We start from the raw sequence: 55,975 nt of genomic DNA, 5'->3' as shown, positions 1-55,975 counted from the left end.
GCAGTCGAACGCGGGATGACCAAGGTCAACATCGCCACCCACCTCAACAAGGCGTTCACCGCGGCCGTCCGGGCCTGTCTGGACGAGCACCGGGAGCTGGTGGACACCCGCCGCTACCTGGGTGCCGGCCGGGCCTCGGTGGCCGCCGAGGTGGCCCGGCTGCTGGGGGTGCTCCGGGCGGCCTGACCCGGCCGACGCCCGGCCGACGCCCGGCCGACGCCCGGCCCGACCGGACCGCTCGGCCCGGCCCGCTCCGGCCGCCATAGTGCTCCGGAAGCCCCGGCGTCAATGTGCTGACGCGGCGTCATGACCGGTTCCGGACAAAGGTTCGTCATCGGCCGTGTTCATCTGATCCGCACGGTACTTCCACATCTCCTCCGCGTAGGGTGGCCCACGTTCCGCCGCCGCGGACCCGCGGCCGGGACGTCTTTCCGCATGCCCACCGACCCGACAGGAGTGAGTCGTCCATGAACATCCGCCACCTGGTGACCCGGCTGACGGCCGCGGTCGTCCGCCGGGGCGTCGGCGCCACCGGCGCCGCCCTCGCCCTGATAGCCGCCGTCGTCCTCGGGGGCACCGTCGGGGGCATGTCCTCCGCCGCGGCCAAGCCGGCCGGCTGGGGCGGCCCGGGCCAGTGGTCCTGCTCGGGGGCGCCGGTGCCGGCCGGGTGGGTCATCACCGGCTACGACCGGACGGGCTGTCAGGGCGCGGGCTCCTGGTACCAGCAGCCCGCCGCCGACGGCCTCTACACCTGCTCGGGCTCGCCCGTCGTCACCGGTTACGTGATCACCGACCACCAGCAGGCGGGCTGCAACGGCATCGGTTCCTGGCGGCACAACCTGGCCAAGGACGGCATCTGGACCTGCTCGGGCTCGCCCGTCGTGACGGGCTACGTGATCACCGACCACGTCAACAACGGCTGCAACGGCATCGGCTCGTGGCGGCACAACCTCGCCAAGGACGGCATCTGGACCTGCGGCGGCTCCCCGGTGGTCGCCGGCTACGTGATCACCGACCGCATCATCAACGGCTGCAACGGCGTCGGCGCCTGGCGCCACAACATCGCCCGGGTCGGCATCTGGACCTGCCCCGGTTCGCCCGTGCCGCCCGGCTTCCGCTCCACCACCTACTCGGCCTCCGGCTGCAGTGGCCTCGGCGCCTGGGTCCTCGCCCGCGCCTGACGCACGATCGGCACCCGGTGCCGGGTGACCTGTTCCACCGCGAGGGCGCCGCGCCTCCCCCGTACGCGGCGCCCTCCCGAGCCCGCCCGCCGGCCGGGCCGCGCAGGCCCCCGGGCGAACCCGCCCGGGGGCCCGCGCGTGCGTGGCCGGACAACGGCCCGCCACCGCACTGCTGGGCGGGCGCCGCAGGCACGCCGGAGCGCCGGCCACCGTTGCGGGTGACCGGCGCTGCCGGGGATCTGCGCGGTTCGGCCCCGCACCCCCGCGCTGAGGGGGCGGCGCCGACCGGTTCATCAGGTGTGGACGATGCCCTGGGTGGCGTAGCCGTCGCCGTTCCAGTCGCCGGTGATCGGGGTGTCGCCGGAGTCGCCGTACGAGGTGGCGGTGACGGTGCCGTCGTCGTGGCGGAGGTAGAAGGTGTGGTTGTCGGGCATGTAGACGCCGATGTTGGTGTGGCCGGTGTGGTCCCAGTCGCCGGCGAGGGGGATGCTGTTGGGGTTGCCGAAGGTGATGGTCTGGTCGGCGCCGCCCGCGGTGTTGCTGTTGCGCAGGTAGAAGGTGCTGGTGGCCGGGTCGTAGAGGCCGACGGTGACGGTGCCGTTGCCGTCCCAGTCGCCCGAGACCGGCCGCCAGTCGCCACCGTTGCCGAAGGCGAAGGAGTTGACGCTGCCGTCGCTGTTGCGGAGGTAGAACTTTCCGCTGTCGGGCATGTAGACGCCGATCTGGGAGGTGGTGCCGTCCCAGCGGCCGAGGACCGGCCGGTTGCCGGGGTTGCCGAAGGTCAGCGTGGCCTCGGCGGCGCTGCCCGAGTTGGCGAGGTAGAACGTCGAGGTGGTGGGGTCGTAGGCGGCCTGGGTGTCGGTGCCGTTCCCGTCGAAGTCACCGGCCAGCGGGACGAGCGGGGTGCTGCCGAACGCGAACGACGCGCGGGTGGCGGTGGTGGAGGACGCGCTGTCCGACAGGTACCAGGTCAGCGTCTTGCTCTCCGGCTGCGGCGGGGTCACCGGCCCGGAGCCGTCCGGGTAGGGGTTGGCGCGGTCGGCCGCGAGGCGGGCCTTGGGGCCGCAGACCGGCCAGGCGCCCTGGCCCTGCACGGCGAGGACCTTCTCGGCGATCAGGATCTGCTGCTGCTTGGTGGCCTGGTGCGGGTAGGCCGCGTACTGGCCGCCGCCGTAGCCCTTCCAGGTGCTCAGGTTGAACTGCAGGCCGCCGTAGTACCCGTTGCCGGTGTTGATGCTCCAGTTCCCGCTGCTCTCGCAGTCCGCGACCTTGTCCCAGGTGGCTATCGAGGCGGCCTGCGCGGACTGCGGGGCGACGCCGGCGAGGCAGGCGACGGCGAGGGCGAGCGGGCCGGCGGTGCGGGCGAGGGCGCTGGTGAAGCGGGGCATGGCTGATGGACTCCTGTCAGAGCGGGGCAGGGAGGGTGATGGTGCGTGCCGGCCCCCGACGACAGGGCGGAGCAGGGCCGCGGAGCGGCCCGTCCGAACGGTCAGGGGGTGCCGGCGGGGCGGAGCCCACAGGCAGGGTGACGGTGGGTCGCGTCCCACGATGACGCGTCCCGCCCTGCTGCCCGGGCCGTTGCTTCCCGGCGGCGATCACCAGCTTCGTCGCTGCGGAGAGGGAGCGGAAGGCCCGTCAGCTGGACGCAAGCGGCCCAGGACGGTTCCGGTCAGGGCGCGACGGGGAAGCCGGACGTCCGGGCGGAACGGGCAGGCCCGAGCCGGTGGACGTGCCCCGCCGGGCAGCACGAATCCGGCGCCCGTGGGGGCGCCGGGGGAGGATGCGGGGGGAGCGGGTGCACCGTCGGGCGGCGCGCTGCGTCGCCCGCGGCCCGGTCAGGCCGGTGGGGGTGTCAGGGTGCGGCGCAGGCCGGGGCGGGCGAGTTCGGTGAGGGCGTCGGCGTGGCCGAGGAGGCCGTGGGCGCCGAACGGCTCGACGGAGGCCAGGGAGCGGGCCGCGTCGGCGAGGCCGAGGTGGAGCTCGCCGGTGCTGCCGTCCGCCGCCCGGAAGGTGACCGTGCGGGCCTCGGAGAAGAGGTCGAGGGCGCGGTCGCCGGTGAGGTCGCGGTGCACCCGCACGTCGACCCAGTCGCCGGCGGGCCGGGCCCTGGCCAGGTAGTCGAGCCCGGTGGGGTCGGCCACGACGCGGCCGCCGGCGAGCGGGAGCCTGCCGCCCCAGGGCGGGTGGTCGACGTGGCCGACCAGCCGGGCGCCGGGCGAGGGCTCGCCGTCGGCGGGGAGCGGGAGTTCGACGACGAGGTCGAGCGCGAGGTCGGCGCCGCCAACGGTGCCGCGCAGCCGTTCGCGGACCCGCACGCCGCGGGGGGCGTCCCGCATCACCGTGCAGGTCGGGTCCTTGGCGACACCCGTGGGCCGGGCGGTGTCGAGGTAGTCCCAGGCGTCGCGGTAGCCCGTGTCGATCAGGGTGTCGGCGGTGATCCGGCCGGTGAAGAACTCCGGGTCGAGCGGCAGCGGGTGTGCGGGCTTGACCACGTGCAGGACGAACGGCCGTTCCGCGGCGGCCAGTTCGGCGAACAGGCCACCGTTCGCGCTCATCTCGATCATGTGGACGTACTGTTCCAGCGGGCCGTCGCCCCAGTACCGGGAGTTGCCGATGCACCAGACCAGCCAGACCTCCTCGGCCCCGCGGCGCAGCGCCTCGCCGAGGTTGGCGTCCTTGACCCACACCGCGTCGGTCCAGACGTGCCCGTCGCGGCGCAGCGGCGGCATGAACAGCGGCAGCGACATGCCCGCCGTCATCAGGTCCAGGTCGATCTCGGTGTGCGGCACCGCGACGCAGGCCTTGGTGGTGAAGTCGACGAGGTTGAAGGTGCCCTCCAGGGGTGCGGCGCGCACGGCGTCGACGTCGATGCCGAGCGCGGGGAGGACCTTGTGCCGCACCCCGTCGGCGCTGCCGAGGGCGGGCAGGGACCAGGGGCCGCGGAGGTAGTCGCCCAGCGGCAGGGCCGCGTTGAAGTCGTGGACGTCGAGGGCGGACCACCGCCGGGCCATCTCGGCCGGGTCCTGACCGGACAGCAGCATGCCGGTGGTCATGATCCCGCCGGAGGTGCCGTCGACGTGGTCGAAGCCCAGGCCGTACTCGTGCAGGGCCCGGACGACACCGGTCTGCCAGGCGACCCGCATCCCGCCGCCGGCCAGGACCAGGGCGCGTCTCACGGCCGCTCCCCGGTCGCGGCCGGCCGCTGCCCGGTGGTGGCCGGCGTCGTGTCCCGGCGGGCCGGCCGCCGCCACATCACCGCGCACAGCACGGCCGTCGCGAAGTCGAAGGCGGCGACGAGCAGGGCCAGCGGTCCGAAGAGGTCCCGGGCGACGGCGACGCCCACCAGTACGGAGGCGGCGAACTTCTGCAGCCCCACCCACAGCGGCAGGTAGGACGGCGGCGAGGGGGACAGCAGCCCCTGCACGACCAGTCCGCCGATGACGACCATGAACATCCCGACGGTGCCGAAGAGGTGCCGGGTGGTCGGCGTCGACTCCGCCGAGAGCACGTCCAGCAGGGGCCCGGGTGCCACGAGTTGGCACAGCCCGGTGAGCACCGTCACCGCGCCGATCAGCACCAGCACGAGCCGCAGCGGATCCCCGGTGACCCGGCTCGGCAGCAGGCTCACGACGGTGCCTCCGCCCTCAGGGCCGTGCGCCGACGTCGATGCCCGGCGGGTCCAGCCACTGCTGGGAGAGGCCGAGGCCGACGACGCTGCCCAGCGGCTCGCCGTAGCTGCGGCCGGCGGCCTCGCTGGTGAGGAACCAGCACTCGAAGTGGTCGTCGAGCACGCCGCGGGTGGTCGGCAGGTAGCAGGTGAACAGCGGGTCGGGGGCGATGCCGAGGGTGTGCAGCGCGGCGACCTGCGGGGCGTCGCCGATCAGGAGGCGGGCCCGGGCGCGCCGGCCGAACGCGAGGTCGGCCTCGCCCTCGAAGTAGACGAACGACTTCATCAGCATGCCGCGGAAGGCGCAGTAGTTGGCGGCCTTGACGCGCAGCGGCAGGGCGGTGGCCGGCGGGCGGTCGATCGAGAGGAAGGTGCCCAGCCGCCCGTCGACCTGGTACTCGCTGGACACGGTGGCGTCGGTGACCTTGAAGTCGAGGTTGGCCTGGTGCTTGGGCATCCCCCAGATGCCCTTGCCGCCCTTGACCGAGATCTCGCTGCTGACCGGCAGGTCCAGGACGTACTGCCCGGTGCCGAAGACGCCCTGCAGGAGCCCGGGGAGCAGCGGCGGTGCGGGCCGGCTGCCGTGGGTGCAGGCGAGTGCGATGGAGTACTCGATGTAGCGGCCGATGTCGGTGCGCACGTAGTCGACCACGGTGACGACGAGCAGCCCGCGCCGGCCGGGGAGGGCCACCGGGTGCAGTTCGCCGCCGGGGAGCAGCCGGGCGGCGGCCGCGCGGTCGACGGTGAACGCGGCCATCATGCAGGGGGTGTCCGCCGAGTTGACGGGCATCTCGAAGGGGATGCCGTCGACGAGTGCGTTGCGCCCGGCGAGCCGCCGCTGCCGGCGCGGGTAGGGCGAGGGCACGAGCGACAGCCCCAGCCGGGCGAGGGGCAGGACCGGCTTCATGTCGCCAGCTCCTTGAGGATGAGCGGGTAGGTGTCGGTGGCCGCGCGGCGGCCGAGGAAGACGTCGAGGTGGCCGTAGCCGGGGAGCAGGTGCAGGCTGTCCCGGCCGGGCCGGTGGCGTTGCAGGAAGTCGAAGGTGCGCTGCTGGCTCTCGGGGAGGAAGCAGCGGTTCTGTTCGCCGGCGAGCAGCACGATCCGGGCGTCGGTCCTGGGCGGGCGGTCGACGGAGGAGCGCGGCAGGCCGGTGGTGCGGTCGACGGACACCAGGTGGCCGGCCCGGATGCACCGGTTCATCTGGGCGAAGAAGGTCATCGGGACGTCGGCGAACTCGCCGCGGATCCAGTCGTGGGTGGCCTCGTCGAGGTTGGCGTGGGACCACAGGGCGGGCCAGCCGGTGCCGTAGGTGAAGCTGACCATCCGGCAGACGGTGTTGCGGCACTCCGGGTGGGTGGCGCGCACGAAGGTGACCAGCAGGCGGGAGAGCACGCCGTCCGGCCGGTCGCCCCAGCGGGGGGAGATGGCCGGCAGGGCGTGGGCGATGAGCGGTGCCAGGCGGGCGATCTTGAAGGTGGAGAGGCCGGGGACGACGGGGTGCAGCGACACGGCGTTGCTGACCACGGTGTCGACCTCGGGCAGCAGCCCGGCGGCCAGCGCCATCATGAACGAGGTCGAGCCCTGGCAGTGCACGACGGCCTTGAGCCGGTCCGCGCCGGTGGCCGCGAGCACGTGGGCGACGGCTGCGGGGTGGTCGTGGGCGGCCGCCTGGTCGAGCGTCCAGGGCGTCGGGGGGAGGTCGATGGAGGCGCGCCAGTTGAACAGCCAGACGTCCCAGCCCTCGTCGATCAGGGCGTCGACGAAGGTGCGCGGCAGCGGCGGGCGGAACAGCTCGGCGCGCACCCCGGCGCCGTGGGCGACCAGGACGGGCCCCCGGGTGGGCGGGTGGCGGCCGTGGACGCGGACCAGGCTGAGCGGCCGGCCGTCGAGCGCGGTCAGCGGCCGCACCTCGGTGACGTGGTCGCGGCGGGTGGTCGGCCTGCTGGGCGTGTGCGGCCCGGTCGCCGCGGAACGGGTGGCCCCGGTGGAGGTGGTGGTCATGGTGTCCCGGCCTTCCCGGCGGTGCGCGCGACCACGACGGGTTCCTCGATCAGCCGTACGGTCGGCGGCCGGGCGGGCACCGGCCGCCTGCCGAGCGACGGGTCGTCCTGCAGCCGCCAGTCGCGGCAGATGCGGTCGAGCGTCAGCGGGTAGAGGGTGAGGTCGCCGTCCGGTGCGAGGTGCAGGCGCAGGAACCCCTTGTACTCCTCGACGGACTGGCCGGACATCTGCCATTCGGCGGCGGCGCCGTGGCGGGCCGACAGCACCCAGAGGGCGAAGACCTCGGAGCCGAGGGCGCCGCCCACCAGGCCGGCCAGCACCAGGCAGGAGACCAGCACGGCCCAGCCGGACCAGTCGGCGGGGAACGGTACGGCGACGCACAGGGCGAGGACCACGAGCGCGACGGCGACCTGCACCAGGACGGCGACCAGTCCGGTGGAGGGCGTGGCGCGGACGTGCGGCCGGACCAGCCGGTAGGCCCAGCGGAACGCGAACAGGACCGCGACCGCGCCGCACAGGCCGCCGACGAAGCCGCCGAGGTCCCCGGCGTCGGCCGTGCGCACGGCGTCCACGGGCCGCAGCACGCCCTCCGCCAGCGCGAACAGGAAGCTCGTCAGCAGGAACAGCACGGCGTGCACGCCCGCGGTGAGTTCGGCGAAACCGGGGTTGCGGCGCGGCAGCCAGGTCCGGGACCAGGGGCGGGCGAGGCCCCGGGAGATCCGGCGGGAGTCGGCGGCGTCGGGGTGGGTGGTGCGGGCGCGGTCGAAGACCGGCGGCGGGTCGTCCTTCTCCCGCAGGCGGGAGCCGGCGGGCGGCAGCGGCAGCGCGGCCGGCAGTCGGTGGGTCGCCGCGAGGTAGGCACCGCCCAGGCCGCAGGTCACCAGCTGGCGGCGCCGCGGGTCGGCGGGCAGGTCGCCGGTGCCGGCCGGTTCGTCGGGGAGCCGTTCGGCGTAGCGGGCGTAGTGGTGCCGGTCGCCGGTCAGCCACAGGCGGATGGCGGCGTCGGTCGGGGTGCGTTCGCCGGTCTGCGGGTCGAGCCGGGTGCGGACGTAGTTGCGGTCGAACCAGTGCAGGGCGTTGAAGGCGTCGACGTCCTTGTCGGCGCTCTTCACCCAGGTGGGCTCGGCGGAGCAGACGATGACGCCGTCCCCGGGTTGGAGGTTGGCCGACAGGTGGGTCTCGAAGTAGCGCAGCTGGGGGTCGTCGAAGTACTCGCCGAGCTGGCTGTCCAGGCCGACCAGCCACCAGCGCCGGGGCAGCTGCACCACGAAGTAGCTGCGGGTCTGCCGGGTCCGCCAGCCGCCGATGGGGCGCTGCTGGGCGAAGACGCGCAGGAACGCGGTGAGGCCGTCGTACCAGTCGTGGTTGCCGGGCAGGGCGACCATGAGGGGTTCGTCGTCGGCGGTGGGGAGGGCGGCCCGGTAGGGGCCCTTCGTCTTGTCCTCGTAGTCCCGGGCCGAGGCGGTCGGGTAGACCTCGTCGCCGCCGAGGACGAGCAGGGCGCCCCGGGGCAGCTCGGTCGCTGCGGGGCCGGGGAGGGTGAGCGAGGGCGCGGCCAGGGCCCAGGCGACGGAGCCGGTGGCGTCGAAGCCGTCGCCGAGGTCGGCGACGAAGTCGAACCAGAGTTCCTGCGCGTCGGGCCGGTGCAGCGGGGCGCGCAGCATCCTGGCGGAGAGCGCGCCCTGGATCTCCCGTTTGTCCGCGTAGTCGGCGAAGACGGTGGCCAGGACGACCTTGACGGCCGTGCGGGCGAGCTGGCGCGGTGCCAGCCAGCGGGTCTGCTCCTGCGGGGTGAAGCCGATCTCCTCGGCGTGCGCGCGCAGTTCGCGGGTCCTCATGCCGGCTCCCTGGCCCGGGCCAGGCGCGGGCCGTAGACGGCCCACAGCTGGCCGAGGAACAGCCGGCCGAACCGCTCCAGCGCGAGTGCGGGGTGCGGGCCCTCGGTGCGGAAGGTGGTCAGCTGGTGGACGAAGGCGCGGACCGGGATGCTGACGACGCCCGCACCGAGCACCCGTACGTCCTCGTCGCCGCCGGGGGGCACGTGGCCGGCGAGCACCCGGTAGTAGAGCGTGGAGGTGTCGTGCCAGAGGTCGAGGCCGCGGTCGTCGTGGACGTCCTTGTGGCCGACCAGGGTCAGCGGGTTGCCGCCGGGGTCGCGCAGGTGCAGCCGGTAGAGCATCAGCCGCCGGCGGGGGTCGGCGGTGCGGGTGAAGAGGTTGAACCAGCCGCGTTCGACGGGCAGCCGGCCGCCGAGGGTGTCGCAGTCGACGTAGCCGACGGCGGTGCCGGGGTGGGCCGGGTCGGCGACGAAGCGGTCCACGTCGTGCGCCGTGATGGTGAGGTGGAACATCAGCTGCCGGTGCTGCGCCCGGCCGAGGGCCCGGCCCTGGCCGGGGTCGGTGACGCCGAGCGCGACGTGGCCCTTCATCTCCTCGGTGAAGGACAGGCTGGTCGGCCCGCGGCCGCCGTCGACGGACGGCACCGGGGTCGGGGGCGGCGCCGGGTTCGGAGCCGGTGCGGCGGCAGCAGCAGGAACAGCGACGGCAGTCGGGGCCGGGGCCGGGGCGGTGGCCGCGGCACGGGGCGCGGCGCGTTCGGCGAGGAGGTGGTCGCAGGCGCGGTCGGCGAACGCGGCGATCGTCAGCGAGGGGTTCGCGCCCACCGGCCCCGGCAGCGCCGAGCCGTCGAGGACGTACATCCCGGGGACGCCGAACACCTCGCCGTGGGCGTCGCAGACGCCCTCGCCCGGGTGGCGGCCCATCGGGGCGCCGCCCAGCGGGTGCACGGTGATCACCCGGTGGGTCCACCAGAGCGGGTTGTCGGCGAACTCGCCGCCGAGCGCCTCGGCGAGCTCCCGCATCGTGGACCGGACGCCCTCGAAGTAGCGGAGCGAGGTCTGCACCGTCCAGTCGACCTCCAGGTAGCCGCCTTCCAGGCTCATCCGGCCGTCGGGGACGTCGCGGCCCATGCCGAGCAGCGGCAGCGCGGAGCCGGAGAACGCGCCCGAGCCGAGCAGCAGTGAGAGCTGCCGGCCGAGGTGGCTCTGCCGGCTGTGCCCGAACCGGGAGCGCAGGCGTTCCAGACCGAATCCGAGCGTCCGCAGCACCTCGCCCGGCAGCTGGGCCTCCTCGGCGAGCCAGCCGACGAACTCCGGGTAGCCGGCGTCCTCGACGTAGTGGCCGCGGCCCGGGGAGCCGTCCCCGTCGAGTTCGTCGCCGACCCGGACCGCGGTCGTGATGACGGGCCCGGTGCTGGCGTCCAGCCGGCGGGCGCCCTGCCCGGCCGCGCCGCCGGTGGCCTTGAGGACCAGCCCGAGCAGGTCGCCGTTGCCGCTGAACCGGGTGCCCAGGGCGGGGCTGATACCGGGCAGGGCGGCGCGGTTGCGCAGCAGCAGGTAGCTGGAGCCGAAGGTGCCGGCCGCGAGCACCAGGCGCTCGCAGGCGATCCGTCGCACCGGCAGCCGGTCGGTGTCGGTGCGGTGCCCCTCGCGGGCGGGGTCGTGCACCACGTAGCGGACTTCGTGGCCGCCGCCGGGGAGCGGGGCGAAGCCGCGGACCTCGCAGCGGGTGCGGAGGTCGGCGCCGTGGTGCCGGGCGGCCGACAGGTAGGTGTGGTCCAGGGTGTTCTTGGCGCCGAAGTTGCAGCCGAGGTCGCACTCGCCGCAGAGCCGGCAGGTGCTGCGGGGTAAGCCGTGCAGGTTGCCGTACTCCGGCTCCGGCACGGGGGCCCCGGGGACGGGCGGACCGCCGGGGCGGGGCGCGAAGGTGACGGCGAGCGGCGGCCGTTCCACCGGCAGGCCGAGCCGGTCGGCGGCCTCCCGCAGCGCGACCGTCTTCGGTGTGTCGGGGTACGGGTACCGTGTCGCGCCGAGCATCCGTTCGACCCGGTCGTAGTGCGGGTCGAGGTCGGCCCGGCTGATCGGCCAGTTCTCGTAGCCGCCGCCGGGCAGCGGGGACTCGTGGACGAACCACTTCTCGTCCTTGCGCAGCAGGACGTTGGCGTAGATCAGCGAGCCGCCGCCCAGGCCGCTGGAGACCACCCCTTCGAGCCCGCGGAAGGACCAGACGTCGAAGAGGCCCTGCATGCCCTCGCTCGGGTCCCAGAAGTTGCGGGCCATCGCGGCGGGCGAGCGGGCGAAGGCGTTGGGCGGGTACGGCTTGCCCCGTTCCAGGACGACGACGGACCGGCCGGCCTCGGCCAGCCGGTAGGCGGCCACCGAGCCGCCGAAGCCGGAGCCGACCACCACCACGTCGGCGTACTCGTCGGCGGGCGGGCCGCCGCCCACCGGGGCGTGCTCGTTCGCTCGTCGGTTCGTCATCGGCGTTCCCCTTCGCCGGACCTCAGGGGCGTCCGCCACTGCCGTGGTGGCGGGCCGACTCTTCAGGTGTGTGTCGGGTCGTCGGGCCGGGCGGCGGGCGCGGGCACCGGGACCGGTGCCCCGCACGGGTGCCGCCCCTCTTCTCCACCATGCGCCCGCGTGGCACCGGTGTCATCCGGACGGCGCAGTCCGGCTTGCGGGCGGGGGTGGACGGGTGTCCCCCTTCGCCCGACGTCGGGCGGCTACTTGACGGAGCCGGCCGTCAGCCCGGAGACGACGTGGCGTTCGATGACGGCGAAGAGGACCACCACCGGCACGATCGCCACCAGCGAGGCCGCGAACACCTGGTTCCACTGCACGCTGTAGGCGCCGATCATGTTGTTGATCCCGACGGTGAGCGGCTGGCGCTCGGGGGTGTTGGTGAGGGTCAGGCCCATCACGAACTCGTTCCAGGCGGCGATGAAGGTGAAGATGACGGCGGTGACGACGCCCGGCAGCGCGAGCGGGAGGGTGACCCGGAAGAGGGCGCCGATCCGGCCGGTGCCGTCGATCATCGCGGCCTCCTCCAGCTCGACCGGGATGGAGCCGATGTAGGCGCCGAGGATCCAGATCGCGAAGGCCAGGTTGAACGCGGCGTTGGCGAGGACCAGCACCCAGACGGTGTCCAGCATCCCGAGCGCGTGGAACTCGCGGTAGAGGCCGACCTGGAGCGCGGCGGGCTGGAACATCTGGGTGACCAGCACCAGCAGGAGGAAGGCCCGGCGGCCGCGGAAGCGGACCCGGGCGGTGTGGTAGGCGGCGGGCAGCGCGACCAGCAGGACGAGCAGGGTGGAACCGCCGGCGACCAGCAGGGTGGTGCGCAGGTTGGCGCCGAGGGTGGTGTCCGTCCACACGCTGGTGAAGGAGGAGAAGTCGAAGCGGGTGGGCAGGTAGCCGTTGTCGCGCAGCTGGTCGGCCGGTCGTCCGGCGGTGACCGCCATGTCGACGTAGGGCAGCAGGAAGAGCGCCGCCAGCGCCCAGGCGGTGGCGGTGAGCAGGACGGTCCGGGCGCGCGGTCGGCGCCCGCCCGGTGCCGGGCGGGCGGGGGTCCGGGGGCGGGCGGTCATCGGTTCTCCTCCTGGTTCCAGCCGCTGGTCCTGAGGAAGAGCAGGACCAGCACGACGACGGCGGCGAAGTTGACGACGGACATCGCCGCCGACTCGGCCACGTCGTAGCCGCGCAGCATGTACATGAACACCGTGGTGGTCGCGGTGTCGGTGTTGGGGCCGCCCTGGGTCATGCCCCAGATCACCGGGAAGGAGTTGAACACGTTGATCAGGTTGACCACGAGGGCGACGAGGAAGGCCGGGCGCAGCAACGGCAGGGTGACCTTGCGGTACGTCTGCCAGGGCGAGGCGCCGTCGACCCGGGCCGCCTCGTACACCTCGTTCGGGACGGTCTGCAGGCCGGCCAGCAGGGTGTAGGTGGTGAACGGCAGCGAGACGAAGACCGCGACGAGGACCAGCCAGGGCTTGGCCTGGGCGGCGTCGCCGGTCCAGGCGCGGGCGTGGTCGATCAGTCCGAGGTCGAGCAGCAGGCGGTTGAGCACGCCGGCGACCTGGTCGAGCATCCAGCGGAAGCCGATCGCGGTCATCAGCACCGAGGCGGCCCAGGGCGCGATCAGCACCCAGCGGGTGATCCGCCGGCCCGGGAAGCGCTGGTTGAACAGCTGGGCCAGGCCGAGCGAGAGCAGCATGGTCAGGCCGACCACGACGACCGTCCAGACGGCCGTCCAGAGCAGGACGTCGGGAAGTCGCGGATCGGCGAACAGCTTGCGGTACTTGACCAGTCCGGCCGGGCCGTGGTCGGTGCCGGAGGTGTCGATGCGGCGCAGCGAGGTGCGCACCATCTCGACGACCGGCCAGACGACCACGACGAGGATCAGCAGGACGGCGGGGCCGATCCAGGGCAGCGGCCCGAGGCGCGGCAGTGCGGGGCGGCGCCGGGCCGGCGGGGCCGGCCGACCGGTGCGGTCGGGCCGGTCGGGGCCGGCGGTGCGGGTGCCGTCGACGGCGGGTGAGGACACGGTGTCGGTTCCCTCGGCTCGTCGCCCGGCTACTGCCCGGCTTGTTCGGCGGCCTGCTGGAGCGCGTCCAGGGCCTTCTTCGGGTCCTTGAGGGCGCTGCCGATCTGGACCTTGACCTGGGCGGAGACGCCGGGCCACGTCGGGTCGCTCAGCGGGTAGAAGGTGGCGGTCGGCAGGATCTGCAGGAAGGGCTGGAGCGGCTTGCCGTCCGGGTCGGCCTGCATGGCGGTGAGCGCGGAACGGGTGACCGGCAGCAGGTTGTACTCCTTGGCGAACCGCACCGTGTTCTCCTGGCGGTAGGCGAAGTCGAGGAAGGCCTTGACCTGGTCCTTGTGTCCGCGCTTCTTGAAGGCCATCACCCAGTCGCCGACGCCGAGGGTGGACTTGGTGGCGCCGTCCTTGCTGGGCATCGCCGCCCAGCTGACGTCCATCGCCTTGACGTCCGCGAGCTGGCCGGGGAAGCCGTTCATCATCCCGACCTTGCCGGAGGCGAAGTCCTTGGTGAGGTCGGTGCGGTTGACGGAGGCGGGGCTCTGCTCGGTCAGGCCCGCGTCGACCCAGCTCTTCAGCCGGCCGAAGGTCTCCACGTTGGCGGGGGAGTTGATGGTGTAGGCGCCGCCGGCGTCCTGGTAGCCGCCCTTGTTCTCCAGCATCCAGATGAAGGACTCGCCCTGGGCCTCCTCCCGGCCCAGCGGCAGGCCGAGCGGGACCTCGACGCCCGCGGCCTTGAGCGCGGTGGCGGCGGTGGTGACCTCGTCCCAGGTGGTGGGCGGTTTGGCCGGGTCGAGGCCGGCCTTGCGGAAGAGGGCGTTGTTGATCAGGAACATCCGGGCGCTGGAGACGAACGGGATGCCGTACTGGGTGCCCTCCTGGGTGCCGGCCTTGGTCATCGCGGGGATGAAGTCCTGGGCGGTGTCGGGGGAGAGGACGTCCGTGGCGGGGTAGAGCTGTCCGTTCTTGGCGAAGTCGGCGTACCCGCCGGTCTGCAGGACGTCGGGCTGGTTGCCGTTCTGCACCATGGTCTTGACCTGGGTGTCGATGTCGTTCCAGTTGATCACCTGGAGGTCGACCCGGATCTTCGGGTTCTGCTGCTGGAAGGCGGAGATGACGCCCTGCCAGTACTCCTGGCCGGGGTTCTGGCCGTTGGAGCCGTAGTCGGCGGCGACGAACCTGATCGTGGTGACGCCGTCGGCCGAGGTGGAGCCGTCGGAGCCGCTCCCGCACGCGGACAGCGCGAGTGCCGCGCTGGCCGTGGCCGCCGACAGGGTGAGAAGACGCCGCTTCATGGATTCCGCCTTTGCGCGTGAGGCCGTCCCGGGTTGTTCCAGGCCCGGCGAGGTCGTGCAAGCGGGAAGCATGCACGAAGATGATTACTCGGGGCTGGGTCGAGTCATGATTGAGCATCGGGTGAAGGAGAGTGTGCATCTCTGACGGCCCGACGGGCCACCCGCGTTACCGAAGTGTTGCAGTGTGGACACGGCTCGACCATGACGGAGGGCAGCCCGTTGGCCCTTGCGCGTTCTTGCTCAACCGCTGAGCTGTGGGCGGAATCAGTGCAAGTTTGAGCAGCGAAGAAGGAGGGTGCGTCGCCATTCGGGGTGGCGGTGATCCTGCTCAATATTGATCGGTGCATGCCATTTGAGTCAGTTCTGCGCAGCCCGGCCCGGGTCCCGCTCCGGGCTGACGCGGGAATCCGCTCTGGTGGAGTGCCCTGTCGGGCCCGAGAGCTACACTCCGGTCATGCTCAAAGCTGATCGCGCGGCCCGGATCCTGTCCCACATCGGTGAGGTGGGGAGCGCGGACGTGCACGCGCTCTCCGAGCTGCTCGGGGTCTCCGGCGCGACGGTCCGCCGCGACCTCCAGGAGCTGCACGAGCAGGGGCTGCTGCACCGCACCCGCGGCGGCGCGGTGACCGGGGCCGTCAACCTCGAACTGCCGCTGCGCCACCGCAGCGAGAAGCAGCAGGAGGAGAAGCGGCGGATCGCCCGGGCGGCCGCCGAACTCGTCCCCGAGGGCGCGGTGGTGGGCCTCAGCGGCGGGACGACCACCACGGAGCTGGCCCGGGTGCTGGCCGAGCGGGGCGGTCTGACGGTCGTCACCAACGCCGTCAACATCGCCGCCGAACTGATCGTCCGCCCGGAGACCCGCCTGGTGGTCATCGGCGGGCTGGCGCGGTCGGCGAGCTACGAGCTGGTCGGCCCGGCGGCGGACCGGATGCTGGCGCAGTACCACCTGGACATCGCCTTCATCGGCGTGGACGGCCTGACCCCGCAGGAGGGCTGCACCACGCACGACGAGATGGAGGCCCAGACCGACCGCGCGTTCCTGCGCAGCAGCGCGCGGTCGGTGATCGTGGCCGACAGCACCAAGGTCGGCCGGGTCACCTTCGCCTCGATCTGCCCGCTCTCCGAGGTCCACGACCTGGTGACGGACGACGGGCTGCCGGCGGCGCAGGGGAAGGCGTTCACGGACTCCGGCGTCCGCCTCCACCTGGCCTGACACCGGGGCTCGACACGCGCGTGCCCCACGACGGGACCCGGTGGGAGCCGTCGCGGGGCGCGGAGCCCGGACGCGTCAGGCGGAGGTCGGCACGGGCCGGACGGCCCGGCCGCCGGCCGGCGCCGCCGCGGAGGCGGCCTCCTGGACACCGCAGGTGATCACCGCGCAGGCGAAGGCGATCAGTGGCGCCTTCCAGCTCCACGGGGCGAGTGCGATGACCGCCAGGACGGGCACCAGGTGCACGACGGAGGCGGCGACGGCCGCCCGTCGCCAGCCGCCGGTGCCGCCCGGGCGGCCGACGGTGACCTGGTGGCGCCGCCAGAGCAGGGCCGCCACCGCGGCGAGCACGGCCATCGCGACGGCGCCCGTCCGGGCCAGGGCGGCGTCGGTCGCGCCGTCGGGGTCGAGTGCGGCCGGGCCGCCGGTGTGCACGGTCAGTGCGACCACGGTCCATCCGGCGGCTGCGGCACCCAGCAGCGACGCCAGGAGGTCCGGCCGCGATCTGCCCCAAGTCGCCCTGGGGCGGCTGATGTTCGATTTCATGCCTCATCCTATCCGGCACCCGCACGCGCCCCGGAGAGCCGCCGGCCCGGGCGCTCCTCCGGCGGGCCGCCGTCAGCCGACGGGCGCCCCGACCCGGGCCGCGTACGCCGCGAGGCCGTCCGCCGTCGCTCCGGCCCAGCCGAGGTAGCCGTCCGGGCGGACGAGGAAGAGTCCGGTGCCGTAGGCCTCGTAGGCCGGGATGCGGACGACCGGGCAGGCGGCCTCCGGAGTCGCGGCCCCGGTGCCGACGACCAGCAGGGTCCAGTGCGGCCCGCGGAAGGCGTCGAAGAGCCTGGTGCCGCCGCGGATCCCGTCCGGAGCGCGGTCGCCGGCCCGCAGGGCGCCCTCGGGAAGGTCGCGCCGGGTCTCCGTGCTGAGCGTCGACTCCCGGTAGCCGAGGCCGAGTTGCTGGGTCGCCCGGCCCCGGCGGACCTCGCCGCGGTGCACCTTCGTCGACAGCTCCAGCATGTCGGCGGCGTTGGCGCGGCGCTCCTCCTGGTAGCTGTCGAGCAGGGCCGGCGGGGCGTCGCCCGCGAGGACCGCGCCCAGCTTCCAGCCCAGGTTGTAGGCGTCCTGGATGCTGGTGTTGAGGCCCTGGGCGCCGGCCGGGGAGTGCACGTGGGCGGCGTCGCCGGCCAGGAACACCCGGCCCGCGCGGAAGCGGTCCGCCAGCGCGGCCCGCGGCCGGAACTCCGAGGCCCACCGGACCTCCAGGACCTGGTCGGGGGTCAGGTGCGTGCGGGTGGCGACCACCCGGCGCAGGCCCTCCAGGGACGGGTCGACGGCGGTGCCCGCCCGGAACTGCGCGACGAGCTGGAACAGCGGCTCCGCGCCGGGCAGCGGGCAGGCGGCCAGCAGGCCCTCGCCGGAGCCCTCGTCGGCGGGGAAGACGTGCCAGTGCTCGCGGTCCAGCCCGGTGAGCAGCACGTCGGCGACCAGGAGCGGATCCGGGTCGACGGTCTCGCCGGTCATCCCGATGCCGAGCAGCCGCCGGACGGTCGAGCGCCCGCCGTCGGCGGCGACGGCGTAGCGCGCCCGGACGGGGCCGGCGGCCGCGAACTCGGCGGTGACGCCGTCCGCGTCCTGGGTCAGGCCGACCAGCTCGTGCCCGAACTCCACGCCGCCGCCCAGTTCGCGGAGCCGGTCGTGCAGGATCCGCTGGGTGCGCGCCTGCGGCAGCATCAGCGTCTCGGTGTACGGCGCGGCCTCCGAGGGTTCGGTCGGGTCGTACATCCGGCGCGAGCCCTGGCGCTCGCCGTCCTGCCAGAACTGGTTCGGCGGGTAGTGCCCGGACGCCGCGCGGACCTCCGCCAGGACGCCGAGGTCGTCCAGCACCTCCAGCGTGCGCGGCTGGAGCCCCTTGCCGCGGGAGCCGGGGAAGAGCGCGGTGCCGCGCTCGACGAGCAGGGCGTCCACGCCGCGCCGGGCGAGGTCGACGGCGAGGGCGAGGCCGGTGGGGCCGGCGCCGACGATCAGGACGTCCGTGTGCACAGCCGTCTCCGAGGAGGCCATGGCCACTCCTTAACGTTGTTAAGTGGGTTGGTGGCGGAAGCATCCACTTAACGGCGTTAAACTGTCAACCGTGACCCCGCAGAAGTCCCCCAGGCTCGACCGGAAACTGGTCGCCGACACCGCGCTGAGACTCCTCGACGAGGTGGGCCTGGACGGGCTCACCCTGCGCGCCATCGCCGCCGAACTGGACGTCAAGGCGCCCGCGCTGTACTGGCACTTCAAGGACAAGCAGGCGCTGCTCGACGAGATGGCGACCGAGATGATGCGGCGGATGAACTCCGCCGGGGAGCCGCCCGCCGGGGACTGGCGCGAGGCCTACCGCGCCGCCATGCACGGGCTGCGCGCGCAGCTGCTCCGCTACCGCGACGGCGCCCGGGTCTACAGCGGCGCCCGGTTCACGGACACCTCGTACGCCGCCGGGCTGGACGCCGGGCTGCGCCTGCTCGTCGACGCCGGCTTCACCCTGACCGCGGCCGCCCGCGCCTGGTACACCGGCTACAGCTACACGATCGGCTACACCGTCGAGCAGCAGGCGATGGGCCCCAACCCCTTCGTCGGCGAGGCCGGGTACGACCTGGAAGCCCGCGCCGAACGCCTCGCCGCCCACCCGCTCGCCGCCGCGGCGGGCCTGGTGATGTTCGGCGACTTCGACGAGGGGTACGCCCAGGGCCTGGAGGCGATCCTGGTCGGCATCGACACCTGGCGCACCGGCCGCGCCTGACCCCCCGGTCCTGCCTGGCCCCCGGGCCTGCCTGGCCCCCGGGCCTGCCTGGCCCCCGGGCCTACCTGGCCCCCGGGCCTACCTGACCCTGGCCACGGGGCGTCCGGAAGGGGCGGTGGGCCCGGGTCCGGCGCGGCTCAGCCGAGCGAGGCGCGGGTGCGGCCGGGGCGGGGCCAGCTGCGGTGGTCCTGGTCGATGACGTAGTGGTGGCCGTGCTGCCAGCCGCCGGCGCGGGCGGGGTGGGCGTCGGCGAGGTGGGGGTGCCCGGCGGGCAGGTCGGTGTGCAGGTGGTCGAGCGCGTCCGGGTCGTGGGCCGGCCACAGGGCGGCGGCGCCCACCGCCCCGGCCAGCGCGAGCAGCCCGAGCGTGACGGCGGTGGCGGGCAGGCCGGCGCCCGCCGCCAGCCAGCCGGCCAGCGGGTAGGTGAGCAGCCAGCAGCCGTGCGAGAGCGAGAACTGGGCGGCGAAGGCGGCGGGCAGCTCGGCGTCGGTCGCGGAGCGCCGGATGAGCCGGCCGCCGGGGGTGAGGACCGCCGAGCTGCCGGCGCCGACCAGCGCCCAGGCCGCCAGCAGGGCCGCCCACGACCAGGCGCCGGGCCCGGTGGCGGTGACCGCGCCGACGGCGCCCAGGACGGCGGGCAGGGCGAACGCGGCGGGCAGCATCACCGCCCGGTCGCCGACCTTGGCCAGCAGGCGGGGCAGCAGCAGTGCGGTGAGCATCGAGCCCGCGCCGTACGCGCCGAGGGCGAGCGAGACGGCGCCAGCCGGGCGGTGGAAGTGGTCGCGCACCACCACGACGGTGTCGACGAAGACGATCGCCCCCGCGGCGGCGACCGCGAGGTCGAGGGCGAGCAGGGCCCGTAGCCGCGGGGTGGCCCGGAACAGCCGGCCGCCGGCCCGGACCCTGGCGCGGCCGTCGCCGGGGCGCCCGCCGTCGGACCGCTCGACGGGCGCGGGCCTGGGCAGCACGGTGGAGACGACCAACGCGGCGGAGGCGAGGAAGCCGGCCGTCGTGCCGAGGAAGAGCCAGTCGTAGCTGACGGCGGTGAGTAGCAGCGCGGCGAGCGCCGGGCTGAACAGTGATTCCAGGTCGTAGGCGAGACGGGACATGGACAGCGCCCGGGTGAAGTCCCGCTCGGCGGGCAGCACGTCCGGGATGGTGGCCTGGAAGGTCGGGGTGAACGCGGCGGAGGCGGCCTGCAGCAGGAGGATCAGCAGGTAGACCTGCCACACGCTGTCGACGAACGGCAGGGCGAGCGCGACGCCCGCCCGGGTGAGGTCCATCCCGGCCAGGAGGGCCCGCCGGGGTATCCGGCCGGCGAGCGCGCCGGCGACCGGGGCGACCGTGACGTAGGCGACCATCTTGATCGCCAGTGCGGTGCCGAGTACGGCGGAGGCGTCGGCCCCGGCGAGGTCGTACGCCAGCAGCGACAGGGCGACGGTGGCCAGTCCGGTGCCGACCAGGGCGACGACCTGGGCGGTGAACAGGCGGCGGTACGCACGGTTGCGCAGTACGGACAGCATGGCGGCCCCGTCCGGTTCGTCGGTGGGAGTGCCGCACCATCATAGTCAATGCGTGCGTACCTGTGCACCTGTTGTGCGGATGGCCGCCCACGGCTCCCGGGCCGGTGTCCGCGCCCCTCTGGCGGTGTCCGCGCCCCGCCGGGGGTGGCGGTCAGTCGTGCGGCGGCAGGTGGCCGATCTGGTGGTCGGCCACGTTGAGCGCCTCGTCGACGAGCCGGCGGAGGTGGCCGTGGCGCAGCGAGTAGACCACCCGCCGGCCGTCCTTGCGGGTGGTCACCAGACCGGCCAGGCGCAGTTTGGCCAGGTGCTGGCTGACGGACGGCCGGGCCGCGCCGGTCGCCTCGGTCAGGGTGGTGACGTCCGCCTCGCCCCGGCCGAGCCGCTCCAGCAGTGCCAGCCGGGTGCGGTCGGCCAGCATCGTCAGCACGGACGCGGCCACCTCCAGGCGCTCGCCCCCGCGCTGGTGCGAGTGGTGTGCAGCTGCCGGAACCTCGCCGTTGCTCATCCGGCCATCGTAGGCCCGGCCGCGTGCACCAGTGCGCACGCGTGCCCGGCGGTTGCCGGTCGAAGCGAGCGCGGCTCAGCGGGACCGCAGGGAGTCCAGTTCGGCGGCGTAGAGCAGTGCGGGGTCGAAGCCCATGCCGGTGAAGTGCCCGGCGAGCTCGAGGGAGAGGGCGCCGTGCAGCCGGGTCCAGAAGCCGAGCGCGCGGCGCAGGGCCCGGGGCGGGGCGGGGTGGTCGCCGGCCCAGGCCCGGTTGGTCGCGAGGTCGGCGTCGAATCCGGCGCCGGGGCCGTCCTCCGGGTCCGGGGCCGCGGCCGGGAGGGCGGCGCAGGCGTCCAGGATCACGGCCATGATCTCGCCGGTGATCGCGGTGGTGTCCGGCGGTGCGTGGTAGCCGGGGACGGGCGTGCCGTAGAGCAGGAAGTAGCGCTGCGGGTCGGCCAGGGCCCAGTGGCGCAGGGTGTCGGCCAGTCCGGCGAGGTCGGCGCCGCCGTCGGCCGCGGCCCGGAAGGCGTCGGCCAGGCTGCGGTAGCCGTCCCGGATGAGCTCGGTGATCAGGTCGTCTCGACCGGCGAAGTAGCGGTACAGCGCGGGGCCGCTCATGCCCATCTGCCGGGCGATCGCGTTCAGCGAGAGCGCGGAGGCCCCGGCGGTCGCGATCTGCTCCCAGGCGCGCTCCTTGATCTCGGTGCGGACCTGGGAGCGGTAGCGCTCGCGGGGGGTGGCCGCGTCGCCCTTGCTCGCCGCTGTCTCCGCCATGGCCGGCCGCCTTTCCGTCGGTGTGGCTGTGTCGGCTCGTTCGGTTAGAGGCTATCACTGGAGTTGTTGACGTTCGCCTTCCCGAGGGGTTATAACTTCTAACGAACGAGAGAGCGCATAACGCGACCGACGAGTGGAGACCGACATGAACGCCGACCTGAACGCGAACCCGAACGCCGGCCTGAGCGCTGTCCCGACCGCCGCGGACACCGCCGCCGGGCAGCCCGCCGCCGAGCAGCTGGTCGAGGTCGTGCTCCCGGGCGTGGTGGAGCCGGAAGGCCTGCAGCTGCGCCACGGAGCCGTCCCGACCGCCGGGGCCGGCCAGGCCGTGGTCCGGGTGGAGGCCACCGGGGTCTCCTTCGCCGAACAGCAGATGCGCCGCGGCCGCTACTACGACCAGCCGCCCTTCCCCTTCGTGCCCGGCTACGACCTGGTCGGCACCGTGCTCACCGTCGGCCCCGGCGTCGACGCCCGGCTGGTCGGCACCCGGGTCGCCGCGCTGGTGAAGGTCGGCGGCTGGGCCAGCCACATGGCCATCGACGCGGCGGACCTGGTGGCCGTGCCCGGGGAGATCGGCGCCGCGGAGGCCGAGACGGTGGTCGTCAACGGCATCACCGCCTGGCAGATGCTGCACCGCAAGGCCCGGGTCCGCGCCGGTGACACCGTGCTGGTGCACGGGGCCAACGGCGGTGTCGGCACCGTCCTCGTCCAGCTCGCCCTCGCCGCCGGGGCGACGGTGATCGGCACCGCCTCCCGGCGCCACCACCAGAGCCTGCGCGCCCAGGGCGTGCTGCCCGTCGACTACCGCACCGAGGACGTCCCGGCGCGGGTGCGCGAACTCGCCCCCGGCGGGGTCGACGCCGTCTTCGACCACGTCGGCGGCGAAGGCATCGTCGACTCCTGGCGGCTGCTCGCCCCCGGCGGCACGCTCGTCTCCTACGGCAGTGCGTCCACCCGCGACGACCAGGGCTCCAAGCAGTGGCCGGTGCTCCGGCTGCTGGGCCGGGTGTGGCTCTGGAACGCGCTGCCCAACCGCCGCAGCGCCTACTTCTACAACGTCTGGGCGGGCCGCGCGCTCGGCCGCGACCGCTTCCGCGCCCGGCTGAGCGCCGACCTCACCGAGGTCTTCGCGGCCCTCGCGCGAGGCGAGGTCACCGCCCGGGTCGCCGCCGAACTCCCGCTGGCCCGGGCCGCGGAAGCCATGCGGCTGGCCGAGTCCGGCACCGTCGCCGGCAAGATCGTGCTGGTCCCGTAGGGCGGGTCCGGTGGATCACCGCCGCGGCCGCGACCTCGCCGGCACGCCCCGGGCGGCGGCCCGCCCGCCGCCCGCCGCCCGCCCGCCGCGCCGACGTCGCCCCCCTCGACGTCGGCGCGACGGCGTGGGTCACTGCTGGCCGACGCGTCGGCGCCCCGTCCGGCGGGAGTCCGCCACGATCGGGAAGGCGTAGTCCCGCATCCGGCTCTCGTAGGCGCCCACCGCCCGCACCGGGCACTCGCCCCGACCCGCCGGGTCGGCCAGCGCCCGGCTGAGTTCGCCGGCGTCGCGGAGGGCGGTGTTGGCGCCCATCGCCAGGACCGGGCTCATCGCGTGGACCGCGTCGCCGATCAGCGTCACCCGGCCCGGTTCCCAGGCGGGCACGGCGGCCGCGGTGGAGATCCGCAGCGGGAAGAGCGACGCGGTGTCCCACCGGTCCAGCAGGCGGTGCACGTCCTCGTGCCAGCCGCCCCCCAACAACCGGAGCGCGAGGTCGCGCAGCCCGTCCGGCGGCAGCGTGCGCAGGTCCTCGAAGGCGGGCATGGCGGGGTGGCCGGTCGGTGCGCCGACCATGCAGGCGACGTAGTCGCCGACCGGGGGCAGGTCGACGGGCGGGGTCAGGGCGCGGCCCGAACGCTCGGGCCGGGTGCCGAACTCGACCGGGCCGAGGCCGAGATGCGCCCCCTCCGGCCCGTCGGTGAGCACGGTGAAGATGCTCTCGAAGACCCAGGAGGGCAGGGCCCTCCGGGTGCCGTCGTCCAGGGGGATCCGGCCGTAGACCAGCCGCAGCCCGGCGTCCTCGACCCCGGCCGCGGGCAGCAGCTGCCGGCGCACCGCCGAGTTGACGCCGTCTGCGCCGACGATCAGCTCCGCGGTCGCGGTCCGGCCGTCGGCGAAGCACGCGGTGACCCGCCCGTCGGTCTCGTGCCGGTAGGCCGACAGCCGGGCGCCGTGGTGCACCCGGTCGCCCAGCCCGAGGAGCATGATCCGGCGCAGCGTCGGGCGGTCGAACGCGCGCGGGCCGATCGCGTCGGGCGTCCGGGCGCCGCCGGCCGCGGCCCGGTCGGCCAGGACGTCCAGGTGGCGGTTGCGGACCGAGACCCGGGCGGGAGGTGCGCCCGCGGTCGACAGGCACAGCTCGAAGAGCGCGGCGGGCAGACACTCCCGCAGGCCGGTCAGGCCGGGCTCGTCGAGCTGGATGCGGTACCCCTGCGGGCGGGCTCCGGGGTGGGCGTCGCGTTCGTAGACGTCGACGTCGACGCCCCGCCTGCGCAGCCCGTGGGCGAGCGCGAGTCCACCCAGTCCAGCGCCGATGACGATCACACGATACGGAAAGTGCACAGTCCTCTGCCTTCGTTCATGACGACGAAGGAAGCACCGGGTTCCTCGGAGAGGAACGAGCACCACGGGGGTGCCGCTCAGAAACACCATTCAGGAGCGGATTTTTCGCGCATTCCATCCAGCGCCGCCGACCCTAGCACGCGCGCGCCGCCCGGGTCGTCGGAAGCCGACGGAGGGTCAGCGGGCCCCGGCGGCGAGGCGCCGTCGCGGACTTCGCTCGCCGCCGGTCAGGTCGGCGGCCCCCACGCGGTCTTGGGCATCCGCTCCTCGGAAGGCAAGCTGTCCCCGCACCTCCCGTCGCCGCCCCCGACCCCGCCGAGGAGCCCACGTGAGCCCGTTGACCCGCCGGCACTTCCTCGCCACCGCCGCCACCGCCGCCGGCGGGACCGCCCTCGCCCTGGCCGGTCCCCCCGGTACCTCGGAAGCCGCCGCCGACGAGGCCCCCGCCGGGCCCGGTCCCGAGGACACCGCCGCCCGAGCGCTCGAGCGCTACCCCGACGTCCTCGACCTGCACGGCACGCCCGCGCAGGCCTACCCCGGGGACGCCGGCGGCAACAACCCGATCACCGTCTTCGCCGACCTCGGCGCCTGGCACGCCTACGCCCTGCCGCGCCCGCAGGACCGGCTCGGCGGCTTCACCGGGCCGCTCCACCTCGCCCAGGAGTACCCCTGGTGGCTCAGCGACGGCCTCAGCCGCATCCGGCTGACCGAACGGGGCCGGGAGCTGGACCTCGCCGCCGCCGGTGCGCCCCGGCTCACCTCCCTCCCCGGCCTGCTGCGCCAGTCCTACGCGCTGGGAGCCGGCCTGGCCCTCACCCTGGAGCTGCGCTTCGCCGGCAACCGCACCGCCCTGGTCCGGGCCCGGCTGGCCAACGGCGGCAGCGGCGTACGGACCCTGCAGGTCGCCTGGACCGGCACCCTGCTGCGCCCGGCCGACGCGCCGCAGCGCGACGCTCCGCGCCTGGTGGCCGCCGATCGCGGCGTGGAGGTCCGGTTCGCGCGGGTCCGCAGGACGTGGGACTACCTGACCGACGGCACCGAGCGCTTCGCGGTCCGGCACGCGGAGCCCGTCCGGGTCACCGTCAGCGGCGACGGCCACCGGACCGAGCGGGTCGACGCCGTCCGGCTGGCACCCGGGGAGGCCCGGACCCTCGACTGGGCGGAGAGCTACACCTTCACCGGGGCCGAGTACGACCGGGCCGCCGCCGAGGCGGACGCCGCCCTGCGGGCGCCGGAGCGGGTCGCGGCGGCCGGCGCCGCCCGCTGGGCCGGGTACCTGGCCCGGGCGACCGCCGGGGTTCCGGCCGCGCGCCGCCGCACGGCCGTCAAGTGCGTGCAGACCCTGGTCACCAACTGGCGCAGCCCGGCCGGGCGGATCCGGCACGACGCCGTCACCCCCTCGATCTCGTACAAGTGGTTCAACGGGGTCTGGGCCTGGGACACCTGGAAGCAGGCCGTCGGCACCGCCCTCTTCGCGCCCGACCTCGCCGCGAACCAGATCCGGGCGATGTTCGACCACCAGATCCGGGCCGACTCGACCACCCGCCCGCAGGACGCCGGGATGATCCCGGACTGCGTCTTCTACAACGACCCGAGCACCGGGGGCGGCAACTGGAACGAGCGCAACTCCAAGCCCCCGCTGGCCTCCTGGGCGGTCTGGGAGGTCTACCGGCAGAGCGGGGACCGGGCCTTCCTGCGCGAGATGCTGCCCCGGCTGACCGCCTACCAGGACTGGTGGTACCGCACCCGCGACCACCTCGGCGAAGGCCTGTGCGAGTACGGCGCCACCGTGGACGAGGCCAATGCCGGACCGGAGGACTGCCGCCAGGCCGCGGCCTGGGAGTCCGGCATGGACAACGCGCCCCGCTTCGACGCGGCCCTCGGTGCGGCGGTCGTCGCCAACCGCGGCGTCGACGGCGCCCTGCGGGGCTGGTCCCTCGCACAGCGCTCCGTCGACCTCAACGCCTACCTGGCCGCGGACCACCGCCACCTGGCCCTGATCGCCGCCGAGCTGGGGGACCGGCCCGCCGCCGAGCGGCTGCGCGAACGGGCCGGGCGGATCGACCGCGCCGTCCGCGACACCATGTTCGACCAGGCCACCGGCTGGTTCCACGACACCGACCTGACCACCGGCGCCCGGCTCACCACCCGGGGCCGCGGCATCGAGGGCGCGATCCCGCTCTGGTCCGGCACCGCCTCGCCCGCCCAGGCCCGCGCCGTCCGCGGCCACCTGCTCGACCCGGCGGAGTTCGGGACCGCACTGCCGTTCCCGACGGTCGCCCGCAGTTCCGCGGCCTTCGACCCGGCCGGCTACTGGCGCGGGCTCGCCTGGATCGACCAGACCTACTTCGCCGTCGAGGGCCTGCGCCGGTACGGCTGGGGCGAGGACGCCCGCCGGGCCGTGGAGCGGCTGCTGGCGGCGGCCGGCGGGCTCGGCGGCGACGGCCCGGTGCGGGAGAACTACGACCCGCTGACCGGGGAGGGGCGCAACGCCACCGGCTTCAGCTGGTCCGCGGCCCTGCTGCTGCCGCTGCTCCGGGGCTGACCGGAGCCGAGCGGGGCCGACCGGAGCCGAGCGGGCCGTGATCGGACCGACCGGTGAAGGAGCCGCCCGCGCCCTGGCATGATCGGGGGCATGATCGAACGACTCATCGCGGCGTGTGACGGAGCGGCCAAGGGGAACCCCGGGCCGGCGGCCTGGGCCTACGTGGTGGCCGACGGCGCCGGGGTCCCGCAGCGCTGGCAGGCCGGCCCGCTCGGGCACAGCACCAACAACGTGGGCGAGCTGACCGCCCTCCTCCAGCTGCTCTCGGCGACGGATCCCGCGCTGCCGCTGGAGGTCCGGCTGGACAGCACGTACACCCGCGACGCGGTCACCAAGTGGCTGGTGGGCTGGAAGCGCAACGGCTGGAAGACCGCCGCGGGCAAGCCGGTGGCCAACCGCGAGCTGATCCAGCAGATCGACGAGCTGCTGGCGGGGCGGGACGTCACCTTCGTGTACGTGCCCGCCCACCAGGTGGACGGCGACCCGCTGAACGCCATCGCCGACAAGGCCGCCAGCGACGCCGCCCGCACCCAGGAGGCCGCCGGCGGCACGGCCGCCGACCTGCCCGAACCGGACCCGGTCCGGGCCTCCGCACCGCGCTCGAGCCGCCCGGCCGGAGCCCCGGCCGCGAAGCGGTCGTCCTCCTCCGGAGGCTCCCGGACCCTGGCCGCCCGCTACCCCGGCACCTGCCCGTGCGCCCGTCCGTACGCCAAGGGCGACAAGATCACCAAGGTCGGCGGCAGCTGGGGCCACCCGGAGTGCGCCGCGGCCCACGCCTGACCGAGCCGCCCCCGGGCACCCGGAGGGTCGGACGGGGCCCGCCGTCCCGGTGGGCTAACGCTCCGTGTCCGCCTCCGGGTCCGGGGTCTCGGCGGCCTGGAGGAGGTTCTGCTCCAGGCGTTCCAGGGTGAGCCGGGCCTCGGTGCGTTCGTCGGTGGTCAGGCCGGCCGCCACGAGCTCCTCCAGCCGGCTCCAGGCCTGTTCGACCTCGTGGCGCAGGGCCTGGCTGGCCGCCGTGGGCTCGATGAGGGAGGCGCGCCGGTCGGTGGGCGAGGGGCGTCGGCGGACGAATCCGGCCTGTTCCAGGCGCTGGACGGTGCGGGTCATGGTGGCGGCGTCGGAGTCCAGGAGCCGCACCAGGTCGGTCTGGCGCTGGGCGCCGAGCTCCCACAGGTGCATCATCACCAGCTCCTGGCCCGGGTGCAGGCCGATGCGGCGCAGGAGCTGCCCGGCGAACATGCGGTGGAGGCGGGCGAGGCGGAAGATCGCGTGGCTGATGGGCCCGCCGCCGGCCGCGGCCGGTACCGGGACGCTCGGTTCCGTCCGGGCTCCCGCCGGAACCGGCCCGGGCTCCGGGGTGGACTGCGTCATCTCGTCCTCACTTCCTGATCGGTCAGGCAACGCTATCGCGCGAGGCCGCCAGCGCGGGGCCGCAGACCTACGCGCGGCGATTTCGGCTGTTCAAAGCGCGTGACGCGGGTCACATCGCGGGCCGGGAATGCCTTCGCCGCATTTACCTGTTCGAGCAGGTAACTGTGACGCCGGATGGGACGGGGACACCGCCCATCACTGGTTGCGAGGGAAGAGACCATGACCACTGCTTTCGATCCGATCGTCCTGGGCGGCAGGAGCCTGACCAGCCGGGTCGCGATGGCGCCGATGACCCGCAGTCGCGCGTTCGGCCCCGGCGGGGAGCCGACCGAGCTGATGGCGCAGTACTACGCGCAGCGCGCCGGCGCAGGCCTGATCGTCACGGAGGGCATCCAGCCCTCGGCGGTCGGGCAGGGCTACCCGAACACCCCCGGCCTCCACACGCCCGGCCAGGTGCGGGCGTGGCGCACGGTGACCGACGCCGTGCACCGCGAGGGCGGCGTGATCTTCGCGCAGCTGATGCACACCGGGCGGATCGGCCACCCGAGCCTGCTGCCCGACGGCCTGGTCCCGGTGGGGCCGTCGGCCGTGGCCGCCAAGGGGCAGGTGTTCACCCACGAGGGCCCGAAGGACTTCGTGACGCCGGAGGAACTGGACGAGGCCGGGATCCGGCGGACGATCGCCGACTTCGCCGCCGCGGCCCGCAACGCCGTCGAGGCCGGGTTCGACGGCGTGGAGATCCACGGCGCCAACGGCTACCTGATCCACCAGTTCCTCGCCCCGAACGCCAACCGGCGCACCGACGGCTGGGGCGGCGACACCGCGGGCCGGATCCGCTTCGCGGTGGAGGTGGTCCGTGCGGTCGCCGACGCCGTCGGCCCCGAGCGGGTGGGCCTGCGGATCTCCCCGGCGAACCCGTACAACGACATCGCCGAGGACGACCACCGGGCCACCTACCGGGCCCTGGTGGCGGCGCTGGCACCGATCGGCCCGGCCTACCTGCACGTACTGGAGGGGCCGGACCGGGAACTGACCCGGGAGCTGCGCGAGCGGTTCCCCGGCACCTTCGTCCTCAACCCGTTCACCCACCCGGCCCCGACCGGCCCGGACGCGCTGGCACTGGTCGAGGACGGCACCGCGGACATGATCGCCTTCGGCGCGCTGTTCCTGGCCAACCCCGACCTGCCGGCCCGGCTCGCCGCCGGCGGCCCGTTCAACACCCCGGACGCGACCACCTTCTACGGCGGCGACCACCGCGGCTACACCGACTACCCCACCCTCGACGCCTGACCGGTGCGGCCACCTGCGGCGCCGCTCCGGCACGGCCCTCCGCGGCGCCGTCACCTGCGCGGCCGCCGTGGTGGCCGCACAGTGGGTCCGAACCGCCTGGTACCCCCGCACCCCCACCTCCCCCCAAGACCCCTGCGACCCGGGAGCTCCCGATGTCCACTGCGATCACCTTCTCCGAGTACGGCCCGCCCGAGGTGCTCCACCTCACCGAGGTGGACGCCCCCGAGCCCGGCCCCGGCCAGGTCCGGATCCGGGTGCGGGCGGCCTCGGTCAACCCGCTCGACCTGAAGATCCGCTCCGGCCTGATGGCCGGGGCCGCCCCGGCCCGCTTCCCGGTGGTCCCCGGCCTGGACGCGGCCGGCGTGGTGGAGGCGGTCGGGGAGGGAACCGCCGCGGCGGTGGGCGACGAGGTCCTGGGCGCCACCGTGGGCGGCGGCTACGCCGAGCAGGCCCTGTTGGAGGGGCCGGTGGCCAAGCCCGCCGCGCTGTCGTGGGAGGTCGCCGCGTCCCTGGTCACGGTCGGCCGGACCGCCTTCCGCGTCCTGGGCCAGCTGGGTGTGCCGGAGGGGCGGACCCTGCTCGTCCACGGCGCGGCCGGCAGCGTCGGCGTCATCGCGGTGCAGCTGGCCGCCGCCCGCGGCATCACCGTCATCGGCACCGTCGCCGAGCAGGACGTCGAGCGGGTCACCGCCCTGGGCGCCACCGCGGTCCGCTACGGCGACGGCTGGGTGGAGCGGGTCCGCGCCGCGGCCCCGGGCGGCGTGGACTTCGTGTTCGACGCCTCCGGCGCCGGGGTGCTCGCCGACTCCGTCGCCCTGACCGGCGACGCGGGCAGGGTGATCACCATCGCCGACATGGCGGCCGCCCGGCACGGGGTGCGCTTCAGCGCCGGTACCACCGAACAGGGCGAGGACGGGCTGCCGCAGCTGGTGGAGCTGGCCTCGGCCGGACGGCTGACCCTGCCGGTCCGGCGGACCTACCCGCTCGCCGAGGCCGCCCGGGCGCACGCCGATCTGGAGGCCCGCCGCAACCGGGGCAAGGCCGTCCTGCTGCCCTGACCCCGGCCGCCGCCGGCCCCCGGAGAGCTCCGGGGGCCGGCGGCGGCGTGCGAGACCGGGAGGGCCTACTCCGGGAGGGCTTACACCGGGACGGTCACGAAGGTCTGCCCGGACTCGTTCACGACCGACACCGAGGTCACCTCCTCCGGCGCGACGATGGCCGAACCGTCCAGTGTGGTGCCGGACTTGGCCCCCACAGCGGAGACCAGCCAGCTGCCCGCGTCCGCCGTGGCCCCGTTCCTGCCGTTGACCACCAGGTGGCAGCGCTGGCCGGCCGGGATGCCGGTGACCGCCGCGTTCACCCGGACCCATCCCATCGCCGGAGTGACCGTCAGCGTCATCCGGGCTCCGGTGGCCGGATCCGTCACGGAGCCGGTCCGGGTCCCCGCGGGTGGCGCGGTGGCCGTGGCGGTGGCGGTGTTCGGAGCCGGGCCGGCGGCCACCGGCGGTGCGGTGTCGGTGCTGCGGCCCAGCGCGATCCCCAGGACCAGCGCCGCGGCGGCCGCGACGGCCGCGACCGCGCCGATCCTGGCCCGCCGCCGGAGCAGCACCGAGCCGCGTTCCGTCCTGGCCTGCCGCAGGGTGCGCTGCAGCAGCAGGTCTCCGCCCTCGGGCGGGCCGTCCACGAGCAGTTCGGGCGGCACCTCGCCCAGGACGGTCTCCAGCTCCCGCAACTCGGTCACCTCCTGACGGCAGGTCGGGCAGTCGGCCAGGTGTCGTTCGAGCGCCGCCGTCTCGGCGGGATCGAGCACGCCCAGGACGTAGGCGCCGACGAGCTCCGCGCTCCGGTCGTGCGCGCCGTTCGCGCCCGTGCCGTGCGCGCCGCCGCCGTCCCGGCCCGCGCCGGTCGCGTCGTTCGCGTCGTTCGGGTCCATGCCGTTCGTGTTCGCTTCGTCCGTGGTCACACCGACACCTCCTGCCACGTCCCCGACCTGCCGGTGTACGAGCGTTTGAGTGCCCGGAGCGCGTAGTGCGCGCGGGACTTGACCGTTCCGGCCGGTATCCCCAGCTGCGCCGCGGCCTCGGTGACCGACAGCCGCTGGAAGTAGATCGACCGCAGCACCTCGCGGTGCTCGGGGGAGAGCCGCTCCAGCGCCTGCGACATCACCAGGGTCTCCACCACGCCGTCGGCGTGGTCGTGCTCGACCGGCACGGTGGCCGTCTCCTCGGACACCTCCGCGACCTCGGCGGGCCGGGCGGCGCGGGCCCGGAACCGGTCGGTGATCAGGTTGCGCTCCACGGTCAGCAGCCAGCCCCGCACCGACCCGCGGGCCTCGGTCAGGGCCTCCGGGTTGCGCCAGGCCCGGATCAGGGTCTCCTGGACGGCGTCCTCGGCCGCCGCACGGTCTCCGGTGAGCCGGATGGCGTAGGCGAGCAGTGCGCCGCCGTGCTGCTCGTAGAGCGTCCGGATCAGTGCCTCGTCGGCGGCGTCCTGCCGCCCGCCTGGTCGTGTCCTCGCCATCCGCCATTCCTCCGTCGTCGGGTCCACGTCCAGCACGTACGCGGGCGCCGTCCGGTTCAACCGAATTCCCGACAGGTGCGGTTCTCGTTGAGGCAGGCCGCCACCCCGGCCGCCTGCCGGTCGGTCATCAGGCCGATGAACACCGCGTGGTCGGTGAGCGGGCTGTGGTGCTGTTCGGGGAAGGCGTCCAGGGCGAAGGCCCCGGGCGGCGGCGGGCGGTAGCCGACGGTCACGCGCAGGTGCGGGATCGGGAAGGTGTCGTGCGGGCAGACGCCGGAGGCGGACGGGAAGCGTACGTGGGAGCGGTGGCCCGGGCTGTCCGTGCCGCGCCCGTCCCAGCAGCTGGGGAAGTCCAGGGTGCGGGTGAGGAGGCTGCCGGCGGGGCAGAGCGGGTAGCGGTCGGTGGTGGCGCGGCCGGCGAAGCCCGTGCAGCTCCACTGGGCGCCGGCCTCGGCGCCGCCGTCGGTGGCGGCGGTCGGGTCGCCCTCCAGGAGCCGCAGGAAGCGCGGCATCGGGACGACCTTGCTCCACGGGTTGCCGAGGTACTCGACGGTGACGGTCTCGGGGGCGAGGATCTCGCCGGTGTTCCCGTGCGGGTCGTCGGACGGCACCGCGGTGCCGGCGCGGTCGGTGCGGCGGAGCACCGGCCAGTAGTACGAGGAGCGGTCGCCGTCGGTGCAGGTGGTCGCGGCGGCGGCGAGGCTGTCGTCGGTGGAGTCCGCGTCGGTGGAGAGGTTGCCGACGTAGTCGTGCACGTGGTGGGCGCCGCCGACCGTGCCGGGGGAGACCACCACGTTGTCGGCGTTGCGGTGCCCCTCCCGGTTGCGTCCGCAGTCCTCCGCGTACGAGCCGGTGGAGGCGTCCGGGCCGGTGGCCGGCGGTGCGGGTGCGGCGGCGGTGACCGCGGTGATGTCGACGAACCCGTCCGCCGGTCCGGGCCCGCCCGGCCGGAACCGGACCACCAGCAGGGACAGCCCGAGGGCGAGGCAGAGCAGGACGCCGACCGGGAACGCGGCGCCCCCCAACCGGTGGCGATGGCGGTCCTGGTGCACCGCGACAGTCTGGGTGACGGGCCGCCGCGCGGGCAAGGCGGGGCCGCCCCGGCCGTCCAGCCGCCCGGGGCGCCCCGCCGCCGCGGGCGGGGTCGGCGGGTGGGTCAGTAGCCCCCGGTGTAGCCGCCGGCCTGGGAGGCGGCCGTCGACGGGGTCGTCGTCGCGCCCTGCGCGGGCGCCTGGGCGGGGGTGCCCGGCGCCTTCTTCCCCTCGGGCGTGCTGGCGAACCAGGTGCCGCCGACGCCCTGCCCGTTGGTCTGCCCGGCCGCGGTGTCCCCGGCGAAGCGGTAGAGCGGCCAGCCGTTGAGGGTGACCTGCTTCGTCCCGTCCGGCCTGGTCACGCTGCCGACCAGGCCGGACTCGACACCGGTGACCTGCACCGCGTCCGGGGAGGTCACCGGCGGCCACTTCGCGGCGCAGGCGTCCACGCAGGTGGTCGCGGAAGGCTTGGCGGTGTCCTTGTCGAAGCGGTACAGGGTCCGGCCGGCGGTGTCGGTGACGATCGGTCCGAGCGTGGCCGACTTGGCGGCGACGAGCCGGACCGCGGAGGAGTCGCCGCCCGCCGGGGCCGGAGTCGTGGCGGCCGGGGCGGCGGCGGTCGACGCGCCGCTCCCGCCGTACCCGTCGCCCGAGTCGGGCCCGCAGGCGGTGGCGGCGAGCGCGAGCACGGCGAGGCCGGAGACGGCGAGCAGGCGGCGGGCGGCGGAGGTGCGCGCGGCGGACGTGGGAATGGCGGACGTGGGCATGACGGACTTGGGCATGGCGAACTCCCCCTGGGGGTGCGATAGTTGGCGATCCGGGCGGTTGCCGCCCGGGTACCCTCCACACGCGTCCGCGGCGGGAACGGTTCAACGTCGTCGGAAAAAACTTTTGCGCCCAGGCCGGACGCCGGGCCACCGGCCCGCGGCCGGCGCGTGCGCCGGCGAGGGCGAGGCGCGTCGGTGGTGCCGCCCCGGGGTCACTCCGGCCGGGCCGACAGGTGCCAGTCACGTGGCAGGTCGGCCGTGAGGAGCTCCTCGACCTCGGCGGGCGGGAAGTCCGGCCAGGTCCGCGTCACCTCATGCCGGCGGTTGAGGCGGCGGTCGAGGAAGCGTTGCATCCGCCTCAGCCCGTCGGCGGCCTGTCCGGGCGCGATACGTCCGTCCGCGAGGGCGTCGGCGTAGTCGTCCAGGTCGAGCAGGCGGTAGGGGTGGTCCGGCGGCCCGACGATGACGTCGATCCACAGGTCCTGGGTCCTCAACAGGTCGCCGTCGGGGCCGTCCCACTCCAGGCTCACGAGGTCGCAGTACCACCAGCCGCGCTGCTGCGGCGGGAACGCGACGGGCTGGTTGATCTGCACGTGGTCGTCGAGCAGCACGAAGGTGCGCTGGATCAGATCGGTCCCGTCGTGGCGGAAGCCCCAGTCGTAGGCGACGACGTCGCCGCGGCGGATGCCCGCGGCCCTCAGCCTGCCGTTGTGCAGGACGGTCACGCGTTCGTCCGGTGTCATGCGGCACGGTACCAGCGCCCGGCACGGCCCCCTGCGGCGGACGCAGAAGGGCCCGCACCGGCGTGTGCACGGTGCGGGCCCTTCACTGCCCGGCGGGTGCCGTGGCAGAGGTACTACTACAGCGGGCGAATGTTCTCCGCCTGCGGGCCCTTCTGGCCCTGCGTGACGTCGAACTCGACCTTCTGGCCCTCGAGCAGCTCACGGAAGCCGTTGGCGTTGATGTTCGAGTAGTGGGCGAAGACGTCCGGGCCGCCACCCTCCTGCTCGATGAAGCCGAAGCCCTTCTCCGAGTTGAACCACTTCACGGTGCCATTAGCCATTAAAGAATCTCCTTCAAGGGGACATCCGAAACCCGCACCGTGCGGGTTTCGAGTCGCCGCATGGAGCGCCCACCGGGTAGAACCGGGGAACAAAAAATGCGCCTGCAATATCAGCAGGCGCACACAAGTTCATGGGAACCACTACTGCAACTAAATCGACTGTAGCAGGCGGCGGTCCGCCGCGGCGATATTTCGCCGCCGGCTCCGTGCGGGCCTTCCGCGGGGCTCGACGCGGTGGCCGGCGGGGGTCGCGGCTCCGGTGCGGACGCGCGAGCAGCCCGACCGGACCCGCGTGGCTCCGGACTCCGGGCCTCCCGGGGGTCCCCAACCATCTCGACGTGAAGTATCTTGACGTCGAGATTGATGCCGATCGCACTTCGGGGGACCTGCCATGCCCGGACACGGGAACGGACTGACAGCACAACTGCGGCGGCCGCCGGGCGGGCCGGACGCCCGCACCATGTTGCTGGCGCAGTGCGTGGACCGCACCGGGACGGGCGTCTGGGCGGCCGCCTCGGTGCTCTACTTCACCTTCGTCGTCGGCCTGGACGCCGGGCGGCTCGGCCTGCTGCTCGGGGTGGCCGCCGTGGCCGGCATCGCCGGGTCGCCGCTGGCCGGTCGGGCCGCCGAACGGTTCCCGGTGCGCACACTGCTGATCGCCTGCCACCTGCTGCGCCTGGGCACCATGGGCCTGCTGCTGGTCGTCCACGACTTCGCCGCGCTGCTGCCGGTGGTGGCGCTGACCTGCCTGGCCGAACGGGCCGCCAAGACCCTGGAGATGCTCTTCGCCACCCGGGTGGCCGGCGAGCGGCGGGGGACGTACCAGGCGCTGTTCCGCAGCGTGGCCAACGCCGGGTACGCGCTGGGCGCCGGCATCGCCGCGATCGGCCTGGCCGTCGGCACCGCCACCGCCTACCGGGTGCTGATCGTCGCCAACGCGCTGTCCTTCCTGCTGGCGGCCGCCCTGGTCCGGCGCACCCGGGAGCCCGCCGGCCGCGGTCTGGCGGCGGCGCACGACGGCGGGGACGCCCCCGCAGACCCGGCCGCCGCCCCCAGCCCCTGGCGCGACCGCGGCTACCTGCTCTTCGTCCTGCTGGACATGCCGCTGAACCTGGACGACTCCGTCCTCAACGTCGGCCTGCCGCTGTGGCTGGTGCACCACACCGACGCTCCGAACGCCGTCGTCCCCGCGTTCCTGATCGTCAACACCGTCCTGGTGGTCGTCCTGCAGCTGCGCGTCTCGACCCGGGCCGAGGGCCCGCGCGGGGCGGCCGCGGCGGTGGGCTGGTACGGGGTGACGCTGCTCGCGGCCTGCCTGCTCACCGCGGCCGCCACCGGCGGCGGGCCCTGGTGGGCCTCGATCGCCCTGCTGGCCGCGGCGATGCTGGTCACCCTGGCGGAGCTGCTGCGCTCGGTGGCGTCCTGGGAGCTGGCGGTCAGCCTGGCTCCGCCGCGCGCCCGGGCCTCCTACCTGGGTGTGGCGGGGATGTCCCAGTCGGTGCAGAAGTCACTGGGCCCGCTGCTGCTGACCGGCGTGGTGATGACGGCCGGCCCGGCGGGCTGGCTGGCCCTGGGCGCGGCGGCCACCGGGCTCAGCGCTCTCCAGCGGCGTGCCAGCCTCCGCCGCCTCGCGGCCCTGGCGGCCCCGGCCGCCGAGCCCCGGCGCGTCCCGCTCCCCACCGGTGCGACGCCGCCGGGGCGGGCCGGGGATCGGGGAGGGAGCGGAGCGGTGGCGGACCGGGCTCCGGCCGGCAAGCCCTGACCCGTACGCGCCGACGGGTGGGCTCACGCGCCGACCGGTCACAGGTCAGGCCGGGGCCGGCGCGCGGGGTGCCCGGATCCGGCCCCCTGCCCCGCCTCCGGGGGCGCGGCGGTGTGCACCACCCGGGTGCAGACGTGACAGGCCGCCGGACCGCCCTGGAGCCACCAGCGGCAGGTGGGGCGGATCGCGCACGGCGGGAGCGGGGCGCCGGTGTCGGCCGCGCCCGACTCGCGCCCCGCCTGCGCCAGCGCGTCGCCGAGCGAACACCGCTCGTCCTCCCACTGGCGGCAGGCCGCCCCGATGCACGGCCCGGCGAAGCGGAACCGCGACTCCGCCGGGCGCCGGCCGGGGGCGGCCGCCCGCTCGGCGAACTCCGCGTCCACCGTGATCGGTTGGCGCAGCGCGGCGACCGTCCCGTCCGGCCGGACGATGCCCAGCAGCAGGTGGCCCGGACTGCAGGTGCTGCTGGGGCAGGTGGCCCCGGTCCGGGCCCCGCCGCCCCCGGCGTCGGCCACTACTGCTCCGGGGCCATCTGGATCCCGATGGGACCCGGCCGGTGGATCACCGCGTCGACCGCGTCCCGGGCGCCGCCGGCGAGGGGCACCTCGCGCAGCGGCGGTACCAGGTCGAGCTCCGCGACCTCGTAGAGCACCGCCTTGCGCACCGCGTTCCCGATCCGCTCCAGCACGTCGTGCGGCAGGTCGCCCTGGACCGTGACGCGCAGTCCTTCCTTGGCCATCCCTCTTCCCTTTCCTCGAGGAGTCCGGCCGCCCCCGCTCCGGGGCGCGACCGGCCACTGACGACGCTGCCCCCGGCGCCCAGGGCGGGGCGAGCGGTGCTGGCCGATTGGAGTGACCGGGCCCGCGGCAGCCCGGGGCAGTGCTCGTTTCGGGCGTACGTCGCCGCGCAGTTCGCGGACGTCCTGTGCAGGCTGGACCGGGGCCGGGCAGCCGGAAGCGGCGTTCACCGGACCACCGGAGCAGCCACCGGACCAGCCGCCGCACCGACGGGAGCACAGCGTGATCGGGAAGCCCGAACCCTTCGACGACTCGGCAGGGGGGCCGCCCCTGCCGGACTGCACGGCGGACGCCGCCGCCGCGCTGAAGCAGATGTTCGTGGACATGACGCAGGGCGTCAGGATGGCCCGCGGCCAGGACCCGGTGAAGCGCCCGGTGTTCCTCAAACCGCACGGCGTCGCCCGCGGCGTCCTCACCGTCGCCGACGACCTGCCCGCCGAGCTGCGCGTCGGCTTCCTGCGGGCGGCGCACGAGCAGCCCGGCGGACTGACCGCCTGGGTGCGGTTCTCCAGCGACACCGTGCCCGGCAGCCCCGACCTGAAGACCACCCTCGGCATCGGCGTGAAGCTGTTCGGGGTGCCCGGGCCGAAGCTGCTGGAGGGCGACACCGAGGCGGGCACCCAGGACCTGCTGATGCAGAACTTCGACGTCTTCTTCGTGGACACCGCCCAGGACATGTGCGAGTTCACCAAGGCCGGTGTCGTCGACGGCAGTTACGACCGCTACCTGGACGCGCACCCGGTCACCCGGGAGATCCTCGACGCGATGGCGGTCTTCGAGCCGAGCGTCCTGACCACCACCTACTGGGGCGTGCTGCCCTACGCCTTCGGGGCCGAACGCTTCGTCAAGTACAAGCTGGTGCCGGTCGGTTGCGAACCCGGCGACCCGACCGCGACGCCGCCCGACGAGGACCCGGCCTACCTGGGCACCGACCTCGCCCACCGGCTCGCCGCCGGGACGGCCGCCTTCGACCTGCTCGTCCAGTTCCGCACCGACCCGGACACGATGCCGCTGGACGCGGCCACCGTGCGCTGGGAGGAGAGCGCGAGCACCCCCGTGAAGGTCGCCCGGCTGACCCTCCAGCAGCAGGACGTCACGGCCCGGGGCCAGGCCGCCTACGGCGAGAACCTCGCCTACAACCCGTGGCACTCGCTGGCCGAGCACCGCCCCGTCGGCAGCATCGCCGAGGTGCGCCGGACGGTCTACCGGGCCTCGGCCGAGCAGCGCCGCGACGTCAACGGCGTCCCCGCCGCCGAACCGGGCCCGGCCCGCCCGCAGCTGACCCCGCCGCCCGGCCGGGACACCCGGATCGTCCGGGCCGCCGTGCACCCCGCGATCGGCGTGGCCCGGGTCGGCGACAGCATGATGGACGACTTCGTGCTCGCCCCCGAGGTCGACCAGCCGGCGGTGGCTCCCCCCGGGAGCTACAAGGACGTCACCGGCGCCCTCAAGCGCCAGGGCGTCCGGTTCCGGGTCTACGGCTACAACGCGGCCGGCGAGCCGGTCGCCGAACTCACCGCCGACAACGCCGACCTGCGCTGGACGGTGCACGTCGCCAACTCCAAGGCCGCCTGGTACCAGTTCCAGATCGCCCTGGACATCCCGGAGGCCGGGCAGGCCGACGCCAGCAACCTGCGCAACGCCAAGATCCCGGCCGAACAGCGCAGCCTGCTGACCATCGACCCCGGGAGCCGCTCGGTGCGCGGCCGCAACCGCTCCGGCGCGCCCGAGTACCGCTTCGACACCGGCACCTTCATGGACCGGCGGGTCTACCTCGGCGAGCTGCGCACCGACGACAGCGGCCGGCTGATCTTCCTCGGCGGGCACGGCGTCTCGGCCTCGGCCTCCGACGCCCCCGCCGACACCTTCGCCAACAACGACGGCTGGTACGACGACACCTCCGACGGCCCGGTCACCGCCGAGGTCAGCATCGACGGACGGCGGATCCCGGTCGAGCCGGGCTGGGTGGTGACCGCACCGCCCAACTACGCACCCGAGCTCATGTCGGTGCGGACCATGTACGACCTGGTGCGCGGCTCCTTCTTCGAGGCCGGGCTGCTCCCCGAGCCGCCGCAGGTGTCGTTCACCCGCGACGTCCTGCCGGTGCTGCGCAGGCTGTCCGGCCTGCAGTGGGTCAACAAGGGCCTGGCCGTGCAGTTCGGGCACGGCGGCCGCGAGCACCTCCTCGACCCGGCCCGGCTCGCGGCGCTCGCGGACCCCTCGCCCGTGCAGCGGGAGCTGCGCCGTCAGGTGTGGCTCGCGGTGCGCGACTACGACCGCGACGGCGTGTCGCCGGTGCCCTGGCCGGCGGTCTACGGCGACGCGATGAACCTGCCGCCGACGTCGGTGCGCCAGCACATGACGCTCTCCCCGCTGCAGTACCGCCTGTTGCAGCGCTGGGCCCGCGGGGACTTCGTGAACGACCACGACCCGGCGGCCGAGCCCCCGTCCTCCCTGGACGAGGTCCCGTTCGCTCAGCGGCCGGAGACCCTCGACCGGGCGGCGCTGTCGTTCTGCCTGGCCGACGCCTTCCACCCCGGGTGCGAACTGACCTGGCCGATGCGGCACACCACGCTGTACGGCAGCCCCTTCCGGATTCGGCACCGGGACCCGGCCGCCCCGCCGCCGCCCTTCTACGGCCAGGCGCTCACCCCGGACGTCGCGCTCTCCCTCGACGGACCGCTGCACGCCCAGGGCCCCGGCGGCCTGACCCGGTGGATGGCCGTGCCGTGGCAGACCGACACCGCGAGCTGCCGGTCGGGCTACGAGTACAGCAGCTCCCTCGGGCTCGGCCCCTACGACCCGTACCTGCCCACCTTCTGGCCGGCCCGGGTGCCCAACCACGTGCTGGCCGAGGAGGACTACGACGTGGTCGTGGACACCTCCCGCCCGATGGGCGAGCGGCTGGCCGCGTTCGGGACGCGGCGGACCTGGCTGCGCTGGCTGCCCACCCCCTACGTCGACGCCATCAACGCGATGGTGCGGGACTTCGGCAAGCTCGGTGTGGTCGAGCGCCGGCCGGGGCCGACGGACGACCCGCGCTTCCCGGCGGAGCTGCTGGTGGAGTCCGAGGTGAGCTTCCCGCGCGAGCCCGCGCCGCCGGCCGGGCGCAACCTCGTCACGGTGCACGTGGACCGCGCCGCCGACCCGGTCCTCGGCGCCGCCGCGATGTCCACCGCGGTCACCATGGCGGACGCCCCGGACGAGGAGGTCTCGGTGGGCTTCATCGACAAGGTGAAGCGGTTCCGGACGCACCGCTGACCGACCGTCGGCGCCCGCCCGGACCGCCGCCCGCCACCTCGGCCGGCGGCGGTCCGGCCGCGCCGACCCACGGCCGGTGCCGGCCGTGCCGGGCAGATCATGCGTGTCCGCACGGACCTTGGTGGGTATGGCCTCCGGGCCCTCTCCGGCCGCCCCGCAGGACGCGCGGGCGGCCCTCGCCGGGCATAGCCTGAAAGGGCCGGAACGCACCTCCAAGGGGTCAGCCATGACTACTCCGACAACCGCAGTCCTCGACGCGACGGAGGTCACCCAGGCGGTGCAGGACCTCCAGCACAGCGTCACCCTGATCGCCGGCAAGACGACCGTGGTCCGCGCCTACGTGAGCGGCACGATCGGCCCGGTCACCGGGGTGAGCGGCACCCTCACGGTGCTGAGGTCCCCCACCGATCCCGGATCCACCGTCCGTTCGGTCAACACCCTCACCCTCGACCCGAACGCCCCCCTCGACCTGCCCACCCGCCGTGCCGACGCCGACCTGAGCCTCAACTTCCTGCTGCCGCCCGCCCTGACGGCCGAAGGGGCACTCAGCGTGAGGTCGCTCACCCTGAGCGACTCGCTGACCGGCGCGCCCGTCCCGCTCAGCGTCCCCGCCAACGGTCCGACGGTGTGGTTCCACAGCTCCCCGCCGCTGCGCGTGCGGGTCTTCGGCCTGCGCTACGCGGACGGGGACCCGCCGACCACGCACACTCCCCGTGACCTCGACTACACCGCGTTGATCAGCTGGCTCAAGCGCGCCTACCCGGTGGCCGAGGTGATCAGTTCACACACCGTCATCGACGTGACGGCCGCCGCGCCGTTCGTGTGCAACGACACCAACGCCCAGCTCGCCGCCATCCGCGCCCTCGACATCAGCGCGGGCGGCGACCGCCGCACCCACTACATCGGCCAGGTCGCCGACGGAGGGTTCTTCATGCGCGGGTGTTCCTCCGGCGTGCCCGCGGCGCCGGACCCGGCGACCGTCGCCTCGTCACCGTGCGGAGCCGCGGACTGGGGCTGGGACTTCGACGGCGTCTACAGCGACTGGTACGGCGGGCACGAGCTCGGCCACACCTTCGGCCGCCGCCACCCCGGGTTCTGCGGGGAGTCCCCCGACGACCTGCTGGGATACCCGTTCCCGAACGGACAGCTCGCGGACGGCCCGGCCACCTTCGCCGGGTTCGACGTGGGCGACCCGAAGCTGGGCGTGCCGATGGCCGCGATGGCCGGCGTGGTGTGGCACGACGTCATGACCTACTGCAACCGCCAGTGGATGAGCAGCTACACCTACGAGGGCATCCGCCGGCGCCTGGTGGCCGAGGAGGCCCTGGCGGTGGGCGGTCCCCAGCCGGCCCCCGTCCCCGCCCCGCCGGCCCCGGTGCCCGCCGCTGCGCCCGCCAGGGAGGAACTCAGGGTCACCAGGTCGTACGGCGGCCGCCCCGACGAGCGCTTCCCGCAGCTGTCCGTGACGGCGGTGGCTCCGGCACCGGCCGCGCGGGCGATGCACCGCGAGGCGGTGGGCGGCCCGGAACCGGCCGGCGAACAGCTGGTCAGCGTGGTCGGCACGGTCGACCTCACCCGGCGTGAGGGCGGCATCCGCTTCGTCAACCCGGTGACCGCGGCGGCCGCCCAGCCGGACCAGGCCGCGGAGGGCGCCGCGCCGAACGGCGAGGTCCCGGTGGTGCTGCGGGTCCGACAGGGCGACGGCGCCCCGGCGCGCGACTTCCCGGTCACGGTCAAGCTGGGATCCGACCCGGACCCGGGCGAGGACCGCACCGGCCTGGTCGACGCGGTCGTCCCGGTGGGGCCCAGCCCGGCCTCGATCGAGCTGGTCGTCGGCGGGCAGGTGGTGGACACCTTCCGGCCCGGCGGACCGCCGCCGCCCCTGCTCGCCGCCCGCCACGCCGGGTCGGCCGACGGGGCGTTCGGGCTCGACCTGGACTTCGGCGGCCGGGTGCCGGAGCCCGGTCAGACCTTCGCCGCCCAGGTCAGTACGGACGGCGGTGTCACGTGGCAGACGATCGGGGTGGGCCTCAAGGACCCGAGGGTCCAGATCGACCGCCGCCAGTTCCAGCCCGGCCAGCAGGTCCAGCTGAGGATCATCACGACCAACGGCTTCACCAGCTCGACCTCGGACGTCGAGAGCATCCGGGTCTGAGCCGACGAAGCGGACGGCCCCGTGTCCCCGGTGACTCCACCGGGGACACGGGGCCGCCGTCCGGCCGCCGCCCGACGCGGCTCAGCCGACGAGGCTCGCCCGCGAGGCGCGGGTGACCTCGTCGTACCAGTTCACGAAGGCCGGCCCGGCCTCGCCGGCCAGCTCGGCGTGCACCCGCCGGCAGAGGTCCCGGAAGGGCGCCGGATCCCAGGTGCGGGCGAGGTCGGACAGTGGCGCCCGGTGCAGGTCACCGAGCGCGTACCGGCGGTCGAACCCGTGGACCAGGGGCGCGACCGTACCGTCCGTCTCGACCACGAGCGGGGAGAGCCAGGAGCCGATCCGCCCCGCCGGGTCGCCGTCCGAGTCGCCGTCCGGGTCGCCGTAGGGGAGGAAGCGGTCGGCCCGGGCCACCAGACTCCCGCGTTCCACCAGGTCGAGCTGGACGACGAGGTCCGTCGAGGACCGCAGGCGAGCGGCCTCCAGCACCGAGAAGAGCATCTCCGTCACGTCGGGCACCGCGTCCGGCAGGGCGTCCACCGCGTTCCCCTCCGCTTCGAGCGGGTGGATCTGGAGCAGCGACGCGCCGGAGGCGACGGCGAAGTCGGCCACCCAGGCCAGCTCGTGGACGTTGAACTGGGTCAGGGTGAAGATGAAGCCGAAGGGGATCCCGGAGGCCCGGACCAGCGGGAGGCGGCGTTCCATCGCCGTGAAGGCCCGCGGGTCCCGGCGCATCCGCACGTGGCTGTCCGGCACGCCGTCCAGCGAGATGGCCAGCACGTCGACCAGTCCCGCCAGTTCGGAGAGGCGGCGGCCGGTGAGCAGCATGCCGTTGCTGGTGACGGTGGTGCGCATGCCGTGCGCACGGGCCGTGCGCAGCAGCTCCGTCAGCGGCCGGTAGAGGGTCGGTTCGCCGCCGGACACCCCCAGCACGTCGTACCCGAGGGCCGCGGCGTCGGCGACCGCCCGCTGCAGGACGGCGAGCTCGGTGGTCTCGTCGACCTCCGGGCCCGAGGAGGAGTAGCAGTGCAGGCAGCGGAGGTTGCAGCGCCGGGTGGGGTGGACCTGCAGGACGGACCGGCGGCCGGTGAGCGTCATCGGGGGTGCCCGGTCGGGGGTTCAGCGGGCGCGGGTGCCGGTCCCGACGGCCACCTCGAGGACCTGGTCGAAGACGGGCGGAAGACCCCGGGTGAAGTAGAAGAGCGAGGTGTCGTCGGTGAGCTCGGTGCGCCGGGCCAGGTCAGCGACCTGCTGGACCACGGCGCCGACCTGCGAGCCGTCGCCGTTCAGCCGGAACGAGGCCTGCAGGACGTCGGGGCGGGGGATGCCCCGGATGTGGATCCGCTCCAGGACGAGCTCGGACGTGATGTCGGCGAGGCCGGCGACGAACTCGTCGCTGATCGGGCGTCCGGCGTTGCGCCAGGCCTCGAGCAGGGCTTCCGATCCGCGCTTGGCGTTGGTCATCGCAGTCCTCCGGTCGGGGGAAGGGGAAGTTCCGGGGGAAGTCTGTGTGCGATCCGTTGTGCTGGGCAAGCCGCCGCGCCGGTGAGCCGGTGAGCCGGTGCCCGGGAACGGCCGCGGGGCGCGGGAGGCCGGTCGGTCCGGTCCCCCGCGCCCCGCGACGCGCGCTGCTCAGCCGTTCTTGGCGAGGTCCTTGATCTCCTCGTAGTCCATGCCGAGCTGGTTGAAGATCCGGATCTGCTCCTCGGGCATGCCGAGGCCGACGAGCTCCTTGACCTGGGCGTCGGTGAGCGGCTTGCCCGCGGTGCCGGCGGTGCCGGCGGTGCCGGGCCCGTCCTTCTCGGCGGCGGCGCCCGCGAAGGCGAGCACCGCGTTGCCGATGTCCGTCCCGGTGATCCTGAGGGCGCCGGCGGGAGCCTGGACGGCGGGGGCGGTCTCGCCGAACGCGAGCTTCACCGGGAAGGCGGCGTCCGGCCCGGCCTTCTCCTCCAGCTGTGCCAGGTCGAAGGTGGCCGAGGAGAGCGCGCCGCCCTTCAGGTACAGGTCGACGCCGACCTTGCGGTCCGGGATGCCGGCCGGGGCCTTCGCGGGGAGCTTCTCGAACTGCTGGGGGAACTTCGCGGACAGCGGCTTGACGGCCTTCAGCACCTCGTCGACCAGCTGACGGGCCGGGGCGCTCATCAGGAGGTGCTCGGCGCCGTCCTTCTTGCCCTTGTCCTCGAAGGTGACGGTGCGGGAGAACACGTCCTTCAGCGAGTCGGTCAGCTGCCGGGCGGTGTTCGGGTCGAGCGTGGGCCGGCCGGTGGGGGCGTTCGGCTTGGCCCCGTCGGACTTCTTGGACGCGTCGGCGAGTTCCTGGAGGTCGACCGAGACCCAGCTGCCGGTCAGTGCCTGCTTGACCGCGTCGAGGTCGGCGGGCAGGTCCCGGGTGACGGAGTCCACCTCGGCCGGGTCCTCGCCGACCAGTTTCACCAGGCCCTTGGCGTCGACGCGCAGGTAGCCCTTCGCGTCGACCTGGCGGTACTCCAGGAGGGCGGTGCCCTTCTTGTCCGCGAGCACGTACGAGACGCGCAGCGACCTGTCGAACGTCAGGTCCTGCGTGCCGCCGGAGCTTTGCGCGTTCTTGAAGGTGTCGAGGTCCTTGAGCGGCTTGTCGGCGGCCATCGCCACGGTGACGTTCAGGCCGGACAGGGCCTCGGCGCTCTTCCGCTCGACCTCCTCCCCGGAGGCCTTGCCGAAGGCGACGATCTGCTCGGGGGTGGCCTCGACGGAGACGGTGACCCCGGCGGACCGGGCGTCGCCGAGCTTGCCGAAGGCCTTGGAGACCTTCTGGGCGGCCGTCAGCTGCTCGACGGTGCCGCAGGCGGCGAGGCCCGCGGCGAGGACGGCGGCGCTGACGGCGACGGGCAGGGTGCCGCGGGCGGCCCTGCGTATGGCGGTGTTGATGGTGCGTCTCCCGTGTGACCTGGGGCCCGGTTCGTGGGTGGGCCGATTCCTCCCCCTGTGGCGTGCGACGCCACAGCGTCCACACATCTGATCACACTGACAACAAGTGGGTGTGCGATTTTTTCGGCGCCCTCGGGCCCGGGAGACGGGCCGCCACGGGGCGGCGCGTACCGGCCCGAGGGCAGCGCGTGCCGGTCCGGGGCGGCGCTACGCCTCCGCCGCCCCCGGGCCGGAGAGCAGCACCGGCAGCGACCGGTGGCCGTTGGAGATCAGGGACTCGACCGGCAGCAGCTCGGCGCCCGGCGCGAGGGTCAGACCGGGGAAGCGCTCGAACAGCCGGCTCAGCGCCGTCTCGGCCTCCAGCCGGGCCAGCGGTGCGCCCAGACAGAAGTGCGGGCCGTGGCCGAAGGCGAGGTGCTCCTTCACCGGCCGGGTGACGTCGAACTCCGCACCGGTCGCCCCGAACCGGCACGGGTGCCGGCCGGCGGCCGCGTAGGCGGCGAGGATGGCCTCGCCCCGGCGGATCGTCACCTCCGCCGACAGCCGGATGTCCTCGACGGCGTAGCGCAGCGGCAGGTGCGCCACCGGGGCGTCCCGGCGCAGCGCCTCCTCGACGACCTCGCTCCACGGCACCTCGCCGGCCCGGACCAGGGCGAGCTGCTCGGGGTGGGAGAGCAGCAGCGCGATGCCGTTGTCGATCAGGTTCACCGTGGTCTCGTACCCGGCCGAGACGACCAGCAGCAGGGTGTCCCGCAGCTCCTGCTCGGTCAGCGCGGCGGCGGCCGAACCGTCGCCCTCGGTGTCGCGGGCGGCGATCAGCCGGGAGGTCAGGTCGTCGCCGGGCCGTTCGCGCTTGGCGGAGATCAGGTCGTCGAGCATCGCGTAGAAGGCGGCCGCGTTGGCCGCGGACTCCTGGGGCGTCAGCGTGGTGTCGAAGACCCGGTCGACGTGCTGCCGGAACCGCTCCTCCAGGTACGCCGGAAGGCCCATGAGGTGGCCGATGACCCGGATCGGCAGCGGGTAGGCGAGCCGCTCGCGCAGGTCGACGGTGACGCCCGGCGGCGTCGCGGCGATCCCGTCCAGCAGGGCGTCCGCCAGGGCGCCGACCCGACCGGCGAGCGCGTCGATCTGCCGGGGTGTGAACGCGCCGCCCACCAGGCGGCGCAGCCGGCGGTGGTCCGCGCCGTGCGCGGTGAACATGTTCCGTGCGTCGACCCAGAGCGCCAGCGGCCACTTGGGCACCACCTCGTCGAAGGCCGGCCAGTGTAGGTGCCCGTCCTTGGAGACCCGGGGGTCCCTCAGCAGCTCCTCCAGCAGGAGCGGGTCCGCCACCGCCCAGGCCTCGACACCGAGGATGTCGACCGGCGTCGCGGGACCGCGGGCGCACAGCTCGGCGGTCTCGGCCTCGCGGGCGCGGCCGGTCGGGTCCAGGACGAGGCGCGGACGGTCCATGGGGCTCCTTGGGTCGGGAGGGCACACGGTCGGGCGGCGGGCCGCGCAGCGGGCGCACCCGGTCGAGGATGACGCCTCGGCCCGCCCGCGTCGAGAGGGCCTCCCGCGCCCCGCGGCCGCGCCCCGTGCCCCCGCTCGCCCGCGCCGCGGGCCGGCGGACGGCGCGTCAGTGCGCGGGGAGGGCCTGGGCGGCGACCAGTTCGCGGTAGGGCGGGCACCGCTCCAGCAGCGCGGGGTGGTCGCCCGCGTCGACCACCCCGCCCTCGCTCATCATGATCACGTGGTGGGCGTGCTGGACCGTCGACAGCCGGTGCGCCACCACGATGACGGCCCGGGTCGCCGCGAGGTCGTCGACGATCGCGCGCAGCCGCTGTTCGTTCAGACCGTCGAGCTGGCTGGTCGGTTCGTCCAGCAGGACGATGTCGGCGTCCGAGAGCAGCGCGCGGGCCAGCGCCATGCGCTGGCGCTGACCGCCGGAGAGGTCCGTCTCCCGGCCCAGGACGGTGTCCAGGCCCCGGGGGAGCCGGGCGACGTCCTCGGTCAGTCCGACGGAGGCCAGTGCGGCCGCGAGTTCGGCCTCGCCGAGCGGCTGGGCCCGGCCGAGCTGGAGGTTCTCCCGGACGGTGGCCTCCAGCAGGGTGAAGGCCTGGTCGACGTAGGCGATCCGGGCGCGCAGCGCCGCCAGCGGCCAGTGCCGGGTGTCGTGGCCGAGGACGGTGATCGCACCGGAGGACGGCCGGATGAAGCGGTCGATCAGGCAGAGCGCGGTGCTCTTGCCGGCTCCGGAGGGGCCGACCAGGGCCGTCAGCCCGGTCCGGGCGGTGCTGAAGGAGACCCCGCGCAGCGCCGGGTCCTCGGCCCCGGTGTGGGTGTAGGAGACGCCCGTGAACGTCACGGACGGTGCGTGCGGCAGCGGGGTCGGCGCCCCGCGGCCGGTGTCCTCCGGATCGGCTTCGGGCGCCATCCGCAGCAGGTCGTTGCAGCGGTCCCGGGCCGCCAGGCCGGACTGCAGCCGACCCATCCCGCTGGCCAGCGTGTTGACCGAGGGGATGGTCTGCAGCAGGTAGAGCAGGAACGCGGCGAAGGCGGCCGGGGCCAGTGAGCCGTCGGCCAGCCGGGCGCCGCCGGTGAGGATCACCGCGATCATCGCGAGCTGGTTGCCGAGCGTGAGCGCGGCCGGGATCAGCGCGCCCAGCCGGGCGCCGTCCAGCGAGACCGCCCGCAACCGCTCGGCGTCGGCCGCCAGCGCCCGGGTGGCGAGCGGCTCCGCCCGGTAGGCCTTGATGGTGGTCAGGGCCTGGAGATTGGCGGTGAAGCGCTGGGAGATGTGCCCGACGGCGTCCTGCTGACCGGTCACGTTCGCCCGCATCCGGCGCAGCACCAGGACCACGACCAGGGTGAGGGCGGCCAGCGCCACCACCGTGACCAGGGTGAGGAGCCAGTCGATCCAGGCCATCACCGCCAGCGTCGCGACCACGGTCAGCGCGGCCAGCGGCAGTTGGGTGGCCACGTCGACGACCTGGCGCAGCAGCAGCGCGTCCGAGGTGACCCGGGCGGCGAGCTCGCCCGTCCCCTGGGTGCGCACGACCGCCAGCGGCAGCCGCAGCGCGTGCTCCATCAGACGGATCCGCAGCCGGTAGGCCATCCGCTCGCCGATCCGGGCGAGCAGGAAGCCGCAGCCGGCCTGGGCGAGGGCGCTGCCCGCGGCGGCCAGGCACATCCACGTGGCGTCGGCGGCGAGCGGGCGGTGGTCGGAGAAGTCGGTGATGACCTCGCGCAGGATCAGCGGCAGCGCGATCGTGGCGGCGGTCGCGGCGAGCGCCAGCAGCAGGGCGAGGGCGAGGCGGCCGGGCTCACGGGTGAGTTCACGGCGCAGCCGCACCGGGCCCGCGGCACCTGCGGCGGGCGGCGGGACCTGGTCCGCCACGGGGGACCCCTCTCTGCTCCGGGCTGGGTGGCGCGGCCCGGCGGGCCGCGCGGCACAACGGGCACCGTCCGGCCCGCTGACCAGGCGGACCGGACGGCCCGGGCCGCAGCAGGGAGCCTGCTACGGCCCGGCCGGCCGGAGGCGGGGGTGCCGCCCCCGGCCGGGGGAGTCTCAGATCAGAGACAGACGAGGGTGCTGACGGTGCTGGTGCCGCAGTTCAGCACGCTGAGCGAGCTGGTGGAGGCGAGGGTGTCGTCGATCGGGGCCGCCTCGGTCTCGGGCAGCTCCATGGTCTGGAGGTCGAGGATCGCCATGACTTTCTCCTTCTCTTCGGACGGGTGGATCACCCGGCCTGGTGGCCGGGGGCGGGTGGGGGCGCGCGGTGCTCGCGGCGCCCGATGGGTGTCCCGGCGTACTTCCCGGCCGGGACGGTGGGGCGGGTACGGCGGCTCAGGGGGCCGGCGCCGGGGCGCCCGTCGGGTCCGTCGCCGGATCGGCGCCGAGCCGGGTGCCGGGCTCGGCGGCGGTGAAGGGCAGGAACGGGGTGTCCGCCAGGGCCGTCCCCAGCGCCAGCAGCACCCCGGCCGAGCCGGTCGCCAGGTCCGTCGACAGCCGCAGCAACTGGTCCCCGGGGAAGGCGAGCCACCCCTGGTAGGTGACCTGGTGCAGCCTCAGGAGGCGGCGGTGGCGTTCGACGGCGCGCCGTGCGCGGGCGGCCTCCCCGGCATCGGCCGGGCGGCACCGGGCCAGGTAGCCCAGCAGTCCGGCCCGTCCGTTGAACAGCCCGGGCTGGATGACGAACTCGGGTTCGGCGGCCCGGCGGATCAGCGGCGCCCAGTCGGCGGTGGGACTGTCCGGGCGGTGCGCCAGCAGGGCCTCCAGGGCGAGCCCGATGCCGGCACTGCCGGTCTCGACGTACGGCAGCACCCGGCGGCCGTCGAGCACCTGCAGCGTGCCGTCCGCGACCCGCACGCAGCGTTCCAGGTCCAGCTCCAGCAGGGCCTCGGCCCGGTCGAGCAGGGCCTGGTCGCCGGTGCGCTCGTGGAGCCGGACCAGCGCGAGCGCCACTCCTGAGGCACCCGCCAGCAGGCCCGTCCGGCGGCGGCCGCCGTCCGTGCCGCCCCGCTGCGCCTCGTCGGCCGCGGCGGTGCCGAAGGCCCGGGCGGCGTCGAGGAGGCCGGCGTCGCCGGTGGCCCCGGCGAAGTGCAGCAGGGCGAGGGCGATACCGGCACCGCCCTCGGCCAGGCCGGCGCCCACGTCCTCCTTGGGCGAGGTGCCGAGCCGTTCCAGCAGGTCCAGGGCCGCCTCGTGCTCGCCGAGCAGGTCGAGCACCTGGGCGACGCCGTGCCCGCCGTGGTACAGGCCCGGGCCCAGCGGACGGGTGCGGGCCGCGTCGACCAGCCAGCGCACGTGGTCGGGCTCGATCCGGGCGCCGGTGGCGTGCAGGGCGTACAGCACGCCGGCCGCGCCGTGGGCCAGGCCGAAACCGCCGCGGGTGAACTGGGCGACGTCACCGGGGAAGAGCCGGTCCGCGCGCCCCGGGGTCGCGGTGGCGAGGATCCCCTCGGCCAGCGAGTCCCGGAGGGCGGGCCAGTCGGCGGCCGGGGCCCCGAGCAGCGCACCCGCCTCCCGGCGGCGGGTCCCGAGCTCGGGGCGGTCGCTGCGCCCGTCGCCGGGGGCCGCCCCGAGCAGGTGGCGGATCCCGTCGGCGTAGCCGGCCGGCACCGGGAAGCGGGCCTCGATGTCGTCGGCGAACTCGGCGGCCTTGCCCGGGTCCAGGGCCGGCAGCTGGGCCAGCGGGAGGAAGAGCCAGAGCCGGATGCCGGCCAGGCCGTAGTGGTCGATCTGGGCGCCGGTGTAGCCGGGCGGGGCCGTGAATCCCATCGCGCCCAGCGCCGGGCGGACGAAGTCCTCGACGGTGCTGGCGAGTTCGAAGTCGATGAAGCAGATCTCGCCGTCCGGCCGGATGATCACGTTGCGCGGGTGGAGGTCGCCGAAGACCACCCCGCGGGAGTGGATGCCGTCCAGGGTCCGTTCGATCCGCGCCACGATGGCGAGCGCCTCGCGGGTGTAGCGGGCGACGGCCTCCTCGTCCGCGTCCGGGTGGATCAGCGGGTAGTGGCCGGTCAGCCACTGGCTCAGCGATTCGCCCTCGACGAACTCCTGGACCAGGAAGCGGTGCTCCCAGACGGTCAGCAGGTCGTGCAGGACGGGGACGCCGGGCACCCCGGCCAGCCGGGCGAGCGTGTCGTGCTCGGCCTGCAGCCTGGTCACCGCATCGGTCCCGCGCTGGTCCAGCCCGGCGTGCGGCCGGGCCTCCTTGAGGACGACGGGCGGTGCGTCCGGACCCTCGGCGCGGGCCAGGTAGACGCCGCCCGCGTTGGAGAAGTGCAGCACCCGTTCGACGGTGTAGGGCAGTTCGTCGTCCTGCTGGGCGGCGCGCGCCGCCACCGCCGCGGCGATGCAGGCGGGCACCGGCGCCCAGGGCGGCACCGCGAACCCGGCGCCCCGGACGTCCGGGACGAGCCGGCCCTCGCCGTCCTCCAGGGCGAGCACCTTGTCGCCCGCCGCGTTGCGGGTGTACCGCTCGGCGAACCCGCCGTACCGCAGGTAGAGCGGGCCGTCCTCCCAGCGCAGGTCGCTGAGGATGTAGGGGCCCCGGCGGCCGGCCAGCAGCGGGCCGAGGCCGTGCAGACATCGCTCGAGTTCCGCGTCGTCCCGCGGGTAGAGGGTGCAGAACTTGCCGCTGGATCCGCGCGGTGCGTACTTGGAGTTCTGCACCTGGAGGATCGGCAGCCCGCGCAGGAACTTGAACGCGACGCGTTCGGCGAGGCAGAAGCGGTGGACCTCCTCCAGCACCTGCTCGGCGTCCTCGGGGGTCGCGGACACGTGGATCTTCCAGCCCTGCTGGGGGAGCCGGACGTCGGTCGGGCGCAGCATCGCCCACATCTCCAGGTCGCCGCGCTCCCACCCGGCGGGCAGCGGCCGGGTGACGGCGTCGAACTCCTCGGTGGCGCCCCAGCGACGGGGCGAGTCGTAGAAGATCGGATCGGCGAAGGCGTAGGCCTCGTACCGGTTGTCCAACGGGACCCTCCTCGGAGCAGGGGAGTGCACGGGCGGGGGTGGGGTGGGGTGCGTGGAGCGGTCGCGGTGCGGCGGTGTTCGGGGGGACGGACGTGCGGCACCACGGAGGAATGCGGGGGAACGCGGCGGTCGCTGGGGCTCGGGAGCGGGAGGCCGGCGGTACGGGGCGGCTTCCGGCGGGCGGCGGCCGATCGGGATCCGGGGCGGTGCCCGGCGTCGCTGTGACAATCGGAAGTATTGGGATTGTGAGGGCGAGGTTACAACGGCGTGAAGGCGCGTATTCCGGACGGATATTCACCCCAGGGCGCGGTTTCCGCTCCGTAGCGAGCCGCGGCGCGTGACAGCGCACCGGCCGGGGCGTGGCGGCCCGGCCCCGGGGTGCCGCCGTACGGCCCCCGGCCCTGGCGTGACGCCCGCTGCACCGCTCTGACCTGCGAAGACGGCGAGACGTCCGAATGGTGGACGGCTGGGTGTCGTCCCCGCCGCCGGCGGGGGCGCGCGGGGCGCGCGGGTGGTGCGGCCCCGCGGAATTCGGATCCGGGACGCCTTTCGTTCACCTCGCCGACGGTGGAATCGACGGTGTCGATTCCGAATGGAATTCCGGACGTCGATCTGGCGGTCGATGGTACGGCATGCGGCGACCGGGGATTTCCGGCATTCGCCGTGCCGACACGGAGCCCGGCGGCGGCGTCCGGCGGGGAATTCGGCCGGGTGTCCGGCGCCGATCCGCGGCAGGCGCCCCCGATAAGGTGGGCCCGGCACAACCCAGCGAACCGGAACGAGGAGCAGCCGTGAGCGAGTCGGCGTCCATAGCCCTGCAAGAGGAGATCGCCCGCGAACTCGAGGTCGCCGAGACCTTCGACGCCGAGCGGGAGATCGAGCGCCGCGTGGCCTTCCTGACCGAGCGACTGGTGACCACCGGTCTGCGTTCGCTGGTGCTCGGCATCAGCGGCGGCGTGGACTCCACGACGGCCGGCCGGCTCTGCCAGCTCGCCGTCGAGCGGGCGCGGGCGGCCGGGCACGAGGCGCGGTTCCACGCGATGCGGCTGCCCTACGGCGTCCAGGGCGACGAGCACGACGCCCAGCTCGCGCTCTCCTTCATCCGGGCCGACGAGGTGCTGACCGTGGACGTCAAGCCCGCCAGCGACGCCGCGCTGGAGGCGGCGCTGGCGGCCGGGGTGACCTTCCGGGACGCCCACCACCAGGACTTCGTCCACGGCAACATCAAGGCCCGCCAGCGCATGATCGCCCAGTACGCGGTGGCCGGCGCGCGGTCCGGCCTGGTCGTCGGCACCGACCACGCCGCCGAGGCGGTCTCGGGGTTCTTCACCAAGTTCGGCGACGGCGCCGCCGACCTCGTCCCGCTGACCGGCCTGACCAAGCGCCGGGTGCGCGCCGTCGCGGACGCGCTGGGTGCGCCCGCCGAGCTGGTGTGGAAGGTCCCGACCGCCGACCTGGAGACCCTCGACCCGGGCAAGGCCGACGAGGACGCGCTCGGCGTCACCTACGACGACATCGACGACTTCCTGGAGGGCAAGCCGGTGGACGGGCGGGTCTTCGAGATCATCGTCGACCGCTACCGCGCCACCGAGCACAAGCGCCGGCTCCCGATCGCGCCGTAGGGTCCGTCCGTTCCGCGTCCCGGGGCCCCTGGCGGGTCCCGGGCGCGTCAGCCGGTGAAGCGCGCCCAGTACGTCCAGTGCGGCGGGGGCGACGGCCGGTCCGGGTCCGGGTCCTCCGGGGGCCCGGGCCGGTCACCGAAGAAGAAGGCGTGCAGGTCGAGCAGGAAGCCGTACAGCTCGCCCTCGCCGTAGAAGTGGATGTCGTAGCCGGTGATGGCGTGCCAGGTCCCGAGCGTGGCGGGCTGCCGTTCCAGCAGGTACTCCAGGCTGGTGCGCAGCCGCCGGGCGTAGGCGCGGTCCCGGAGCAGCGAGCGCTTCTCCTCGACGAGGTCGATGCCCACGTTCGGGTGCAGGAACCAGGTGTAGAACCCGCGCAGCCGGCCGTCCTCGCGCCAGCCCGGGATGTCCCGGGCGCTCCACAGCGCGGGCGCGGCCCGGAAGTAGGTCAGGGCGGGGGTAGGGGTGGGGGTCTGCTCGCTCACCGTGCTGAGGACGAGGGCGGGAGCGGTGCGGTTCCGCCCCGGTCACCCGTGGCGGCGGGCCGGCGGGTGCCCGGCCGTTCGGGAGCCGGCGGTGCGCAGGGTGCGGCGGGCGGCCGCGGTGACCAGCAGTGCCCAGAGCAGGGCGAGCGCGGCCACCGCGTAGACGCCGGCCGACAGGAACGACAGGTCGAGGTCGGTCGAGGCGGGCGGCACCCAGCCGCCCGGGTCGACCAGGACGCCGGTGGTGGAGCCCACGTCGGAGGCCCCGTCGCAGCCGAGACCGTCGAAGGAGGCGTGCGGCAGGGGCCGCCCGTCCGTGCGGCGGATCCCGCACGTCCAGTGCACCGTGCCGCTGCGGTCCCTGGCGCTGTGCGCCGAGGTGATCACCACCTCGGTGCGCTCGGCGCGGTGGGCGAGCACCTCGGCCCGGGTGGTCGCGGTGGGCAGGGCGAGCAGCAGCACGCCCAGCAGCACGCCGGGCCAGAGCACCCAGCCGCTGGTGCGCACCACCATGAGACCGCCCAGCGCGCAGACCAGCACCAGCACGGCGAGGACCGTGCACACGGCCGAGACGTCCGGGTCGGCGGCCAGCACCATCAGCCCGACCAGCAGCAGTGGGGCGGGCACCGCGACCGCGAGGGCGGCGCGGCGCACCGTGCGGGGTGCGAAGGAGGCGTCCGGCCGGGAACCCCGACGCCTCCGGGCGGCCTTCGGCGGGCGCCCGGCGCCCTCCGCGAGCGGTCTCTTCCGCTTCTTCCTGCCCCGTGCCATGCGGCCCCCGTCCGGTCGTCCGTCTGCTGTGCCCGCGCCAGTGTGACCGGCGGCCGGAGGACGGGGAAGGCCGGGGTGCCGCGGGGCCGGCGGTCAGCAGCCGGTGAGCGTGGTCTTGCCGACGGCGGTGCCCGACTCCTGGAGGCGGTGGGCCTCGCGCAGGGAGGCGGCGGTCAGCGGGCCCAGGTTCCGGGTGGCCGTGGTGGCGAGGACGCCGGAGTCCACCAGGCGCGCGACCCGGTCGAGGATGTGGTGCTGGGCGATCCGGTCAGCGGTCCGGAACATCGAGCGGGTGTACATGAACTCCCAGTGGAACGCGATGCTCTTCGGCTTCAGCAGGCCCACCGGCAGGGTGTCGAAGTCGTCGATGGCGACGATCCCGCCGAAGGGCTTGAGGGCCTCGGCGTAGGCGGCCAGGTTGTCGACGGTGCCCGTGGTGCTGAAGACGTGGTCCAGGCCGCCCGGTGCGACCTCCGCCAGCTGCGGGCCGAGCGGCTCGCGGTGGTCGATGACGTGGTCGGCGCCCATGCGGCGGGCGAAGGAGACGCTCTCCGGGCGGGAGGCGGTACCGACGACGGTCAGGCCGGTGAGGGCGCGCGCCAGCTGGATCGTGATCGAGCCGACGCCGCCCGCGGCGGCGGTGACCAGCAGGGTCCCGGGCTGCTCCGGGTCGCCGCCGCGCACGCCGAGCCGCTCGAAGAGGCCCTCCCAGGCGGTCAGCGCGGTCAGGGGGAGGGCGGCGGCCTCGGCGAAGGTGAGCGAGGACGGCTTGTGGCCGACCAGTCGCTCGTCCACCGCGTGGTAGCGGGAGTTGGCGCCGGGCCGGTCGAGGGCGCCGGCGTAGTAGACCTCGTCGCCGACGCGGAACAGCTCCACCTCGCTGCCGACGGCGACCACGGTGCCGGCCGCGTCCCAGCCCAGCACCTTGGGCTCGCCGCCCGGGTCGACGTTCTGCCGGATCTTGTGGTCCACCGGGTTGAGGGCGACGGCCTCGACCCGGACCAGCAGGTCGCGCGGCCCGGGCTGGGGGACGGGGAGCTCGACGTCGACCAGGCTCTCCGGGTGGTCGATCGGCAGGCTGCGGCGGTAGGCGACGGCGGGCATGGTGGTGGGGATCGTGCTCACGGCGGGTTCCTCGTGTCCTCGCTGGTGCGACCGGCCCGGGGGAGCCGGGGGGGGGGGGCCGGGGGGGGGGGGCCCCGGCGGGGGCCCCGGGGGGGGGGGGCTGGTGGGGCGAACGGGTACAGGTTGGCCGGGGGGTCTATTTGGGGGAAGACGAGCGCC

Annotated in this window: 48 protein-coding genes (1 of these 48 cut by a window edge); 13 read left to right on the top strand and 35 right to left on the bottom strand. The window is 74.7% G+C overall.

The window, feature by feature from the left end; all coding sequences use genetic code 11:
* Together ACFYUY_RS37660 and ACFYUY_RS37655 are read left to right on the top strand one after the other, a co-directional pair.
* Nucleotides 1-186 carry the 3' end of a ketose-bisphosphate aldolase gene (locus ACFYUY_RS37660; RefSeq protein ID WP_387907667.1) on the top strand. The gene continues 651 nt to the left of window position 1, outside the view, so only the last 186 of its 837 coding nucleotides appear in the window; its start codon lies beyond the left edge, outside the window; its stop codon occupies nt 184-186.
* Between the two features lie 281 nt (nt 187-467).
* Nucleotides 468-1,181: a hypothetical protein gene (locus ACFYUY_RS37655; protein WP_387907664.1), complete on the top strand. Its 714-nt coding sequence runs from the start codon at nt 468-470 to the stop codon at nt 1,179-1,181.
* A 293-nt stretch (nt 1,182-1,474) separates the two neighbouring features.
* On the opposite strand, the gene ACFYUY_RS37650 is transcribed toward ACFYUY_RS37655, so the two are convergent.
* The 10 genes from ACFYUY_RS37650 to ACFYUY_RS37605 form a co-directional block, all read right to left on the bottom strand.
* Nucleotides 1,475-2,569 (bottom strand): transglycosylase family protein, encoded by a 1,095-nt coding sequence (locus ACFYUY_RS37650; protein WP_387907662.1) that lies wholly within the window; start codon nt 2,567-2,569, stop codon nt 1,475-1,477.
* 447 nt (nt 2,570-3,016) lie between these two features.
* Nucleotides 3,017-4,357 (bottom strand): patatin-like phospholipase family protein, encoded by a 1,341-nt coding sequence (locus ACFYUY_RS37645; RefSeq protein WP_387907660.1) that lies wholly within the window; start codon nt 4,355-4,357, stop codon nt 3,017-3,019.
* Nucleotides 4,354-4,809 carry a hypothetical protein gene (locus ACFYUY_RS37640; RefSeq protein ID WP_387907657.1) on the bottom strand — a complete coding sequence of 152 codons (456 nt, stop codon included), beginning with the start codon at nt 4,807-4,809 and terminating at the stop codon, nt 4,354-4,356. Before ACFYUY_RS37640 ends, ACFYUY_RS37645 begins: the two co-directional genes overlap by 4 nt.
* 16 nt (nt 4,810-4,825) lie before the next feature.
* Nucleotides 4,826-5,755: an acetoacetate decarboxylase family protein gene (locus tag ACFYUY_RS37635; protein WP_360222585.1), complete on the bottom strand. Its 930-nt coding sequence runs from the start codon at nt 5,753-5,755 to the stop codon at nt 4,826-4,828.
* Complete coding sequence (locus ACFYUY_RS37630; protein ID WP_387907654.1) at nt 5,752-6,849, bottom strand: esterase/lipase family protein; 1,098 nt, start codon at nt 6,847-6,849, stop codon at nt 5,752-5,754. Before ACFYUY_RS37630 ends, ACFYUY_RS37635 begins: the two co-directional genes overlap by 4 nt.
* A complete protein-coding gene (locus ACFYUY_RS37625; protein ID WP_387907652.1) occupies nt 6,846-8,687 on the bottom strand; it encodes a hypothetical protein in 1,842 nt (613 codons plus the stop codon). The genes ACFYUY_RS37630 and ACFYUY_RS37625 overlap by 4 nt, the downstream gene beginning before the upstream one ends.
* A complete protein-coding gene (locus ACFYUY_RS37620) occupies nt 8,684-11,167 on the bottom strand; it encodes a GMC family oxidoreductase (RefSeq protein WP_387907649.1) in 2,484 nt (827 codons plus the stop codon). The genes ACFYUY_RS37625 and ACFYUY_RS37620 overlap by 4 nt, the downstream gene beginning before the upstream one ends.
* A gap of 242 nt (nt 11,168-11,409) precedes the next feature.
* Complete coding sequence (locus ACFYUY_RS37615; protein ID WP_360222745.1) at nt 11,410-12,273, bottom strand: carbohydrate ABC transporter permease; 864 nt, start codon at nt 12,271-12,273, stop codon at nt 11,410-11,412.
* Nucleotides 12,270-13,232 (bottom strand): carbohydrate ABC transporter permease, encoded by a 963-nt coding sequence (locus ACFYUY_RS37610; RefSeq protein ID WP_387907647.1) that lies wholly within the window; start codon nt 13,230-13,232, stop codon nt 12,270-12,272. Before ACFYUY_RS37610 ends, ACFYUY_RS37615 begins: the two co-directional genes overlap by 4 nt.
* A 29-nt stretch (nt 13,233-13,261) precedes the next feature.
* Complete coding sequence (locus ACFYUY_RS37605; RefSeq protein WP_387907645.1) at nt 13,262-14,518, bottom strand: extracellular solute-binding protein; 1,257 nt, start codon at nt 14,516-14,518, stop codon at nt 13,262-13,264.
* A 454-nt stretch (nt 14,519-14,972) separates the two neighbouring features.
* On the opposite strand from ACFYUY_RS37605, the gene ACFYUY_RS37600 reads away from it, so the two are divergent.
* Entirely contained in the window at nt 14,973-15,731 is a 759-nt protein-coding gene (locus ACFYUY_RS37600; protein ID WP_360222751.1) for a DeoR/GlpR family DNA-binding transcription regulator, read from the top strand.
* Nucleotides 15,732-15,806: 75 nt separating this feature from the next.
* Here ACFYUY_RS37600 and ACFYUY_RS37595 read toward each other — a convergent pair whose 3' ends face one another.
* Together ACFYUY_RS37595 and ACFYUY_RS37590 are read right to left on the bottom strand one after the other, a co-directional pair.
* Nucleotides 15,807-16,178: a hypothetical protein gene (locus ACFYUY_RS37595; RefSeq protein WP_387907642.1), complete on the bottom strand. Its 372-nt coding sequence runs from the start codon at nt 16,176-16,178 to the stop codon at nt 15,807-15,809.
* 168 nt (nt 16,179-16,346) lie between these two features.
* Nucleotides 16,347-17,786 (bottom strand): FAD-dependent monooxygenase, encoded by a 1,440-nt coding sequence (locus ACFYUY_RS37590; RefSeq protein ID WP_387907640.1) that lies wholly within the window; start codon nt 17,784-17,786, stop codon nt 16,347-16,349.
* Nucleotides 17,787-17,856: 70 nt separating this feature from the next.
* On the opposite strand from ACFYUY_RS37590, the gene ACFYUY_RS37585 reads away from it, so the two are divergent.
* Entirely contained in the window at nt 17,857-18,507 is a 651-nt protein-coding gene (locus ACFYUY_RS37585) for a TetR/AcrR family transcriptional regulator C-terminal domain-containing protein (RefSeq protein WP_387907639.1), read from the top strand.
* A 137-nt stretch (nt 18,508-18,644) separates the two neighbouring features.
* Here ACFYUY_RS37585 and ACFYUY_RS37580 read toward each other — a convergent pair whose 3' ends face one another.
* The 3 genes from ACFYUY_RS37580 to ACFYUY_RS37570 form a co-directional block, all read right to left on the bottom strand.
* Nucleotides 18,645-20,030, bottom strand: a complete 1,386-nt coding sequence (locus ACFYUY_RS37580) for an MFS transporter (RefSeq protein ID WP_387907637.1) — start codon at nt 20,028-20,030, stop codon at nt 18,645-18,647.
* A gap of 151 nt (nt 20,031-20,181) precedes the next feature.
* A complete protein-coding gene (locus ACFYUY_RS37575; protein WP_360222765.1) occupies nt 20,182-20,535 on the bottom strand; it encodes a metalloregulator ArsR/SmtB family transcription factor in 354 nt (117 codons plus the stop codon).
* A gap of 75 nt (nt 20,536-20,610) precedes the next feature.
* A complete protein-coding gene (locus ACFYUY_RS37570; RefSeq protein WP_360222768.1) occupies nt 20,611-21,291 on the bottom strand; it encodes a TetR/AcrR family transcriptional regulator in 681 nt (226 codons plus the stop codon).
* Between the two features lie 145 nt (nt 21,292-21,436).
* Here ACFYUY_RS37570 and ACFYUY_RS37565 point away from each other — a divergent pair, with 145 nt between their 5' ends.
* A complete protein-coding gene (locus ACFYUY_RS37565; RefSeq protein WP_360222771.1) occupies nt 21,437-22,546 on the top strand; it encodes a medium chain dehydrogenase/reductase family protein in 1,110 nt (369 codons plus the stop codon).
* Between the two features lie 129 nt (nt 22,547-22,675).
* Here ACFYUY_RS37565 and ACFYUY_RS37560 read toward each other — a convergent pair whose 3' ends face one another.
* Nucleotides 22,676-23,869, bottom strand: a complete 1,194-nt coding sequence (locus ACFYUY_RS37560) for an FAD-dependent oxidoreductase (protein ID WP_387907633.1) — start codon at nt 23,867-23,869, stop codon at nt 22,676-22,678.
* A 346-nt stretch (nt 23,870-24,215) separates the two neighbouring features.
* Here ACFYUY_RS37560 and ACFYUY_RS37555 point away from each other — a divergent pair, with 346 nt between their 5' ends.
* Nucleotides 24,216-26,432, top strand: coding sequence for a trehalase family glycosidase (locus ACFYUY_RS37555; RefSeq protein ID WP_360223192.1), 2,217 nt, complete (start codon nt 24,216-24,218; stop codon nt 26,430-26,432).
* Between the two features lie 90 nt (nt 26,433-26,522).
* Nucleotides 26,523-27,212 carry a ribonuclease H gene (locus ACFYUY_RS37550; protein ID WP_387907630.1) on the top strand — a complete coding sequence of 230 codons (690 nt, stop codon included), beginning with the start codon at nt 26,523-26,525 and terminating at the stop codon, nt 27,210-27,212.
* Nucleotides 27,213-27,266: 54 nt separating this feature from the next.
* Here the strand turns inward: ACFYUY_RS37550 and ACFYUY_RS37545 are convergent, their stop codons facing one another.
* Nucleotides 27,267-27,803 carry a MarR family transcriptional regulator gene (locus tag ACFYUY_RS37545; protein ID WP_360223198.1) on the bottom strand — a complete coding sequence of 179 codons (537 nt, stop codon included), beginning with the start codon at nt 27,801-27,803 and terminating at the stop codon, nt 27,267-27,269.
* A 219-nt stretch (nt 27,804-28,022) separates the two neighbouring features.
* On the opposite strand from ACFYUY_RS37545, the gene ACFYUY_RS37540 reads away from it, so the two are divergent.
* Both ACFYUY_RS37540 and ACFYUY_RS37535 read left to right on the top strand, forming a co-directional pair.
* Entirely contained in the window at nt 28,023-29,093 is a 1,071-nt protein-coding gene (locus tag ACFYUY_RS37540) for an alkene reductase (RefSeq protein ID WP_387907627.1), read from the top strand.
* A gap of 152 nt (nt 29,094-29,245) precedes the next feature.
* On the top strand, nt 29,246-30,151 hold the full coding sequence (locus ACFYUY_RS37535; protein ID WP_387907626.1) for an NADP-dependent oxidoreductase: 906 nt from the start codon (nt 29,246-29,248) through the stop codon (nt 30,149-30,151).
* Nucleotides 30,152-30,231: 80 nt separating this feature from the next.
* Here the strand turns inward: ACFYUY_RS37535 and ACFYUY_RS37530 are convergent, their stop codons facing one another.
* The 6 genes from ACFYUY_RS37530 to ACFYUY_RS37505 form a co-directional block, all read right to left on the bottom strand.
* Complete coding sequence (locus ACFYUY_RS37530; RefSeq protein ID WP_387907623.1) at nt 30,232-31,056, bottom strand: zf-HC2 domain-containing protein; 825 nt, start codon at nt 31,054-31,056, stop codon at nt 30,232-30,234.
* Nucleotides 31,053-31,613 carry a sigma-70 family RNA polymerase sigma factor gene (locus tag ACFYUY_RS37525; RefSeq protein ID WP_360222399.1) on the bottom strand — a complete coding sequence of 187 codons (561 nt, stop codon included), beginning with the start codon at nt 31,611-31,613 and terminating at the stop codon, nt 31,053-31,055. Before ACFYUY_RS37525 ends, ACFYUY_RS37530 begins: the two co-directional genes overlap by 4 nt.
* 56 nt (nt 31,614-31,669) lie before the next feature.
* Complete coding sequence (locus tag ACFYUY_RS37520) at nt 31,670-32,665, bottom strand: DUF1996 domain-containing protein (RefSeq protein WP_387907622.1); 996 nt, start codon at nt 32,663-32,665, stop codon at nt 31,670-31,672.
* A gap of 104 nt (nt 32,666-32,769) precedes the next feature.
* The gene (locus ACFYUY_RS37515; RefSeq protein ID WP_387907619.1) at nt 32,770-33,426 is read right to left on the bottom strand and encodes a hypothetical protein; all 657 of its coding nucleotides are present in this window, start codon (nt 33,424-33,426) and stop codon (nt 32,770-32,772) included.
* 197 nt (nt 33,427-33,623) lie between these two features.
* Complete coding sequence (locus ACFYUY_RS37510) at nt 33,624-34,154, bottom strand: DUF402 domain-containing protein (protein WP_360222408.1); 531 nt, start codon at nt 34,152-34,154, stop codon at nt 33,624-33,626.
* A 116-nt stretch (nt 34,155-34,270) separates the two neighbouring features.
* On the bottom strand, nt 34,271-34,474 hold the full coding sequence (locus ACFYUY_RS37505) for a cold-shock protein (RefSeq protein WP_045694210.1): 204 nt from the start codon (nt 34,472-34,474) through the stop codon (nt 34,271-34,273).
* 460 nt (nt 34,475-34,934) lie between these two features.
* Here ACFYUY_RS37505 and ACFYUY_RS37500 point away from each other — a divergent pair, with 460 nt between their 5' ends.
* Nucleotides 34,935-36,236, top strand: a complete 1,302-nt coding sequence (locus ACFYUY_RS37500; protein WP_387907616.1) for an MFS transporter — start codon at nt 34,935-34,937, stop codon at nt 36,234-36,236.
* Nucleotides 36,237-36,274: 38 nt separating this feature from the next.
* Here the strand turns inward: ACFYUY_RS37500 and ACFYUY_RS37495 are convergent, their stop codons facing one another.
* A complete protein-coding gene (locus ACFYUY_RS37495; protein ID WP_360222414.1) occupies nt 36,275-36,751 on the bottom strand; it encodes a hypothetical protein in 477 nt (158 codons plus the stop codon).
* Nucleotides 36,751-36,975, bottom strand: coding sequence for a hypothetical protein (locus tag ACFYUY_RS37490; RefSeq protein WP_360222417.1), 225 nt, complete (start codon nt 36,973-36,975; stop codon nt 36,751-36,753). Before ACFYUY_RS37490 ends, ACFYUY_RS37495 begins: the two co-directional genes overlap by 1 nt.
* A 280-nt stretch (nt 36,976-37,255) precedes the next feature.
* On the opposite strand from ACFYUY_RS37490, the gene ACFYUY_RS37485 reads away from it, so the two are divergent.
* Both ACFYUY_RS37485 and ACFYUY_RS37480 read left to right on the top strand, forming a co-directional pair.
* Nucleotides 37,256-40,294, top strand: coding sequence for a LodA/GoxA family CTQ-dependent oxidase (locus ACFYUY_RS37485; RefSeq protein ID WP_387907613.1), 3,039 nt, complete (start codon nt 37,256-37,258; stop codon nt 40,292-40,294).
* Nucleotides 40,295-40,520: 226 nt separating this feature from the next.
* Nucleotides 40,521-42,449, top strand: coding sequence for a hypothetical protein (locus ACFYUY_RS37480; RefSeq protein WP_387907610.1), 1,929 nt, complete (start codon nt 40,521-40,523; stop codon nt 42,447-42,449).
* Between the two features lie 81 nt (nt 42,450-42,530).
* Here ACFYUY_RS37480 and ACFYUY_RS37475 read toward each other — a convergent pair whose 3' ends face one another.
* The 7 genes from ACFYUY_RS37475 to lanKC form a co-directional block, all read right to left on the bottom strand.
* Nucleotides 42,531-43,544: a radical SAM protein gene (locus tag ACFYUY_RS37475; protein ID WP_387907608.1), complete on the bottom strand. Its 1,014-nt coding sequence runs from the start codon at nt 43,542-43,544 to the stop codon at nt 42,531-42,533.
* A gap of 21 nt (nt 43,545-43,565) precedes the next feature.
* Nucleotides 43,566-43,910 carry a hypothetical protein gene (locus ACFYUY_RS37470; RefSeq protein ID WP_360222429.1) on the bottom strand — a complete coding sequence of 115 codons (345 nt, stop codon included), beginning with the start codon at nt 43,908-43,910 and terminating at the stop codon, nt 43,566-43,568.
* A 168-nt stretch (nt 43,911-44,078) separates the two neighbouring features.
* A complete protein-coding gene (locus tag ACFYUY_RS37465; RefSeq protein ID WP_387907605.1) occupies nt 44,079-45,440 on the bottom strand; it encodes a hypothetical protein in 1,362 nt (453 codons plus the stop codon).
* A gap of 120 nt (nt 45,441-45,560) precedes the next feature.
* A complete protein-coding gene (locus ACFYUY_RS37460) occupies nt 45,561-46,805 on the bottom strand; it encodes a cytochrome P450 (RefSeq protein ID WP_360222435.1) in 1,245 nt (414 codons plus the stop codon).
* Between the two features lie 166 nt (nt 46,806-46,971).
* Nucleotides 46,972-48,732 carry an ABC transporter ATP-binding protein gene (locus ACFYUY_RS37455; RefSeq protein WP_387907602.1) on the bottom strand — a complete coding sequence of 587 codons (1,761 nt, stop codon included), beginning with the start codon at nt 48,730-48,732 and terminating at the stop codon, nt 46,972-46,974.
* Between the two features lie 176 nt (nt 48,733-48,908).
* Entirely contained in the window at nt 48,909-49,046 is a 138-nt protein-coding gene (locus tag ACFYUY_RS37450; protein ID WP_350639260.1) for a SapB/AmfS family lanthipeptide, read from the bottom strand.
* 136 nt (nt 49,047-49,182) lie between these two features.
* Complete coding sequence (gene lanKC, locus ACFYUY_RS37445) at nt 49,183-51,816, bottom strand: class III lanthionine synthetase LanKC (protein WP_387907599.1); 2,634 nt, start codon at nt 51,814-51,816, stop codon at nt 49,183-49,185.
* Between the two features lie 791 nt (nt 51,817-52,607).
* On the opposite strand from lanKC, the gene nadE reads away from it, so the two are divergent.
* The gene (gene nadE, locus ACFYUY_RS37440; RefSeq protein ID WP_360223105.1) at nt 52,608-53,438 is read left to right on the top strand and encodes an ammonia-dependent NAD(+) synthetase; all 831 of its coding nucleotides are present in this window, start codon (nt 52,608-52,610) and stop codon (nt 53,436-53,438) included.
* Between the two features lie 47 nt (nt 53,439-53,485).
* On the opposite strand, the gene ACFYUY_RS37435 is transcribed toward nadE, so the two are convergent.
* From ACFYUY_RS37435 to ACFYUY_RS37425, 3 genes are all read right to left on the bottom strand, one after another.
* Nucleotides 53,486-53,920, bottom strand: a complete 435-nt coding sequence (locus ACFYUY_RS37435; RefSeq protein ID WP_360223102.1) for a hypothetical protein — start codon at nt 53,918-53,920, stop codon at nt 53,486-53,488.
* A gap of 42 nt (nt 53,921-53,962) precedes the next feature.
* The gene (locus ACFYUY_RS37430) at nt 53,963-54,691 is read right to left on the bottom strand and encodes a hypothetical protein (protein WP_387907594.1); all 729 of its coding nucleotides are present in this window, start codon (nt 54,689-54,691) and stop codon (nt 53,963-53,965) included.
* A 93-nt stretch (nt 54,692-54,784) separates the two neighbouring features.
* The gene (locus tag ACFYUY_RS37425; RefSeq protein ID WP_387907675.1) at nt 54,785-55,795 is read right to left on the bottom strand and encodes a zinc-binding alcohol dehydrogenase family protein; all 1,011 of its coding nucleotides are present in this window, start codon (nt 55,793-55,795) and stop codon (nt 54,785-54,787) included.
* Between the last annotated feature and the right edge of the window lie 180 nt (nt 55,796-55,975).

It is taken from the genome of Kitasatospora sp. NPDC004745 (genome assembly GCF_042873275.1).
In the GTDB taxonomy this organism is placed as follows: Bacteria; Actinomycetota; Actinomycetes; order Streptomycetales; family Streptomycetaceae; genus Kitasatospora.
Note: the sequence above shows the minus strand (reverse complement) of the source record. Positions and strands in the feature narration are given on the sequence as shown.

Bases quoted from the DNA above. Each gene is read 5' to 3' on its own strand.
- ACFYUY_RS37655 (WP_387907664.1), top strand. From the start codon at position 468: ATGAACATCCGCCACCTGGTGACCCGGCTGACGGCCGCGGTCGTCCGC.
- ACFYUY_RS37650 (WP_387907662.1), bottom strand. From the start codon at position 2,569: ATGCCCCGCTTCACCAGCGCCCTCGCCCGCACCGCCGGCCCGCTCGCC.
- ACFYUY_RS37635 (WP_360222585.1), bottom strand. From the start codon at position 5,755: ATGAAGCCGGTCCTGCCCCTCGCCCGGCTGGGGCTGTCGCTCGTGCCC.
- ACFYUY_RS37630 (WP_387907654.1), bottom strand. From the start codon at position 6,849: ATGACCACCACCTCCACCGGGGCCACCCGTTCCGCGGCGACCGGGCCG.
- ACFYUY_RS37625 (WP_387907652.1), bottom strand. From the start codon at position 8,687: ATGAGGACCCGCGAACTGCGCGCGCACGCCGAGGAGATCGGCTTCACC.
- ACFYUY_RS37620 (WP_387907649.1), bottom strand. From the start codon at position 11,167: ATGACGAACCGACGAGCGAACGAGCACGCCCCGGTGGGCGGCGGCCCG.
- ACFYUY_RS37615 (WP_360222745.1), bottom strand. From the start codon at position 12,273: ATGACCGCCCGCCCCCGGACCCCCGCCCGCCCGGCACCGGGCGGGCGC.
- ACFYUY_RS37605 (WP_387907645.1), bottom strand. From the start codon at position 14,518: ATGAAGCGGCGTCTTCTCACCCTGTCGGCGGCCACGGCCAGCGCGGCA.
- ACFYUY_RS37600 (WP_360222751.1), top strand. From the start codon at position 14,973: ATGCTCAAAGCTGATCGCGCGGCCCGGATCCTGTCCCACATCGGTGAG.
- ACFYUY_RS37590 (WP_387907640.1), bottom strand. From the start codon at position 17,786: ATGGCCTCCTCGGAGACGGCTGTGCACACGGACGTCCTGATCGTCGGC.
- ACFYUY_RS37580 (WP_387907637.1), bottom strand. From the start codon at position 20,030: ATGCTGTCCGTACTGCGCAACCGTGCGTACCGCCGCCTGTTCACCGCC.
- ACFYUY_RS37575 (WP_360222765.1), bottom strand. From the start codon at position 20,535: ATGAGCAACGGCGAGGTTCCGGCAGCTGCACACCACTCGCACCAGCGC.
- ACFYUY_RS37570 (WP_360222768.1), bottom strand. From the start codon at position 21,291: ATGGCGGAGACAGCGGCGAGCAAGGGCGACGCGGCCACCCCCCGCGAG.
- ACFYUY_RS37565 (WP_360222771.1), top strand. From the start codon at position 21,437: ATGAACGCCGACCTGAACGCGAACCCGAACGCCGGCCTGAGCGCTGTC.
- ACFYUY_RS37550 (WP_387907630.1), top strand. From the start codon at position 26,523: ATGATCGAACGACTCATCGCGGCGTGTGACGGAGCGGCCAAGGGGAAC.
- ACFYUY_RS37545 (WP_360223198.1), bottom strand. From the start codon at position 27,803: ATGACGCAGTCCACCCCGGAGCCCGGGCCGGTTCCGGCGGGAGCCCGG.
- ACFYUY_RS37540 (WP_387907627.1), top strand. From the start codon at position 28,023: ATGACCACTGCTTTCGATCCGATCGTCCTGGGCGGCAGGAGCCTGACC.
- ACFYUY_RS37535 (WP_387907626.1), top strand. From the start codon at position 29,246: ATGTCCACTGCGATCACCTTCTCCGAGTACGGCCCGCCCGAGGTGCTC.
- ACFYUY_RS37525 (WP_360222399.1), bottom strand. From the start codon at position 31,613: ATGGCGAGGACACGACCAGGCGGGCGGCAGGACGCCGCCGACGAGGCA.
- ACFYUY_RS37515 (WP_387907619.1), bottom strand. From the start codon at position 33,426: ATGCCCAAGTCCGTCATGCCCACGTCCGCCATTCCCACGTCCGCCGCG.
- ACFYUY_RS37510 (WP_360222408.1), bottom strand. From the start codon at position 34,154: ATGACACCGGACGAACGCGTGACCGTCCTGCACAACGGCAGGCTGAGG.
- ACFYUY_RS37505 (WP_045694210.1), bottom strand. From the start codon at position 34,474: ATGGCTAATGGCACCGTGAAGTGGTTCAACTCGGAGAAGGGCTTCGGC.
- ACFYUY_RS37500 (WP_387907616.1), top strand. From the start codon at position 34,935: ATGTTGCTGGCGCAGTGCGTGGACCGCACCGGGACGGGCGTCTGGGCG.
- ACFYUY_RS37490 (WP_360222417.1), bottom strand. From the start codon at position 36,975: ATGGCCAAGGAAGGACTGCGCGTCACGGTCCAGGGCGACCTGCCGCAC.
- ACFYUY_RS37480 (WP_387907610.1), top strand. From the start codon at position 40,521: ATGACTACTCCGACAACCGCAGTCCTCGACGCGACGGAGGTCACCCAG.
- ACFYUY_RS37475 (WP_387907608.1), bottom strand. From the start codon at position 43,544: ATGACGCTCACCGGCCGCCGGTCCGTCCTGCAGGTCCACCCCACCCGG.
- ACFYUY_RS37470 (WP_360222429.1), bottom strand. From the start codon at position 43,910: ATGACCAACGCCAAGCGCGGATCGGAAGCCCTGCTCGAGGCCTGGCGC.
- ACFYUY_RS37465 (WP_387907605.1), bottom strand. From the start codon at position 45,440: ATGTGTGGACGCTGTGGCGTCGCACGCCACAGGGGGAGGAATCGGCCC.
- ACFYUY_RS37460 (WP_360222435.1), bottom strand. From the start codon at position 46,805: ATGGACCGTCCGCGCCTCGTCCTGGACCCGACCGGCCGCGCCCGCGAG.
- ACFYUY_RS37450 (WP_350639260.1), bottom strand. From the start codon at position 49,046: ATGGCGATCCTCGACCTCCAGACCATGGAGCTGCCCGAGACCGAGGCG.
- ACFYUY_RS37430 (WP_387907594.1), bottom strand. From the start codon at position 54,691: ATGGCACGGGGCAGGAAGAAGCGGAAGAGACCGCTCGCGGAGGGCGCC.
- ACFYUY_RS37425 (WP_387907675.1), bottom strand. From the start codon at position 55,795: ATGCCCGCCGTCGCCTACCGCCGCAGCCTGCCGATCGACCACCCGGAG.